The following is a 42,769-nucleotide window of genomic DNA, read 5'->3' on the forward strand; positions in this document are numbered from 1 at the left end:
GCTTTGCCCCCAGCCGCCGCCCCGATCCGTCGGCGGTGCCCAACAACCACCTCGCCTATGCCGTACAGTGGTTCCTGTTCGCAGCGATCGCCGGCGCCATCTACGTCCTGGCGCTGCGTCGGCGGGGACAGCGTTTTGATGACAAGCCGCGGGATGCCGGGGCACCCCCGGCCCCCTAACCAATCCGGGTTCCCGATGGAGACCCGTCATGCCGTTCCGGATTATCGCGCTCGATCCCGCGCCTTTCGCCGCGCTCCACCACTTGTCGGACACCGAGCTGACAAAGCGCAACGCGCGGCGCGTCGTTGCCACGTCAGACCCCGGCTTTCCCTGCCGCGTCAGCCTGGTCGATGCGGCGGTCGGACAAACGCTGATCCTGACCCACTTTACCCATCAGCCCGCCGCCACGCCCTTCCACGCCAGCCACGCTGTCTATGTCCGTGCCGGCGCGGTGCGCGCGACGCCCGCGGTGGACGAGGTCCCCGCCCTGTTCGCGCACCGGATGATGTCGCTGCGCGCCTTTGACTGCGAGGGCATGATGGTCGACGCGACGGTCGTGCCGGGTGCCGACATCGCCCCGGCGATCGACGCGATGCTGGCGACGGATGCGGTCGACGAGCTTCATCTCCATTATGCCGGACCTGGATGTTATGCGGCGCGGGCGGTGCGCGCGGCCTGACCCGATGCTTGCCGGGCCGCGCCCTGCCCGCTAAGCCGCGCGGCGATGAAGTATCGCAGCACGCGCGGGGCAGCCCCCATCCTGGATTTTCGAGGCGCGACGCTGGCCGGGCTGGCGACTGACGGCGGGCTCTATGTCCCGGAGGCCTGGCCCAGCCTGAGCCATGACGAGATCGCGGCGCTGCGCGGCCTGAGTTATGCGGAAACCGCATTCCGGGTGATGCGCCCGTTCGTGGCGGGATCGCTCGAAGATGCCGCGCTGCGCGGGCTGTGCGATCAGGCCTATGCGCGCTTCTCGCATGCCGCGGTCACCCCGCTGGTCCAGCTCGATGCGCGGCACTGGCTGCTCGAACTGTTCCACGGCCCGACACTCGCCTTCAAGGATGTGGCGCTCCAGTTTCTGGGCCTGTTGTTCGAGCATTTCCTGACCGGCAGCGACCAGCATCTGACGGTGATCGGCGCGACCAGCGGCGACACCGGGTCGGCGGCGATCGACGCACTGGCCGGGCGCGAGCATGTCGACATCTTCATGCTCCATCCCAAGGGCCGGGTATCCGATGTCCAGCGCCGCCAGATGACGACGGTCCGCGCGCCCAACGTCTACAATATCGCGATCGAGGGCAGTTTCGACGACGCGCAGGCACTGGTGAAGGCGATGTTCAACGCCCCCGGTTTCGCCGCGCGCTTCACGCTGTCGGCGGTCAATTCGATCAACTGGGCGCGGCTGATGGCGCAGGTGGTCTATTATTTCCATGCCGCCGTCCGGCTGGGCGCGCCCGAACGTGCCGTTGCCTTCGCCGTGCCGACCGGCAATTTCGGCGATGTGTTCGCGGGCTATGTCGCCGCGCAGATGGGGCTGCCCGTCGCGAAGCTGATCGTCGCGACCAACGTCAACGACATCCTGCACCGCGCGCTGACCAGCGGCGACTATTCGGCCGGCACGGTCACCCCCACCGTCGCGCCGTCGATGGACATCCAGGTGAGCTCGAACTTCGAACGCCTGCTGTTCGACCTGAATGGTGGCGACGGCGCGGCGATGGCGTCGCAGATGCGTGGATTCGAGACTTCACGCGCGATGCAACTGACCAACGCGCAGCGCGAGGCCGCGGCGGCGCTGTTCACCAGCGCGCGCATCGATGGCGCGGGGATCGCCGAGACGATCCGCCGCACCGCGTCGGAAAGCGGCGAAGTGCTTGATCCGCACACCGCGATCGGTCTGGCAGCGGCGCGCGCCGCCGACCTGCCCGCGGAGGTGCCCGTCGTCACGCTGGCGACCGCGCACCCGGCCAAGTTCCGCGACGCGGTCGAGCGCGCCTGTGGCGTTCGCCCCACCTTGCCGGCACGGGTCGGCGACCTGTTCGAGCGCGAGGAGCGGTACGACACGCTGCCCGCGACGTTCGACGCGGTGACCGCCTATATCGCGGAACGCGCGGTCGCGGCGCGGTGAGCGCGGCATGAGCGGCCTGCCCCCGCTGGTCACGATGATCGGCGAACCCTGGGCGGACTATGGCCTGGTCGACAGCGGGCATGGCCGCAAGCTGGAACGCTATGGCCCGCATCGCTTCATTCGCCCCGAACCGCAGGCGATGTGGGCGCCGGCATCGGCCGAATGGTCGGCGGACGCCGAGTTCCTGCCCGGCGCGGACGAGGATGGCGGCGGGCGCTGGCAATTCGACCGCCCGGTGCCGCGCGACGGGTGGACGCTGGGCTGGGAAGACGTGCGCTTCAACGCGCAGCCGACGCCGTTCCGACATCTCGGCTTCTTTCCCGACATGGCGCCGGTGTGGACGTGGATGCGGGGGCAGCTTTTGGCGAACGGCGCCGGCCCGCTCCCCCACCCGGCCACCCATCAGGATACTCAAGTGGGTGGCCGGGTGGGGGAGCGGGCCGGCACCGCGCTTGCGCAGCAACCAGAATGCCTGAACCTGTTCGGCTATACCGGCGTCGGCACGCTCGCCCTGTCCGCCGCAGGCGCGCGGATGGTGCATGTCGATGCGTCGAAGAAATCGGTCGATGCAGCCCGCGGCAATGCGGCGCTGTCGGGCCTGGCGGACAAGCCGATCCGCTGGCTGGTCGAGGATGCGGGCAAGTTCACCGCGCGCGAGGTGCGGCGCGGACGCCGTTATGACGGCATCATCCTCGACCCGCCCAAATGGGGCCGCGGGCCCAATGGCGAGGTGTGGAAGCTGGAGGAGCACCTGGCCGGCATGATCGGCGACGTCGCCAGGCTGGTCGATGCGGAGTCGCGCTTCATCTTCCTGACCGTCTATGCGGTGCGCATGTCGGCGCTGGCGATCGGCGAGCTGCTCGCGCAGGCGACCGCGCATCTGGGCGGTACGGTCGAAGCCGGCGAGCTGGGCGTGCGCGAGGAAGCACGCGGACTGGTGCTGCCGACTGCCATTTTCGCGCGTTGGTCGCGGGGGTGAGCGGGCGGCAGCAAGGACGTTCCCGCTCAATCCTGTCCGTTCGCTTCGAGCGAAGTCGAGAAGCGCAGCGCGACATTTGACGTTTCTCGACTACGCTCGAAACGAACGGATAGACGTGAATGGGTGGACCATGCAGACTTACCCTCGCCCCATCCGGATCGCCGCGCCCGCCAGGAACGGCGCGCCGCCCGTCAGCGCCAGGCTGACCGCGCCGAGCAGCTTGAGCGACGCCGCGCCGCCATCGACCGCCCCCGCGCCGAAGATCAGGAGCGGCACCGCCAGCGGCAGCATGACGAGGCCCGCTACGCCGCCGCCACCGCGCAACCCTGCCACCAGCGCCGCCGTCGCCACCCCCAGCGCCGCCAGCCCCGGCGTACCAATCAACAGCCCGAGCATGACCCTCGCCAGCACATCGGCGGGCATGTTGAGCAGCCCCGCGGCAATCAGCGTCGCCGCCAGCAAGGGCGGCGCAAAGCCCAGCCAGTGCCCGAGCGTCTTGGCCAGCGCGACCAGCGACGGCGACAACCCGCGCACCGTAAACTGATCGATCACCCCCGACTCCAGGTCGGGCGCGACCAGTCGCTCGACCGGCATCAACGCGGCAAGCAGCGCGGCTGCCCACACCACGCCGCCCGAAATCCGTGCCAGCAGCCGCGCGTCCGGCCCGATCGCGAAGGGGAACAGGATGGTCGCGAGCAGGAAGAAGGCGACCGGCAGCACCAGCCCGCCGCTGGTCCACGCCCGGCGCAACTCGCGCGCCGCGATGGCGACGAACGCGCTCATGCGTCGGGTGCCGCCAGCGTGACCGGGATCGTCCCGGTCAGGCCAAGGTCGAAATGGGTGGCGACCAGGGCGATGCCGCCCGCGGCGCGGTGCGCCTCGATCACTGCCGCCAGTCGCGCGACCGATGCGGTGTCGAGACCATTGGCGGGTTCGTCGAGCAGCCAGATCGCCGCGCCGCTCGCGATCACGCGTGCCATCGCGGCGCGGCGGCGCTGGCCGGTCGACAGGAAGCGCACTGGCACGTCAGCGAGCGGGGCGAGATCGACCGCCGCGAGCGCATCGGCCACCGCATCCCCTCGCCCGTCGATTGCCGCCCAGAAGCCGAGTGCGCGCGCGAGCGGCAGCTCCGGGTCGAGCGCTGCGGCTTCACTCAGCAGCGCCCGCACGCCGCCATGCGCGATCCGGCCGGCAAAGGGGGGCAGCAGCCCGGCGATCATCGCGATCAGGCTCGACTTGCCGATGCCGTTGGGGCCGGTGACGACGCCGGCATCGCCGGGGCCGAAGGCACAGCTGAGCCCGGCGAACAGTACCCGCCCGCCGCGCGCGCACGCCACGTCGTCCAGGGTGAGCGACGCGGCGTTCACGGACCGGCGGCGTCCTCCAGCGCATGCATGTCGTCGTCGGACAGCCCGAAATGATGCCCGACCTCGTGAATGACGACATGGCGAATCAGCGCGTCGAGCGCGACGCCGGTGTCGACCCATTCGTCGAGCAGCGGCCGACGATAAAGGTGGATGCGGTCGGGCAGCGTCACCCCATCGAAGGCAGATTTTTCGCCCACCGGCCGGCCATGATAGAGCCCGGTCAGTTCGAACGGATCCTCGATCCCCATCGCGTCGAGCGTCGCGTCGTCGGCAAACTCCTCGACCAGCAGCACGACGTCGCTGAGGTGGGCGGCGAACGGCTCGGGGATCGTCGCAAGCACGGCGCGCGCCATCGCCTCGATCCGCTCGGCATCGGGGGCCAGCATCAAAGGCGCTTGCTCGGTCATCGCGACGGTCATAGGCGTCGTCGGGTGGACGCCGCAAGCAGGGCAGAGGACGCGCCGATGATCGAGCAGCTAAGCGAAACCGAACGGGCCGAGGCGCTCGATGGCCTGCCCGACTGGGATTATGACGATGCCCGCGCCGCGATCGTCCGCCAGTTCACCTTCGACAATTTTTCCGAAGCCTTCGCGTTCATGACGCAGGTCGCGCTGCTCGCCGAAAAAGCCGATCATCATCCTGAATGGTCGAACGTCTGGAACCGGGTCGAGATTGCGCTGACCACGCACGACGCGGGCGGGCTGTCGCCGCGCGACATCGAGCTCGCCCAGGCGATCGACGCACTGGTCGACTGACACCGGCACCGACGCCGGAAAGATTGTTTCGCCGCCCGGAAATTCCGGCTAGCGTCATGGGCAATGACCACGCCCCCGCCCGCGATCCCGCGCTCGCTCTTCATCATTTCGATCCTTTACGGCGGCATGGTCTGCATCGCCGGCGTGCTCGGGGTGAAACAGGTGATGCTGGGGCCGCTGGTCGTGGAGGCCGGGATCTTCCCGTTCCTGCTGCTGGTGGTGATGTCGAGCGCGGTCGCCGAGCTGCACGGCCAGAAGACCGCAACGATGCTGGTCCGGTTGGGCTTCGTGCCGCTGCTCGTCTCCGCACTGCTGATCCAGGTCGTCATCCACCTGCCGAACGATCCGGCAATGTACGCCCCCGCGATCACCGCCTTTCCGATCGTGGTCGGACAGAGCGTGCGACTGATGCTGGCGGGCTTCATTTCCTATGGCACGTCACAGACGCTCAACGTCTATGTCTTCAACCGCCTGATCGGCGGCACCGGCAAGATGCTGTGGCTGCGCGGCATGATTGCCAGCATCGTGTCGCAGGTCGTCGACACGATCCTGTTCATCACCATTTCCTTCTACGGCGAACGACCGATCCTGGAACTGATGGCCGGCCAGATGCTGACCAAGGTGGTGCTGTCGATCGTGCTGGTGCCGTTCCTGATTACCGGCTTCGTCGCGGTTGCCCGCCGACTGGATCGGGCCGAGCCGGCGTAGATTACGCCAAAACCAGATTTCTTGCCGTCACCCCGGCCTCGTGCCGGGGTCCACCGAGCAATATTCACGGGGCCGGTCATTCAAAGTCGAGCCGGTGCGGTCGGCAAGGTATCGCGCGATGGGTCGAGCGGTTACGCGTGCTTGGCGTTGGACCCCGGCACGAGGCCGGGGTGACGACATGCCTTTGCTGCCGCGGCGTCGTCCGCGCCCGGGCTCAATCCTCCGCCGCGATCCGCACGCGCAGGCCGTCGAGCGCGCTGGTGAACTGGATTTGACACGACAGGCGCGAGGTTTCGTCGCGGTCCGACGAGCTGTCGAGCAAATCGTCTTCATCCGGGCTCATCTTCGGCAGTTTGGCCGCAAATTCCGGATCGACATGGACGTGGCAGGTGGCGCACGAACAGCTGCCGCCGCAAAGCGCCAGCAATTCGTCGAACCCGTTGTCGCGGATCACTTCCATGACGCTCAGGCCGGCCTCGCCGGCGACGACGCGCTCTGTTCCGTCACGGGTAACCACGATAAGGTTGGGCATGATCGATCCTCTTCCGTTTCGCGCTTGCCATGCCGCCGCCGCGCCGGCTTTTCAAGGATTGCCGACATGGGGCTGAGCGCCGAGCAGATTCGTCACGCGCTCGACACGATATCGGCGCTCGAACCGCGCATGGGCGAAGCGATCGGGCGGGTCGGCTATCCGCCGCCGCGCCTGCGCCCGCGCGGTTATGCGACGCTGTTGCGGACGATCATCGGCCAGCAGGTCAGCACCCGCGCGGCGGACGCAGTGTGGCTCAAGCTCGACGCGGCGCTGGGCGATGCCACCGATCCCGCGCGGCTGACCGCCGCGTCGGACGAGGCGCTGCGCGGCGCGGGCCTGTCGCGCCAGAAGATGGGCTATGCGCGCAGCCTGGCGGGCATGGTCACGTCGGGCACGCTCGACTTCAACCGCCTGCCTGCCGATGACGAGGACGCGATCGCCGCGCTGGTCGCGATCAAGGGCATCGGGCGCTGGTCGGCGGAAATCTATCTGCTGTTCGCCGAAGGGCGGCCGGACATCTGGCCCGCTGGCGACCTGGCGGTGCAGATCGAGATGGGGCACATATTGGGCCTGGACGAACGACCCACGGAAAGGCTCACGCGCGAACTCGCCGAAGCCTGGCGACCGCATCGGGGGGCCGCCGCCATCATGACCTGGCACCATTATGGCGAGCGGCTGAGCGCAGGGAAGACCGCGGCCGCGCCGGTGTGAGCGGGCGCGGGGCTGCATTGGATTTCCACGCGCGCGCTTCCATTCTCACATCCCGTCACCCCGGCCTCGCGCCGCGGTGACGACGAGATGATGGATGAATGGCCGACTGCGCGGTGGCGGATCGGCAGATTGCCGCCCGCGCGCCGCTCAGAAGCTGAACCGGGCCGCCACGCGGATGTCGCGGCCAGGCAGCGGCACGAAGTCCTTGGTGAACGACGCGTGGCGGCGCGCATCGACGTCGAAGATGTTGTTCGCGGACACGATGAGCGTGGTCTCGCTCGCATCGCCGAACGGGTGCCAGGACAGCGACGCGTTGACCAGGGTGAAGTCATCGGTCGGGTTTTCGAAGGTGGCGACGCGATCCTGCTCGAACACATGCTCGACCTCGATGCGGCCACCGAAGGAACCCGCCGCCCCCTCGAGCCCGCCACGCACGCGCAGCGGCGGGATGCGCGGCACCGGGCCGCCGCCATCGGTCAGGCGGGCATTGACATAATCGCCGATCAGGTCGCCCTTCAGGCTGAACCCGCCGCGATCGAGCAGGGTGGCATTCACCTCTGCTTCGAAACCGACGTAGCGCGCGTCCGACTGGGCATATTGGAACAGCGGTAGTTCGTCCTGCTCCAGGCCGGTGTCGAACTCGAAGATGAAATCGTCGAACCAGGTAGCATAGCCGTTCAGCTTGAAGTTCAACGGACCGAGCTGGCCACTGGCAAAGGCTTCGATCCCCCAACTCTTTTCGGTGTCAAAACCGGGATTGCCGACCTCGAATGCCTGGGTCGCGACGTGCGGACCGTTGGAGAAGAGTTCCTCCGCCGACGGCGCGCGCTCGGCGCGCGAGCCGGTCAAGCCAAATCGGATGGTGTCGCTTGCCTGATAGGTCAGACCGAGGGCGGCCGAAAAGGTATCGAAACCGCGATCGACGGAAACCAGCGGCGCGTCCTCTTCCAGACCGACCCGGACGCTGTTCGAGCGGACGTCGGTACGCTCGTATCGGCCGGCGATCTCCACGCCCACGTCACCGAAATCGAACTCCTGCACGGTGAAAAGACCGAACTGGTCAGTCTGGTTCGGCGGCACAAAGGCTTCGGCGCCAATCGCGACGAAATCGCGGGTGAACCCTTGGATCCCGGTCACGCCGCGCCAATCGCCACCGTCCGACTGGACCAGTTCAACCCGGCCCTCGAATGCGTCGGTGAAGAAGCGCGTCCCGACTTCGCGGCCCTCAAACTCGGTATGTTCGTAATCGGCATAGCCGACCCGGGCGCGGATGCGATCGATAAAGCCGTTCTCGACCAAGATTTCGCCACGCATGTCCGCGCGGAACTGCTTGAGGTCGATGGTGACGGGGCCCTCTTCCTCCCCGCCTTCGCCCTCGTCGCCCGCTTCACCTTCATGGGCGTGCTCCGCGCCCGGGCGTGCGGGAACGCCGTAGTTGGTGTCGTAATAGCCCGCGGAAAAGCCCAGGCTGCCACGGTCGTTGATCAGTGCGATGCCGCCGCCCAGCGTGTAGGTTTCGGTCGCGCTGTTCGGAATCGCGCCACGCAGGCCGGCAAGTTCGGTGGCCTCGTCGGCGGCATCGAGCTCGCCCTCCGCGCGCTCTTCGGCCGCCAGATCAAGCTGCTCGGCGCGCAGTTGCGGCGAGAGCACGAAGCCACCCACTTCCAGGTCATTCGAGCGGCGATAGCTGCCATCGGCATGAACGACGATATTAGGGGTCACGGCCACATCAAACGCACCGCCGATGCTGCGTTCTTCCGCCGCCGAGCCGTAGGTCCCGAGCGCATCGACGTGAAAGCCCTTAACTGGCACCGCGCGGGGGATGCGGCGGTCGATCACGTTGACCGCGCCGCCGATCGCCTGGCTGCCGAACAGCAGCACGGCGGGACCCCGCAGCACCTCGATCCGCTCGGCGGTCAGCGGATCGATGGTGACGCCATGATCGGTCGACGTGTTCGAAACGTCGAGCGAGCCGAGCCCGTCGGTCAGTACGCGCACGCGTTCCCCCTGGAAACCGCGCAATACGGGCCGCGATGCGCCAGGGGCGAATGACGTCGCCGACACCCCGGGCAAACGGGTCAACGTCTCGCCGATCGTCGGACGGATGTCCTGCACCAGACGGTCGCCGGTCAGCACCGACTTGTTGGCCAGCACATCGAGCTCGCGCACGAACGGCGCGGTGATGATGATGTCGGTGGCGCGTTCGCCATGCACCGAATCCGCGGGGGCGCTGGACGACTGCGACGCGCCGTCATCGGCGGTTGCCGCGACCGGTGTGGGCGGCACCGGATCAGCGCGCGTCTCCGCGAGCGCGGCGGGCGCGACGAACATGGTGGTAGCGAGCAAGGCAAGGGGACGGATCATGCACAACTCCTGAAGACTGGCGCGCCGTCTAATTGCAATGTTACATCATCACAAGAGGCAATGGGCACGATCCTGGCCAAGTTCGCCACACGTTGCATCTTTGCCGCAGGGGCGGCTGTCTCAGGGGCGATAGATGCGCACGATGTTGGGCTTGAGTTCAGCCGGATCGAACCAAACCGGCTTGGTCTTGCGGCTCACGAACAGCGGTGCCTGGTCGACATAATGTGGAGAAGCGGGCCGGGTGGTCGCGGCCCCGAAAGGCTGGATCGACTCCGACCTGACTTTGCCGTCTGGCGCCCATTCGGTGAACATCAGGAAGCTGTCGCCGTGGCGCACCGCCAGCCGGCCATCATCGGCGACGTCCCACAGCGCCATCGCGCGCAGCACGTCGGGCCCGCCGTCGAGCGGCAGGTCGACATTTCCCTGGCGTAGCCGGAGCACTTCGCCCAGCGGCGGATCGAGCCGGCCGAAATGCGTGTCGAGGTGCACCGCCGCGTCACGCAACACCTGGCGCGCATCGGCGGGCGGCTTGCGCGGATAGTGCCAGCGATTGCCCTCGCGCGCGATCAGCACCGCCAGCGCGTCCGCCGCGCCGACCCCGTCGAAATTCCAGTCCCATTGCCGCAGGATTGCGCGCGCGCGGGCGATCAGCGGGTCAGCGCCCGGATCGACCGCCATCACGCGTTCGAACCACGGCCCCAGCCAGCTCGCCCGGCTGACGCGCGTATCGTATTTGATCGCCTCCAGCTCGGCACGGGTGATCGACGCGTCGGCCGCCAGCAGTTCGATCGAGCGCGTGCCGCGGTTGGTCACGTCGGCCTCGATGCCCAACAGGTCGGGATAGGCGGCGCGATCGAGTTCCGATCCCGGGCCGGCGGCGATGAAGGGCGTGTGATTGGCATTGATGATGAAGCCCGACGCCGGGTTGACGTTGCGCGGTACCGCCGTCCACGCGACCGTCCCGCCCGCCAGCGCGCGCGACGTGTCGCCGGGCAGCACGCCGCGATAATCGAAACCGGGCTTTCGGTTGGGAAAGGCAGCGTTGTAGAACAGCGCGACATTGCCCGCACGGTCGGCATAGACGAAATTGGTCGCCGGCACCGCCTGCATCGCCATCACCCGCTGCCACTCGGCAAAGTCGCGCGCCTTGTTGAGGCGATAATATTGCTCGACCATCCGCAGCTGGTCGGCCCCGGCATAGCGGATCGCGAATGCGCCATCCTTGTTGCGCAACACCGGGCCATGGATCGAGCGCTCGACCAAACGCGGCACCGGCAGCACGAACGGCCCGATCTTGACGCGCAGCCACACCCGCTTGCGCTCCAGCGGTCGCCACTGCCCATCAAAGCGATAGCGATTGCCGCTGTCGTCCAGCACCAGCTTGTAGATATCGATCAGGTCGGGGCGGTTGACCGTGTTGGTCCAGCCCAGCGTCCGGTTGTGGCCCAGCAGCGGATAGGGCGCACCGGGAAAGGTCGCGCCGGCAAAGTGCCAGCCCTGGCGCGAATGGACGCGCAGCTCATACCAGGCGACCGCGCCGCGCCACGGCTGGTGCGAGTTCGAGATCAACCGGGTGAACCCGTCCGCCGACCGCCTGGGGGCGACGGCAAAGGCGTTGGAGCCTTTCTCGATCTCGGCAGGCCCCGCAGGCGTGACTTCAGGGGCCTCCGGCAGCGCATGTTCGCGCGGCAGCGGCTCGCCCCCCACCAGCGCGCCCAGCACCGAATCGAGCCCGAAGAAAAAAGGCGATCGCAGCACGAAGCCCGTCGCGACGTCCGCGCCGTCGACAGGGAAGAGCCCGCGCAGCCTCACTTCGCCCGGATGACGCGCGGCATAGAGGTTCAAACCCGCCGCATAGCCGTCGAGCAGCGCGCGGACGTCGGCGGGCTGCGCGTCATAGTCACGCGCGACGGTGCTGCGCGCGCCCAGCAGGTGGAGGACATAATCGGTCTTCGCCCCGTCCTGCCCGGTGATCGCACCCAGACGCCCGCGCGTCATCGCCAGCACCTGCTGCAACGTATCGAAATCATCCTCGGCATGGGCATAGCCGATACCGTGCGCGACATCGGCGTCGGTCGCGCCGAAGATGTGCGGCACGCCATAGCGATCGCGCGCGATCTTCACGTCGTAGCGGCGCGAGACCGGTGCGACGCGCTGACTTGCCGTCAGCGGCTCCCATACCGCGAGGCCAATCGCCGCCACGACGGCGAGCACCACGAATGCCAGTACGGCCCGCCTGATCCACCGCATTTGCGCCTCCCCAGTGACCGCAATCTGTTGGTCACACCCTTTGCGCGCCTATACAAAGCCGGACAACGGGGTCACGTCCAGCCACGCGCCCCTTGTGTGGTAAAATTACAACATTACCTGTGGTGTCTCAGGAACGGAAACCAGGGCCATGAACCTCGAAAAATTCACCGACCGCGCCAAAGGTTTTTTGCAATCGGCGCAGACCGTCGCGATCCGAATGAGCCATCAGCGGATTTCGCCCGAACATCTGCTGAAGGCGCTGCTCGAGGATACGGAAGGCATGGCGTCCGGCCTGATCCGCGCAGCCGGCGGCGATCCGGCGCGCGCGTTGACCGAAACCGATGCGGCGCTGGCCAAGATTCCCGCCGTGTCCGGCTCCGGCGCACAGACGACGCCGGGCGTCGATAACGACCTGGTCCGCGTGCTCGACCAAGCCGAGCAGGTCGCGGCCAAGGCGGGCGACAGCTTCGTCACCGTCGAACGGATGCTGCTCGCGCTGGTGCTCTCGCCAGCCACCGCTGCCGGCAAGGCGCTGGCGACCGCAGGCGTGAAGGCCGACGCGCTCAATACGGCGATCAACAGCCTGCGTGGGGGCCGCACCGCCGACACCGCATCGGCCGAGGACCGCTATGACGCGCTCAAGAAATTCGCGCGCGACCTCACGCAAGCCGCACGCGACGGCAAGCTCGATCCCGTCATCGGCCGTGACGAGGAAATCCGCCGCACCATCCAGATCCTGGCGCGCCGGACCAAGAACAATCCCGTCCTGATCGGCGAGCCCGGCGTCGGCAAGACCGCGATCGCCGAGGGGCTGGCGCTGCGCATCGTCAATGGCGACGTGCCCGATGGCCTGAAGGACCGCTCGCTGATGGCGCTCGACATGGGCTCGCTGATCGCCGGGGCCAAATATCGCGGCGAGTTCGAGGAGCGGCTGAAGGGCGTGCTCGACGAAGTCAAGGCCGGCGAAGGCGACATCATCCTATTCATCGACGAGATGCACACGCTGATCGGCGCGGGCAAATCCGAAGGTGCGATGGATGCGGGCAATCTGCTCAAGCCCGCATTGGCGCGCGGCGAGCTGCACTGCATCGGCGCGACCACGCTAGATGAATATCGCAAATATGTCGAGAAGGACGCCGCCCTCCAGCGCCGCTTCCAGCCGGTATTCGTCGGCGAGCCGACCGTCGAGGACACGGTGTCGATCCTGCGCGGCCTGAAGGAAAAATACGAGCTGCACCACGGGGTGCGGATCACCGATGCGGCGTTGGTCGCGGCGGCGACGCTGTCCAACCGCTACATCACCGACCGCTTCCTGCCCGACAAGGCGATCGACCTGATGGACGAAGCCGCGAGCCGCATCCGCATGGAGGTGGAATCGAAGCCCGAGGAGATCGAGGCGCTCGACCGGCGCATCATCCAGCTCAAGATCGAGCGCGAGGCGCTGAAGCGCGAAACCGACGCGGCGTCGCGCGACCGGCTGGCGACGCTGGAGGGCGAGCTTGCCAACCTGGAAGAGCAGTCCGCCGGGCTGACCCAGCGGTGGCACGCCGAAAAGGACAAGATCCAGTCCGAAGCCCGGCTCAAGGAACAGCTCGACGCCGCGCGCGTCGAACTCGATCAGGCGCAGCGCCAGGGCGACCTCGCGCGCGCGGGCGAGCTGAGCTACGGCGTCATCCCCCAGCTGACCCGCCAGCTGGAGGAGGCGCAGGGCGCGACCGCCGGCGCGATGCTGCGCGAGGAAGTGACCGCCGACGACATCGCCGCGATCGTCAGCCGCTGGACCGGCATTCCGATGGACAAGATGCTGGAGGGCGAGCGCGAGAAGCTGATCCACATGGAGGCGCAACTGGCCAAGCGCGTGATCGGTCAGGCCGATGCCGTGCGCGCGGTCGCCACTGCCGTGCGCCGCAGTCGCGCCGGGCTACAGGATCCCAATCGCCCGCTCGGCTCGTTCCTGTTCCTGGGCCCCACCGGCGTCGGGAAGACCGAGCTGACCAAGGCGCTCGCCGAATTCCTGTTCGACGATGCCAATGCGATGGTCCGCATCGACATGAGCGAGTTCATGGAAAAGCACTCGGTCGCCCGCCTGATCGGCGCGCCGCCGGGCTATGTCGGCTATGAGGAAGGCGGCGTGCTGACCGAAGCGGTCCGCCGCCGGCCCTATCAGGTCATCCTGTTCGACGAGGTCGAGAAGGCGCATGGCGACGTGTTCAACGTGCTGCTGCAGCTGCTCGACGACGGGCGGCTGACCGATGGCCAGGGGCGCACGGTCGATTTCAGCAACACCATCGTCATCCTGACCTCGAACCTGGGCAGCCAGCTCCTGACCAACCTGGCCGACGGCCAGTCGGTCAGCGATGTCGAGCCGCAGGTGATGGAAATCGTTCGCGGGCATTTCCGCCCCGAATTCCTCAACCGGCTGGACGAGATCATCCTGTTCCACCGGTTGGGTGAGGAGCATATGGCGCCGATCGTCGACATTCAGGTCGGGCGGGTCCAGCGGCTGCTCGCCGACCGCAAGGTGACGCTCGACCTGACCGATGGCGCGCGCGCGTGGCTTGGGCGGGTCGGCTATGACCCGGTCTATGGCGCGCGGCCGTTGAAGCGGGCGGTGCAGCGTTACCTGCAGGACCCGCTCGCCGACCTGATCCTGCGTGGGCAGGTCAGGGACGGGTCAACGGTGACGATCGAAGATGGCGACGGCGCGCTGACGCTTCGGGTGGCTTAGAGAGGTTTTCGATCGGCCTGGTTCACCCGTCCCCTGAAGGGGAGGGGCTGGGGCGGGGCAAGTTGATCGCAGCCCTTGCTAGCCCCGGGCGTCGGAGATCGCATAGAAGCGCTGGAGGAGCGCTTGCTCCTGCGGCGTCAGGTGCGGGTTCCAGACGTCGAAGATCAGGACGATCCGGCGTTCGGCGCTGTCATTCCAGGCTTCATGCTCGATCGTGTCGTCGAATGCGAACGCCTCGCCCTCACGCCATTCGCGCGTTTCGCCGCCGACCCGGAAACGGCATCCGGCGGGCACGACGAGCGGCAGATGGATGATCGCACGCGTGTTGGTCACGCCGGTGTGTGCGGGGATATGCGCGCCGGGCGCGAGGATCGAGAAGAATGCCGATGGCGCCTTGCCCGGGATGTGGTTGCGCGGCAGCGCGTCGAGCGCGGCTGCGGTTTCAGGACAGCGCGCGCAGACCGCCTCGTTGCGGACGCCATATTCCCAAAGGAAGCACGCGCTCCAGTCGAGCGAATGGTCGAGCGCCGACCATTTGTTCTCCGGCGTCCCGGCATCCTGCCGGACATAGGGCCGGATATCCGCGCCGCCCTCGCTCAGCAGCGCCAGCGCCTCGGCCCGGATCGCATCGGTGCGCGCCTCGATTTGGTCCAGCCACGGAAACATGGCGCGATCGAAAAACTCATCGGCAGGCAGGAAGGGATAATGGATGCCGTGGCACTGGTTGGTATAGATCGCGCGGCGGCCAAGCACATGGTCGATACACGCATTGAATCGGCGGGCCGCTTGCCCCATTGCTGCCAGCTCGGCGCTTAGCTCCGCGTCCAGGCGATCGGCGAGCTGGGCATTGTGCGCCGCCAGGAAGGCCTGGCCGCGGGCGAGCGCATCCGCAACCCGCGGCGGGCGTTCGGGGAGCGCGAGCGCCATCTGGACCACGCCGCTCCAGCCCTGCGCCGCATCGGCCAGCCGCCCGCGCCGCTCGTTCAATTCGGCCATGCGCAACGTCGCCATGAAATGAAGCCGGTCGATCGACAGCGCGCGGTCCAGCGCCGCAGCCTCACCGTCGTCATCGCCGATCTGGCGATTGGCCGTGGCCAGGTTCATCCACAGCGCGGGTTCGCCCGGATCGGCGGCGGTGGCGGTGGCAAAGCACCGGCGCGCCAGTTCGGCGTCGCCATCGGCAAGCGCCCGCATCCCGCGCGCATTCGCTGCTCTCGGGTCATCGGGGGCAATGGCGAGCGCGGCATCGAGCTGGCGCAGTTCCTCGGCCGCGTTCCCGGCCTGGCGAGCATTCGCGGCGGCGTTCAGGGCAGCCGTCAAACGGGGATCAAGGGTGGTCATTGCGTGTCTAGATCACAGGCTTTGCGGTGCGGCAACCGTTGCGGCGGCCATGCCGGGTAAGGTCTCGCCCGCCAACAAAAAGGGGAGCGGCCATTGGCCGCTCCCCCATTTTGGTCGAAGTCACCTGTAATTAGAAGGTCAGGCGACCCGTGATGCTGAAGCGGCGACCGATGACGTCATACGTCGCCGGGAAGGTGTTGCCGCTATTTGCGCCGGTGGAGCCGACATTGCTGCCGGTCAGCGGCGGATCACGATCGAACAGGTTGGTTACCGTACCGATCAACTCGAAATTCTCGTTCATACGGAAGCGGGTCGACAGATCGAAATAGTGATACGCTCCGATCGTGTTGAAGTTCTCCGTGGTGCCGACGAGCGGCGTGGTACCCGTGATCGTGCCGCTGAACAGCGGCGTCAGACCCGGCTCGTACTCGACCGGGTGAATATAACGCCACAGCAGCGACACATCAGCCGGTCCGAACGACACCGTGGTGCGCTGCTGGAACGAGAACTCCGGTGCGATCTGACCGTTGTCCGGGCTGCAGTTCACGCTGAAAAAGCCAACGCACTGGCGGTTCACCGACGTCGGCAAGCTGCGGAAGCGCAGATTATTGGTCCAGTTGCCGATGAAGGTGAGGTTGAGGCCGATATCGCCAAAGGTCCGAGTGTAGTTGGCCGTCAGGTCGATGCCGTCGGTGGCCAAGCGTCCCGTGTTCGACAGCAGCAGCGGCAGACCGAACGTGTTGGTCGGCGAGCCCGAAAGGCTCCCGTCCGCCGGGCTGCGGCGGATGTTGGTGCACGCCGCCGTCTGAGCGGCAGCCGCCGACACGGTTGCGGGCGTGGCCCCGAAACATGCGTTGATGGCATCGGCGGGCGTGGGGGCCGTGATCGCATCGTTCACGATGATATTGTAGTAATCGATCGACAGCGTGAACCCTTCGAACAGAGCGCCGGGGCTGATGACCGCGCCGATGGTAAACGTGTCGGCGGTTTCCGGCTGGATGTTGACATCGCCACCCTGCTGCGACTGGGCTTGCCCGGCGGGCGGCGCAGGAATTCGGCCGATCGTAGCAGCCGGGGCGCCCTGTGCGAGACAGACCGCCGTGAGGCCGGCGTTGCCGACCGGTCGCGTGCCCTGACACGGATCAATCGCCAGGTTGGTCAGCAGGATGTTTCGCGGCGAGAACAGCTCATTGATGTTCGGCGCGCGAACCGCCCGCTGATAATTGCCGCGCAGCTTAATGTCCTGAACGGGCTCCCAGCTCAGGCCTGCCTTCCAGGTGACGGAATCGAAGCTGGGGCTGCTCGCCGCTTCCACATTGTAGGACGAATAGCGGATGCCAGCCTCAAGCGTCAGCGAGTGGAAGAATGGCGTATCAGCGATGATCGGCGCAATAACTTCGCCGAACACTTCCTTGACGTCATAGCTGCCAGCGAAGCGCGGCACCGCGCCGCCCGCGCCACCGAGCTCGCCCGGGATTGCCGCCAGGACGTCGGGAAGGCGTTCATAGCCGTAATCGCGATACTCTGCGCCAATTGCGTAGGAAACGGGTTCCGCTCCCGACGAGAAAATGCTGCCGACATCGCCGGTCAGGATCGCGCGGACCTGCGACAGCTGGTTCTTGATCGTGATCGTGCTCTCACCCGCGATGAACGCAGCCTGCTCGGGCAGAATGCTGCCCTGCGCACCAAACAGGTTCAGCGGCACACAGCCATTGGCAGTGTTGGTGCAGGTCGTGGTGTTGTTCGCGTTCAGCGCCTGCTGCACACGCGAGCGCAGCACATAGCCCGACTGAATCTGAACAAGATCACTCTCGCCGTACGATGCCGAGACATCCAAGCGCGTGGTGTCGGAGATGTTGATTCGAGCACCGGCGCGATAGTCAAAGAAGGTCGTGGTATAGTCCGAAATGCGCGGCCCGAGCTCGACCGTGCGACGGAACACCGCAGACAGCGGGATCGCCGCGTTGGTGTTACAAGCAGTGCCAAGGGCAATACCCGCGGAGGTGCAGAGCTGATCGCGCACGCCAGCCGGCAGGTAGGGATTGTTGCCCGGGATCGTTAGCGCCTCGCCGAAGATACCCGACGGCGCGATGATCGTCGCGACCTCGTTCTTCGAGAACGCGGCGCGCGTGTAGAGCTCGATCGTGTCGGAAACTTCATAATTGGCGGCCGCATAGATATTGAACCGCTTGAAAGGCGTCTGGAAAATGTTGAACGGGTTGAAATTGAACCCGGCATATTCCGGTACCAGCAGCGTGCCGGCGGGGTTGAGCTGGCTGCGGACACCGCCAATCGTCACCGTCGTCGGAACCGACGTCGCCGATGAACCGGCACCGCGCCCGCTCAAGCCGTTGATCTCAAAGATCGAGATGTCGCGCGCGCCCTGATAGATCGGGTCTGCTTCCTGATAGCCCAGGCTCAGCACCGCATTGCCGCGGCCATCGTCGAAATTCGCGCCGATCGTCAGGTCGGCAGTGAAGATATTGCCGTCACCCTGTTCGGTGATCTGGTTCGTGGCCTGCGCGAGCACGCCGGCGAAATCCTTGCGCGTGATGAAGTTCACGACGCCCGAAACCGCGTCTGCGCCGTAGGTGGTCGACGCGCCGCCCGTCAGCACTTCGGCGCGCTGCACCAGCGCGACCGGAATGTTGTTCGGGTCGACGGTGCCGAGTTGGTTCGCGGTGACGAGGCGGTCGCCGTCGAGCAGCACCAGGTTGCGCTGTGCGCCCAAACCGCGAAGGTTGACGGTTGCGAAGCCACCATTGCCGTTGTTCGTTTGCGAACCAACTCCAGGAACGACGCCCGGAAGCTCCCGAAGCACTTGTTCGGAGCTGGTGATCGAGCGCAGCTGAAGCTCGGTCTCGCTCACGACGTTGATCGGGCTCGATGCCTCGAGATTGGGATTGCGGATCAGCGACCCGGTGACGATGATGTCGCCCGACTCGGGCGATTCTTCTTCCGTCGCGGGCGTCGCATCCTGCGCATGGGCGACCGGCGCCAGCGCAGTCAGGCCGATAAGCACGGTCGAAGCAAGCAGATGCTTACGAATATTGAGAGACATTTTTGTTCCCCTTGACCGCGCCGGGGCTGCCGGCGCGCACCAGCGGCTCCGTAATGAAGCCGCAATGGTGTCGCCAATACGCGAAGCATGATTGCGCAGACAACGGCCATCCCGCACGAACCCAAAATCTCCGCTAATCTGTCGCAAATTTGACACAGCCGCCGCGTGCAGTTGCCACACCCGCGCGACCCGTTTTACAGTGATAAAACACAGGAGAGGCCGAGCCCATGACGTTCGAATTGCTGGTTCCGTTGATATTGATGCAGGCAGCGGCAGACGAGCCGAGCGCGTCGGGCGCGGTGGCGTCCTTGCGACGATGCCAGGCGATTGCGGTCGATGCGGAACGGCTGCGCTGCTTCGACGCTGCGGCGGCGGCGCTCGTCACATCGGTCGAGCGCAAGGACGTGATCGTGACGGATCGGCAGGAAATTCGTCGCACCAAGCGGTCGCTGTTCGGCTTTTCGCTGCCGCGGATCGGCCTGTTCAGCCAGCAACCCGACGAGCGCGATGCCGAGGGTGTCGCCAAGCTGACCGGTCCGCTCAAGTCCGTAGGCGTGCTGCGCGGCGGCTTGCTGCGCTTCGTGGTGGAGGAAGGCGCAGTGTGGGAAACCACCGAAATGGTGCCATTTCCGCCCAAGGTCGGGTCGGAGGCAACGATCCGCCGCGCCGCGCTGGGCAGCTATCTGGTGCGCTTCTCAAGCGGACGGACGTTTCGCGCGCGACGTGTCGAATAGGCGGCGGGGACGAATAGTCTCGGTCAAGGCCGGCGAGCTACACCAGCCCCAGCGCAGCGCGTTCGCGCGCATAGGCGGCCGCGAACGCATCAGCGAATTGGGGATAGCGTGCCGATGCGCCAATTGCGTCACGGTTCAGGGGCCGGCGGACCTGCATCACGCTCGAGGTCGTGACCGCGCGCTTGGACTCGTGAAACGTACGAACCCCCGGCTCGGGCGCCAGACCGCAATGATCAATGATCGCGGGAATGGCGGCATCACCATCGGCGACCAGCGTTTCATAGTCGGCCGCCATCATCCGGTCGCCGTAAAGCGCGCGGATGTGCGCGAACAGCATGTCCTCAATCGCATAATGCGCCGCCATGTCCTCAATGTCGAAACTCCAGCCGACACCCTGGGCGAAGTGGGTGCGGAAGCTTGACCATGCGGTATCCAGCCGGTCGCGCTGCATCCAGATCAGCGGCGCATCGGGAAACGCGACACGGATCAGCATGGCGGTGCGGCTGACGTTCAGGCTCTTGTCCACGATGCGCCCGGCCGCGCCGAACCGCTCGGCGATCAGGTGATGATAACGCTCGACAAAACCCGACCAGGCGTCGCGACCATGTGAGCGGAGCCGCGCCGACAGGCGTTCGGGGGCTACGCCGCCGAACGGAAGCATCGCGGTCGTGACCAGGTTCACTTCGTCGCCGCCGACGACCTGGCTGTGGCTGTTCAGGATCTGCTCGACGAGCGTGGTGCCCGATCGCGGCAGGCCCGTGACGAAGATCGCGCGTGAGGCGGGCGCACCGTGACGCACCGCATCCCTGATCCACCGCTGATCGAAATTGGCGATGATGGCCCGCGCGGCTGCAAGGTCGGCGGCGCGGTCATAGCGACGTTCCGCGCGTGCGAGCGCAGCCCCTTCGCGATAGGCACCGAAGGCACGATCGTGATCGCCAAGATCGTCAAGCGTCTTGCCGCGCGCATAAAGATAGGCGGTGCGTTCGCCTGGCGGTGCCCCGGCCAAGTGGCGTTCGGCCGCCAGAAGTGCATCGGCATAGGGATCGTCCGCACGCATCCGCCCGACATTGGCGAGCGTGAGCCAGGTCGTTCCCGACCCCGGAAAGCGATCCGCCGCCGCGCGTAGCAGTTCGGTCGCGCGCGCCGCCTCTCCCATCTGCATCGCCAATGTGCCGAGGAAGTGCAGCAAGGCAGGTTCGGGCGAATGCGCGAGCAGGGGCGCGAGGGACTCGGCGGCGGCTTCGATCCGGCCGGCGCGGGCGAGAAGTTCGGCGCGATAGAGCCGCCGCGCGGCTTCCGACGGGCGAAGCGAGACCCATTGGTCAACGGCCGCAAGCGCCAGTTGCCATTCCCCCGCATCGGCGCAGAATTTCGCGATCGGCCGCCACTGTTCGCCAAGCGGAGTCCGGTTGGCGAGAAAGGATCTTACGATCGACAGTGCGCGGATCGGATCGCCCTCGCGCAGTGCGGCGACGAATTCGGCTGGCGTCGGCATGGTCGGTCCGGCCTATCAAGATGGTAACAAAAAAGGGAGGCTGGTTTCCCAGCCTCCCCATCTTGTCGCCTGCCCGACCTTAGAAGTCGAACGACAGCTGCATCCGCACGAAGCGGGGCTGCTGATACGTCAGCGGACGGCCATAGTCGTTGCGCGGGCGGCCGTTGTTCAGCGTGCCCACTTCACGAAGGTCGGTCGCTGCGTTTTCGTTGAACAGGTTGAACACGTCAAACCGCAGCGCGGCGCTGAACGCGTCGGTCGGCAGCTTGAAGATCGCCGACACGTTGGTGAAGGTCAGCCAGTCGGACTTGAGCTGGCTGCCGCGCGGCGTCAGCGACAACGACGTGCTTGTCGCCCCGTCCGAAAAGCCGGGGAACAGCGGGTTCGTGATCACATTCCCCTGCGCGTCGACATTGCAGTAGAAGCCGGCCGCGCCATAGGCGCCGGCAAAGGCGTCGATCGACCGCGGCACGCGCCCGATACACCCGAAACGACGGGGCGATTCGGCCTGGACCTGAAGGCCCAGCGTCAGCCATTCGAACGGGGCGTAAGAGCCGAACACCTTGATGCGATGGCGCCGGTCGGTCGGCAGATAGCCGAACGCACCGTTGACGAGGCCGGGCTGGTCGAACGCGGTGGTCAGACCGGAGTCGGTCTGGCCATTATCCGACCGGACGCCGCCTTCGATGTTACCTTCCGATTTCGACCACGTGTACGAGCCGCTGAAGCTCCATTTGCCGTCGAACTCGCGATCGACCGTGAGGATGACCGCCTTGTACGTGCGCTCGGCCCGCGGATAGCCGAGGTCGGCGGCACTGAAGTCGACCGTACGCAGCGTGCTTTCGCCACCGATCGGGTCGGACAGCGTGATCCGCGCCGGCGCGCCGGGATTGACGAGCACATACTGGTGGAAGCCAGTGAAGATGTCGTCGCAACCCGAAATGCCTTCGCGGTCGCAATATGCGAGCACCGCTGCGTCGATTGCCACGTCTTCGAGCGATTCGTTGAGGCTGCGGTACTGACCGATCAGGCCAACCGTCCAGCGTTCGCCGATCTTCTGCTCGACGCTCAGGATGTATTCGTCGACCGACTGGGGCTTCAGGTTCTTCGCCACGGTCGCCTCGGTCGGCGTCGCGACACCGTCCGACACGATGTCGCAGTTCGCCACGCCGGTGTCGGGGCAGTTCGTCGCATCGGCAAAGCCGAGCAGCGGCGCACCAAGGATCGGCGTGTTGTCCGGGTTCACGCCCGCAACCCGGAAGTAGCGGGTATAATCGAGCTCGGCGCCGGCGAGACGGATGTTCGTGTTGGCGACGATCGGCAGATAGTAGCGACCGAACGAGCCGACGACCTTCGTGCGCCCGTCACCGAACGCGTCGAACGCGGCACTCAGGCGCGGCGCCCAGGCGTTACCCGATTCGTAATAGGTTTCGCCGTTCACGTTGTCGTTCGAGAACCGGTCGTTGCGGACGCCCAGGTTGAGCGTCAGGCGGTTGTTGAACAGCGACCACGAATCCTGGATGTAAAACGCTTCGTTGTTCGACGTGAACGTCCCGCCGTTCACGAAGGTACGGCCGGCGACGTACAGCGTGTTCGGCGGCGCATAGACGTCGCCGTTCACGCCCGAGAAGTTGTACGTCCACGCGACGCCGCCGGTGTAGCGGCTGACCGCATTGGTCGTCAGCTTTTCCTTGTCGTACCCGCCCTTGATGTGATGCTGGCCGAACAGCGTGAAGAACAGGTCGATGTCACCGCGATAGAATTCGCGCTCATCCGAATTGTCATTGATCACGTTCAACGGGTTGCCGGCGAGCACGGGGTTGAAGGCGCCCGAAGTATCGATGATCGTCGGATAGTCGTCGTCGGCCGAACCGGCGATTTCCGCATTCTTGTTCTTGCCGTACGCGCCAGAGATCGTCAGCCAGTCGGTGAACTGGCCGGTATAGCGGCCAACATAGTTCTCACCGCCGAGCACGTTACGCGTGGTATTCTGATACCGACCGAGCACGGGCTCGCCGCCGTTACGGCTGTCATAGGACAGGGCGTAGCTGTCGACCGTCTGGACCTGCGTCGAATCGAAATAGGTGAATTCCAGGCGGTGGCCGTCGGTGATGATCGCGTCGAGCTTGCCGCCCCAGAAGGGCGAGCGCGTCTTGAAAATCTCGCGACGGATGCCGGTCGAGAACGGATCCGGGCCCGCCGTGTTCACGCCCAGGACATCGTCCGACTGCTGCCGGTCGTTGGTCTGGTACAATGCGTAGAAGAACAGGCGGTCCTTGATGATCGGGCCCGAAAGCTGGAACGTCGCGGTCCTGAGCTCGCGCTTGTCGGTCGAGTTCAGCGCGATGACGGTATCGGGCGATTCCGAATACAGGCCCTCAGGCTGCCAGTTGAACAGGACGCCGCCATGAAACTCGTTGCCGCCCGACTTGGTGACCGCGTTGATGAAGCCACCGGTGAAACGACCGAATTCAGCGGGAATGCCGCCGTTCTTGACTTCGACGGTGTTGTAGAAATCGAACGGAACGCCGACCGAACCCAGGCCCTCGCGGAATTCGGTGATGTTCAGGCCATTGACGAAGAACGCATTTTCCGAAACCGACGAGCCCGAAACCGACGCCAGGTTGCCGAACGCGCTGTCGCCCTGGCTGGTGCCCGGCGCGAGCAGGATGATCGAAGTGAGGTCACGCGCGACGGGAACGCGCGTCGCCAGCTCGCCGACCTGGATCACGGCGCCGGTCGTGGTGCGGTCGAAATCGGACACCTGGACGCGGCGGCCGGTGACGATGATCTCGCCGCTCGACGGGCTCGCCGTCTCGGTGCCCGCTGCCGCCAGCTGGAATGCGTTACCTGCGGTCGACTGGGTCAGGCCGATGCCCTCTTCACGATAGGGCGAATATCCATCGGCGCTGATTTCGAACGTATAGTCGCCCTGCGGAATCTGGGGCACGCGGTAGGTGCCGCCCGAATCCGTGGTCACCGTACGCGAAAAGCCCTGAGCGTCCGAGGTGACCGTCACGGTCGCGCCCGGGATCGGCTTGCCCGACTGGTCGGTCACGCGGCCGGTCGCCGTGACGTTGGTGAAATCCTGCGCCGCGGCAGGAATTGCGCTGGCCGCCAGGCCACCCACCGAAACACCCAGCAGCGCCAGCGCCCTCAGCGCCGTACCACCGCGAAGCCTGACACTCGCAGCTCGATTGACGTTACGCATTCACTTGTCCCCATGGTTTCGGCACCGGCTCCCATCGTCCGATGCCCTTATTTATTGGGGGGCAACCTCACTTTGTGACAGTTTTCTGTAAAGCGCTTCCATCACCCTGGATCCCGCTTTTTTAATACTGTTGTAAAATTGGCACGAAAATCGTCACGCCGTTTCAACAAATACTCTTAATCCGCAACTTTCTATTGCGCCATAGTGTACTATAACAGCAATTCAGCTAGGTTTTTCGCGAGATTCCGCGTTTCAGGCAAAGTCAACCTACACGAAGCTCTCACGCACCCCGTCGATCACGAACTGGATCGCGAGCGCGGCGAGCAGGACGCCGAGGAGGCGGGTGATGACCGCTTCGATCTTCGCGCCAAGCACCCGCATGATCGGCGCCGCGGCAATCAGCGCGAGCAGGGTGAGCAGCAGGTTGAGCGCCAGCGCGGCAAGGACGACCAACGATTCCGCGGTGCCGTTGGAGCGGCTCATCAGCAGCATGATCGATGCGATCGACCCCGGACCCGCGATCATCGGCATCGCCATGGGAAAGACCGAAACATCCTCGATCTCGGGGGTGTCCATGATCTTCTGCGCACGATCCTCGCGCCGCTGGGTGCGCTTTTCGAACACCATTTCGAGCGCGATCAGGAACAGCATGATGCCGCCCGCGATGCGGAAGCTGTCGAGGCTGATGCCCAGCACGCGCAGCAGATCCTCGCCGAACAGGGCAAAGACGACCAGGATGAGCGCGGCGATGCCGACCGCACGCACCGCCATCGACCGGCGCTGCGCCGCGCCCGCCCCCGTGGTCAGCCCGGCATAGATCGGCGCGCATCCCGGGGGATCGATGATCACGAACAGCGTGATGAACGCCGATACGAACAATTCGGTCATCGCCCGATGCCCCCGCCCGCGCTCAGGCCGCGCCGACGTCGACGGCGGCCAGGTCGAGCGCGACTCCCGCCAGCCGGTGCGCCGCGATCAACGTGTTGCGCAGCAGGCACGCGATCGTCATCGGGCCGACGCCGCCCGGCACCGGCGTGATCGCGGCTGCGACCGATGCCGCCCCGTCGAAATCGACATCGCCCGTCAGCCGCCCGTCGACGCGATTGATGCCGACGTCGATCACCGTCGCGCCGGGCTTGATCCACTCGCCACGCACGAAATGCGCGCGGCCGACCGCCGCAACCACGATGTCGGCCTGGGCGACGTGATGGGCAAGGTTGCGGGTGCGCGAATGCGCGAGCGTGACCGTCGCATCGGCCGCGGTCAGCAACGCGGCCATCGGACGGCCGACGATCGTCGATCGGCCGATCACGATCGCATCCAGCCCCGCCAGGCTGCCAAGCCGGTCCTGCAGCAGCATCAGGCAGCCCTGTGGCGTGCACGGCACGAAGCCGGGCATGCCCGTTGCCAGCCGCCCGGCATTGACCGGGTGAAAGCCGTCGACATCCTTGGCCGGGTCGATCGCGAGCAGCACCGCCTGCGCATCGATATGCGCCGGCAGGGGCAGCTGGACGAGGATGCCGTCGACTGCTGGGTCGGCGTTGAGCCGGGTGATCAACGCGACCAGATCGGCCTCGGCGATGTCCGCGGTCAGCCGGTGCTCAAAGCTCGCCATGCCTGCGGCGAGCGTCGCCTTGCCCTTGGCACGGACATAAACGCCGGACGCGGGATCCTCGCCGACCAGCACCACCGCCAGCCCCGGCACGCGCCCGCCCGACGCCGCCGAAAAGGCGGGGACATGCGCAGCAATCCGGTCGCGCAGGCCCTGCGCAAACGCCTTGCCATCAATGAGAGCGGCGGTCATGGCGACGCCCCTTAGCCGCTGGTGCGGCCGCACGCCACCCGCGTTCAGGCGACGCCGGTCATCAGCGCCGCCGCGATGCGCGGGATGATGATGTCGCCGATGATCGAGATCGCGATCAGCACGACGAAAGGCGACAGGTCGAGCGGGCCCAGATCGGGCAGGATCCGGCGGATCGGGCGATAGACGGGCTCGGTCAGCGTGTTGAGCCCGCGCCACAGCCCCGCGACGAAATCATTATAGGTGTTGATGACGTTGAACGCGATCAGGATCGACAGGATCGCCTGGATGATGATGATCCACCACACGACGTTGAGCAGCACCTGAATGATGTCGAACAGGATCAGTAGGAAGGTGGTCAAGCCCGGTCTCCAGCGACTGTGTTAGGACCGCGATACAGGAAAGGCTCGACCCGAAACAAGCCCGGCCGGACCGCGCCGCGCGCTGCCGCCGTCGCGCGTGGATTTACCTATCGCCGCACCAGCGTGCCCGCCCCGCGCCGGGTGAAGACCTCCAGCAGCATGATGTGCGGGACCCGCCCGTCCAGGATGACTGCGGCGTCCACCCCGCCCGCGACAGCGGTGACACAGGTTTCGAGCTTGGGGATCATGCCCCCGGTGATCGTCCCGTCGGCGCGCAGCGCGGCGACGCCGTCCGGATCGAGGTCGGTCAGCAGCTCGCCCGATTTGTCGAGCACGCCGGCGACATCGGTCAGCAGGAACAGCCGCTCGGCCCCCAGCGCGGCGGCGATCGCGCCCGCCATCGTGTCGGCGTTGATGTTATAGGTCTGCCCATCGGCGCCGATGCCGATCGGCGCGATCACCGGAATCATGCCCGCCGCGGTCAGCGTGTCGATCACCGTACGGTCGATCGATTCGGGTTCGCCGACAAAGCCCAGATCGACGACGCTTTCGATATTGCTGTCCGGGTCCCGCGTCGTGCGCGTCACCTTCGCCGCCCGCACGAAACCGCCGTCCTTGCCGGAAATGCCGACCGCCTTGCCGCCCGCCGCGCCGATCCAGGCGACGATTTCCTTGTTGATCGCACCCGACAGCACCATTTCCGCGACACGCGCGGTCTCGGAATCGGTGACCCGCAAGCCGTCGACGAAGCGCGATTCGACGCCCAGTTGCTTCAGCATCGCACCGATCTGCGGGCCGCCGCCATGGACGACGACCGGGTTGATGCCCACCGCCTTCATCAGCACGACGTCCTCGGCGAAATCGCGTGCCAGCTCGGCATCGCCCATCGCGTGGCCGCCATATTTCACGACAAAGGTCGCGCCGGCATAACGCTGCATATAGGGCAGCGCCTCGGTCAGCGTTTCGGCCTTGGCGAGCATCGCCGGATCGGGGCTGTGATTGGTCATGCGCGCGCCCTTAGCGTGGAATGCGGCGGGCGGGAACCGTCGCGCGCACCGGGCTCAGCTGCGCGCCGCCACCGCATAGAGCGCGATCGCGGCGGCATTCGACACGTTGAGGCTCTCGACCTTCGGCCCGATCGGCAGCCGGGCGAGCGTATCGCAATGCGCCTGGGTGTTGTGGCGCATCCCTTCGCCCTCCGCGCCCAGCACCAGGCAGACCTTGCCCGGCCCCAGCGCCTGGGCGAGCGTCGTGTCGACCGCGCCCGTCAGCCCGATCCGCCAATAGCCGGCCTCCGCAATCTCGTCGAGCGCGCGGGCGAGGTTGACGACGCGCACCCACGGCACGACCTCCAGTGCGCCCGATGCCGACCGCGCGACCGTGCCCGATTCGGGTGGCGAGTGCCGGTCCTGGGTGACGATGCCCAGTGCGTCGAACGCGGCCGCCGAACGCAGGATCGCGCCGACATTGTGCGGATCGGTCACCTGGTCGAGCATCAGGATCGGCCGCGTGTCGTTCACCCCCTGCTCCAGCAGGTCGCCGAGCCACATGTCCTCCAGCGGCTCGACCTCCGCCACCAGGCCCTGGTGGGGGGCGTCGCCCGGCACCAGCCGGGCGAGGTCGGCCACGTCGGCATAGGTGATCTGCAGCACCGGCGGCAGATCGAGCGCCGCCAAGGCTTCGCGCGTGCCCCACAATTTGCGCACCGTCCGCTCCGGATTGGCCAGCGCCGCCAGTACGGCGTGGCGGCCCCAGAAGCGGGGGCGGCCCGAATGAGGTTGCGAGGGGCGATGGCCGCGCCTTGCCATGGAAACAGGGTCCTTTCGTGCCGAGGATGATCGCGCGCGACGCTAGGGTCGGTGCCGGCGGCGTGCAAGGCGTTGACAGGGGGTGCCCGCTTCGGCATTGGCACCCGCTCGCTTGACAAGGCGGCCCAATGGACAGGTGGCCGAGTGGTTAAAGGCAGCAGACTGTAAATCTGCCCGCGTGAGCGTACGCTGGTTCGAATCCAGCCCTGTCCACCACCGGCGGCAACGCCCTTTCGGATCGCTGCCGGTCCCGACCGTCGGACGGCCTGTCTCCACCTGCCGACATGAACCGGATGGAGCGACCGGCACCCGCGTGCTATCTTCCATATGCGCGCGGCCGATTTTGCGCGCCGGTATCTTGGCTCGACCCGAAGCTCCGTGCGCCGGCATCGTCAATCCGCCTGCGCGACAGGATATGAGCCGCATCGCCTTCCCTGCCCCCGCATGAAAAGGAACCGAGCGCATGACTTTCGTGACGACCAGCGATGGCACCCGGCTATTCTACAAGGACTGGGGCGCGAAGGACGCGACCCCCATCGTCTTTCATCACGGCTGGCCGCTCAGCGCGGACGACTGGGACAATCAGATGATGTTCTTCCTGCTCAAGGGCTTCCGGGTCATTGCGCACGATCGCCGCGGCCATGGCCGCTCGACCCAGACCGACAGCGGTAACGAAATGGATAGCTACGCCGCCGACGTCGCGGCGCTGACCGATGCACTGGACCTTCGCGGCGCTATCCATATCGGCCATTCGACCGGCGGCGGCGAGGTCGCGCGTTACGTCGCGCGCGCAAAGCCTGGACGCGTCGCAAAGGCGGTGCTGATCGGCGCGGTGCCACCGATCATGGTCAAGTCGGACCGGAATCCGGGCGGTCTCCCGATCGAGATATTCGACGGCTTCCGACAGGCGCTCGTCGCCAATCGCGCGCAGTTCTTCCTCGATATTCCCTCAGGGCCGTTTTACGGCTTCAACCGGCCGGGCGCCAAGGTGGACCCGGGCGTCATCCAGAATTGGTGGCGGCAGGGCATGATGGGCGGTGCCAAGGCACATTACGACTGCATCAAGGCGTTCAGCGAGACCGACTTCACCGAAGACCTGAAGCAGATCGACGTGCCGACGCTCGTGATGCACGGCGACGACGACCAGATCGTCCCCTACGCGGACTCAGCACCGCTTGCCGTCGCGCTGCTGCGCCATGGGACGCTCAAGACCTATGCGGGCCTGCCGCACGGCATGTGCACCACGCACCCGGACATCGTGAACGCGGACCTGCTGGCCTTTATCTCGGGATAGGCGGCCGAGTTTGCCGCCGGCGGCGCAGCGTTTTCGTCGCCTCCCGCCCCTCACGCTTGCCGCGAACATCGCCTATTCTGCGCGCGTTTGATGCTTGGCGTGGAGCATGGATGATGCGAGCGGGATTCGTGATGTTGGGCGGCTTGGCACTGATTGCGGCCACGCCGGAACCGCGGGCCGCAGCGGCCGAGGGAGCTGGTGGTTCTCGGTCGGTATTCGGCCCGCCCGTTCCCTATGGCATCGCCACCCACGATGATCGGCGTGGCGGCCTGCCCGTCAACACGGAAGTGTCGCTGCGACTGAACGTAACTTTGTCGAGCAAGGATGCCGAGGAAGGCGATATTTTTGGGCTGACCGTTACCGACGATGTGCAGCTGAACGGCCAAGTGGTGATCCCCGCCGGCACACAGGCGACCGGCCGCGTAATGGGCGTGACCCGTCGAAGCATTCCCGGCCAGCCCGGCCGGCTGCTCATCGAACTGCGCAGCATCGACCTCCCCGGGGGCACCCTCCCGGTGTCCGGCACCTATTATGAGCGAGGGACCGTCGACAATGGTGGCCGGTTCGGCAATCCGGTCGGCGCGGCGATCGTCAGTCTGTTCGTCACGGGCCGATCGGCTGTGTTTTACCAGGGCCAGGTGCTGAAGGCTTATACCCGCCAGTCGATACGACCGGCTACCGCCGCCCGCTAAAGTCGGCTTGCCCGCCGCGCGCGATTTCGGCTAAGGCGCTCGCCTGCCGCGTGCGCGGGTATAGCACAATGGTAGTGCAGCAGCCTTCCAAGCTGAATATACGGGTTCGATTCCCGTTACCCGCTCCACCGCCCCCTTCCCGAAACGTCCGAGCTCCTAGTATCCGCTGTCATATGAGAGCTTTACCGGCACGTTGTCACCCGAGTCTCTGGTAGAGCGCATCGGGGACTGACTGGTAGCAGACGGGGCGGAGGAAGCGGTCGATGGCGAGGGTGCCGACGGAGGTGGAGCGGCCGTCGGAGGTGGCGGGGAACGGTCCGCCATGGACCATGGCGGGCGAGACCTCGACCCCGGTCGGCCAGCCGTTGACGAGGATGCGGCCGACCCGGTGCTCGAGCCGGGCGATGAGGGGGATCGCGTCGGCGTGATCGGCGTCGTCGGCGTGGAGCGTGGCGGTGAGCTGGCCTTCGAGGTTGGCGATCACGTGCCCGAGTTCGGCGAGGTCGCGGCAGCGGATTACCAGCGCGGTCGCGCCGAACACCTCGTGCGCCAGTCGGGGGTCGGCGATGAAGGCGCCGGCAGCGAGCTCGAACAGCGCCGCGCGGCCCTGGGTCGGGCCGGTCTCGGCCAGGCCTTCGCCGGCGAGCCGCACATCGGGATGCGCGGCCAGTCGGGAGCGCCCCGCCTGATAGGCCTGGTGGATGCCGGCGGTCAGCATCGTCTGCGCCGGGGCATTGGCGAGCGTTGCGGCCGCGCGCGCCAGGAACCGGTCGAGCGCCGGACCCTCGATCGCCAGCACCAGGCCGGGGTTGGTACAGAACTGCCCCGCCCCCATCGTCAGCGACGCGACGAACCCGTCGGCAATGGCGTCGCCGCGCGCGGCGAGTGCTGCGGGCATCAGCACCACCGGGTTGATGCTCGACATCTCGGCATAGACCGGGATCGGCACCGGGCGCGCGGCGGCGACCTTCATCAGCGCGATGCCGCCGCTGCGCGAGCCGGTAAAGCCGACCGCGCGGATGCGCGGATCGGCCACCAGCGCGGTGCCGATATCGTGCGACGGCCCGCCCAGCAACGAGAACACGCCGTCGGGCATCCCGAGCATCGCGGCGGCGCGCAGCACGGCGGTGGCCACCAGCTCCGACGTGCCGGGATGGGCCGGATGCGCCTTGACCACCACCGGGCATCCGGCGGCGAGCGCGGCGGCGGTATCGCCACCTGCGACCGAGAAGGCGAGCGGGAAGTTGGAAGCGCCGAACACCGCGACCGGGCCGACCGCAATCTTGCGCAGCCGAAGTTCGGGCTTCGGCGGCACGCGCGCCGGATCGGCGGGGTCATGGCGGCGCGCCTGCCAGACGCCGTCGCGCACGGTCGCGGCGAACAGGCGCAGCTGCGCGGTGGTGCGGGCGCGTTCACCGACCAATCGCGCGGTCGGCAGCCCGGTCTCGCGCATGGCGCGCTCGATCAGCCCGTCGCCGAGCGCGTCGATCGCGTCTGCAATCGCCTCCAGGAACCGCGCGCGGTCTTCGAGTGATCGCGCGAGATAGGGCAGAAACGCCGCGTCGGCGCCGGCGCACGCATCGGCGACGTCGGCCAAAGACGCCACGCTGAACGACACATCCTCAATCGCCACGCCCGACGCGGGATCCCACGCCGCGAAGCGCGTCTCGCTCCACCGCGAAACCCCGCCGATGAACATCGCACCGGTGAGCTGGACAGCCTCCGTCAAGATCGATCCTCCCGAAACAGTTGAGCACACTTCCAGGCTTGTGAATCTTCAGCCGGAGGCGAAGCTTTCCGCGACCTTCATATGCTGAAGAATGTCGTTCAGCGTGGCCAGGACGTGATCGCGCGCCACCTTGGCGGCACGCTCGCGGTCGCGGTCGGCGATGGCATCGGCAAGGGCGACATGTTCGCGGTGCGCAGCGTCGAGCCGGTCGGCGCCTAGCGGCCATTCGCGTCGCACCGCCGCTGTGATCGCATCGATCCGCGTCAACATTTCCTGCGCGACCACGCTGCCGTCGATCCCGTTGATGAGCTTGTGGATGGTTGCGTTCGCCTTCAGCCGCGCGTCGCGATCGCCGATGTCGATCGCTTGCCCGAACCGCTCGACCTGCGTGCGTAAGCGGCTGATGAATGCCGCGGAAGCTCGATCCGCGCACAGGCTGGCCTGCATACCCTCAATCGCGGCGCGCAGCCTGAGCAATTGCGCGAATTCCTCCGCGTCGATCCCGCGCACAACCGCGCCATGGTTCGGCTTGAGGGTGACGAGTCCCTCCGACTGGAGCTTCTGAAGCGCCTCGCGGATCGGTGACGGTGAAACGCCAAGGGCAACGGCAAGCTCAGGCACTTTCAGGCGATCGTTCGGCTTCAGCCGGCCCGCCACGATGTCACCACGCAGTGCCTCGGTCACGCGCAGATACATCGTCGCCGTCGTCGGATCGATCTTGCCCGCCCTAATACCCGTCATCGTTCTCTTTCCGTGTTTGCTCTGGACCGACATCCCGCTAGCAAGAGCATATAATTATATAGAATAGAATATCAAAGAGGGTTGGTCATGGTCGGCAAGCATGTTCTGGTCACGGGTGCCTCCGGGCGGATTGGCCGTAATCTGGTGCCTGCATTGGTCAGCCGGGGTCATGTCGTTGTCGCTGCCGATATCGAGCCGAATGCGGAACTGGCGGCCCGCTCCGTCGCGCAAATTCAGTTGGACATTACCGACGCGGCGGCAATGGAGCGAGCATGCGCGGACGTCGACACCATCGTCCAGTTGGCCGGTCACGCCGATGATGCCGAGTGGAACCTGCTTCACGATCGTAATGTCGCGGCGACCTTGACGCTATGCCGCGCGGTGCGGCCTGGCCAACGGATCATCTTCGCCAGCTCGTTGCATGCCGCCGGTTATGCACCCTTCGACATGCGGTTCGATCATCGGACCCCATCACCGGCGGATAGCCTGTACGGCGTTTCGAAGCTGGCGGCCGAGGCGTTGCTGACCCTGCATCATGCGCGCGGGGGCGGAGACGTCTACATTCTGCGCATCGGAACCTGTCGGCCCATCCCGATGACGGCGCGCGAGCGTGTGACGTGGCTCAGCCCCGCCGACTGCGTCCGGCTCGTCGACGCCTGTATTCGCGATCCGGCGGGTGGGCATCACCTCTTGTGGGGATTTTCGGCCAATGCCGCCGCAAACGTTGATCGTGATGCATGGTGCCGTGTCGGCTATAACCCGCAGGACGATGCGGCGCGGTTCGAGCTGGCCGACGATGCCACCGATCAGGCGGGGACAGGGCGAGTCGGCGGCCGCTTTATTGCGGCGACCCCGGGAATCTAGATCGGTCCTGGCGGATGAATCGGGCGCTTTCAGGCCATTGTCGCTGCTGAACCGCTTGAAAACGACCCGTCAGGATCGGCGATTGACAGCCCTTGAACGACTCTACATTATATATTCCATATAATGGTGGGAGCGGGTAGGATGATCTTTAGGGCACGGTTGCTGGCATCGACGGGAACGGCTTTACTCATGTTGCTGATGCTGACCGGTCAGGCGGCAGCGCAGGTTACGCCGGCCGATGAAACCAGTCCGGCCGACGTTCCCCAGGCGGAGGCCCAAACTGTCGACGACGATATCGTGGTCACCGGCATTCGCAGGTCGATTCAGGCGGCAATCGATACAAAGCGCGATGCGGTGGGCATCGTTGATTCCATTTCGGCACAGGACATCGGCAAGCTGCCCGACCAGAATGTCGTTGACAGCCTCAGCCGGATTCCGGGTCTGCAGATCACGCGCTTTCGGGGTGAAGGCGCGGATTTCACGATCCGGGGCATTTCGCTCAACAATACGCTGATCAACGGCCGAACCTTCATCGGCGCCAATGCGGGCAGCTCGGCTCGGCTCGACGTGATCGCATCCGACATCATCGCCGGCGTGGACGTGTACAAGTCGCCGACCGCCGACCAGATCGAGGGAGCACTCGGCGGCACCGTCGACTTGCGTACCAAGCGGCCGCTGGACCTGCCCGACGGTACCGTGGCGCTGCGTGCACAGGGTCAATACGGCGACCTGAACCGCAATCTCGGGTTCCGGGGCTCGGCACTCTACTCAACCCGCTTCGGCGGCGACAAGCTCGGGCTGCTCGTCAATGTTGCCTATCAAGCTCTCGAGACCGAGCAGCAGCGGTTCGAGGTGGCGAACTATACCCGCGTCAGCGACATTGACGGCACGGGGGACGGGGTCAACGACGCCAATTTGTTCCGCCCGGCCCGCCTGCAGTTGATCCGCGTTCCCCGCCGCGTCGAGCGGCTGACCTTCAACGGCTCGTTCCAGGCGAAGCCCACCGACGAGCTCGAGTTGCTCCTCGAGGGAACATACAACAAGTTCGAGGCGAAGGGGCGGCCGGTCCACCAGCAAATCCTGTTGAACAGCAACGATGTCGGCGCGCGGATCGACGATGCCCGCACCGTCGTTTCGGGTACCTTCAACGGCGTCACGCTGCGGCCGTTGGTGTTTGAGGAAGAAGATGAATCGGATGTCTTCCAGATCGGTTCGCGCGCGATCTGGGAAAAGGACCGGTTGAAGATCGTGGCCGACGGCTCCTATGGCCGCGGCGAATCTCCGATCGACGCAGGCACGTTCACCTTCGTGATCGCCCCGCGTCCCGGCCGGACGGCAAATGTCACCTATGACTTCGCAGCGGGCACCGACTTGCCCAATTATGCGCTCACGTCGAACTTCGACATCAACGATCCCGAACAGTACCGCGTCGCATCGATCTCGGAAAACTCCAATATCATCAATAACGAAGGCTATGCGGGCCGCCTCGACCTCACCTACGACGCGGCGTGGGGTCCCCTCGCCAGCTTCGATTTCGGCTATCGGCACGAAGACCGCAGCTTCGACACGGCACGGCGGGTTCAGGCGATCACGCTTCCCGAGATCGCGGCGGTCGCTGATGCGAACCGCGATGGATCGGTCACGCCGGGTGAAATCCCCGCGCTCAGCTATACCGGCTTGCTCGACCGAGGCGTTTTTCCCGGGTCCAGCGGCGATTTTCCCAGCCGCTACCTGACCGGTCGTGTCGACGCCTCCGCGGCGCGGTCGTCCCTTGGCTATGAAGCCTCCCCGATCTCGCCGACCAGCGTCAGCCAGGTCACGCTGACCACCAATGCCATCTATGCCAAGGCCAATCTGAAGTTCGACCTGCTGGGCGTGCCGATGCGCGGCAATGTCGGCGCGCGCTACATCTGGACCAGCCGATCGTCATCCGGCAACGTCGTCTCCGGCGCTCAGGTCCTGCCGGTTACCTTTTCGACTGACTATACCGACTTCCTGCCGAGCGCGACGCTGGTCGCCGACCTGACCGACACGCTTGTGCTTCGCCTGTCGGCGGCACGCGTGGTGGCGTCGCCGCCGCTCAGCGACTTGTCCGCCGGATCGGCGGTCTCGATCGTCAGCAATACCGGGACCGGGGGCAATCCGCTGCTCGATCCGTATCGGGCAGAGCAAGCGGATCTGTCGGTCGAATGGTACTTCGCCAATGCGAGCCTGTTGGCGGTATCGCTGTTCCACAAGACCGTCGGCTCGTTCACCCGGTCGGTGGTGACATCGGAGACGATTCCGGGCTTCATCAACCCCAACGGCACCGGCAATGTCTTTCAGATCACACGGCCTGAAAATGGCGAGGACGGCAGTGTCAGCGGCTTTGAGGTGAATTACCAGCACGCCTTGTCTTTCCTGCCCGCGCCGTTCGACGGACTGGGGGTCCAGGCCAACTACACCTATGCGGACAGCTCGACTCCGACACCGGACGAGCTGACAGGCAACACCTTGCCGCTGCCCAGCCTGTCCACCCACAGCTATAGCCTGATCGGCTATTACGAGAAGGGCGCGGTCCAGGGGCGCGTCGCCTACACTTTCCGAAGCGACTATCTGCTTGCGATCCAGTCCGCGTCGCTCGGCGGCAGCCGCTATGTCGACAACCAGACTCAGCTCGATGCGACGCTCTCCTATAATCTGACCGACACGATCAAGCTGACCGTCGACGGCCAGAACCTGTTGCGGCGCCCCGAACGCCGCTTCGACGGCGTGTCCTCGCGGCTGAACTCGTTGCTGATCGATGACCGACGCTTCTTCTTTGGCTTTTCGGCGACGTTCTGACCGGGCGTGTCTCCCCAGCGGTAGCCGCACACGGCGATATCCGGGCCATGCTGGGCGAAAGCGCGGTGTGGCTGCCGGGCCGCAACGCGGTGGCGTGGGTCGACATTCCCGGGGGGCTGGTCCACGTCACGGAGGCAGCGAGCGGTCGAACCCAGAGCGTGGATCTGGGCGAACCGGTCGGCGCGGTCGTCGCCGGACCCGGTGATACCCTGGTCGCGGGCGGCACGCGCGGCCTGTGGCAGATCGGAGGGGGCGAAGCGCCGCGCTTCCTGGGCGCGCCGCCGGGCCATTCGGCGGCGACGCACCGCTTCAACGATGCGACGACGGATCCGATCGGACGCCTGATCATCGGGACGCTGGCACTTGCACCGAACCAGGGCCAGCCGAGCGGCCGGCTTTATGCCTTTTGCAGCAGCGACGGCTGGCGGTGCCTGCTCGACGGGTTCCGGACGATCAATGGTCTCGCCTTCTCGCCGGATGGGCGTACGCTTTACGTGGCTGACAGCCATCCCGACGTGCAAAGGATCTGGACCACCGACTATAATGTCGTGACCGGTGCGATCGGCAGTCGTCATATGTTCGCTGACTTCAACTGTCTGGCGGGGCGGCCCGACGGTGCGGCGATGGACTCGCAGGGCGGATACTGGGTCGCCGCGACCGATGCCGGCCGCATTTATCGCTTCGCGGCGAACGGCATCCTAACCGACACGGTGCATTTGCCCGTCACCTGGCCGACGCGCCCATGTTTCGGCGGCGGAGTGCTACGCGACCTGTACGTAACAACCCGGCGCGGGCCCGGCGGATTGACGTCAGGTCCTCTCGATGGTGCGCTACTGCGTGTCGGTGCGGCCTGGACGGGCGCGGTGATCCCTCCCTGGCGGGGATAACCCGACTGGCAGCGACGTCGCGCCTGCTCACTCGATGCGAATGACCTGCGCGGTAGCCCCCGCGACGCTCAGCGATAGCGAATTTCCTGACAGTGAAAGCGGGAGCCACTTCATGCCGTTCAGCTGGCCCTTCGCATCGACCTCGCCGCCGCCCAGCCGGACTTGGCTGGTGGCACGCAACCCATCTTTCCCCGCAACCTGAAGCGTCACGGACGATGCCGCCATATAGGTCGATCCGAGATCGATGACGATATCCTCGGCAGACTGGGGTGCCGGATCGGCCACATTGATGACCACGATCGACAGCCTGGCCCCGGCGTCCTGCCCTTCACGAACCGCGAAGATTCGCAGGGTTTCCGGACCAGAATGGGTGACCGCCAAGTAGCGACCATCCGGCACCAGTCGCGCCGCGAGCATGCCGTAGAAGATCGGCTGCGCGATCAGCTTGCCCGCGACGGCGTCGGCGTCAGTCGCGGCACAAAACGGGGTGTACCAGCCATATCGCGGCTTCTCATCGCCGCACCGGCCGAGCATCGCGTGAAAATTCTGCCCGACAATGCCTTCCTGAACATTGAGCAGGATCGCGTCGAGCGCCCAAAGCGCAGAGGCCATCGTGTCGCTGACCCCGGCTTTGCCAGCACAGGACGCCGAATTGCGCTCATCGAATGCCGCCGGCACGCCCAGCCTCGCCGCATCGGTGTGCAGCCTGCGCGCCACGCGTCGGGTGCGCTCGCGCTGAACGGAAGAAAGGAGGAGCGGGATCGTCGCCTGTTCCGCGTTCTCGCAGGCAGTGGCGGTGTAGTGATGGTAGGTGAGTGTATCGACTGAAGCGACGCCCGTTGCATCGCGCAGCGCTGCCTGCCGCTCGACAAAGCCTTCGTAGATCGTGGGTTTTATATTGTTGTGGTCGTCGATGGCGAAATCGGACGGGCCATAAAAGCGCATTCCGGGCACCCGCTCCAGGATCGCCGAGCGAAACAGGTTCCAGTCCTGCCAGTACAGGTCAATCTCGTCTGGCTGGTAGGAGCGGTCATGATTGCGGTCGTAGGTGAAGGGCTCGAGCGACGGCTCATTGCCAATTGCGACCGCGGCCAGGCTTTCGCCGAGTGCCAGCTTGGCATGGTGGACCATGTCTGCGGCGCGCTCGGGACTTTGGTTGCCACGGCGGTACTGGCCCAGATTGACGGTCAGGATGACCCGGTAACCGGTGCGCCTGACGAGCGTCGCAAGAGCCGCCATGCTACGCGGGGTCAGCCGCCCCTGCGACCAATCGGGATTGGGTTCGCCCGTGCTGGTCCAGAAGGTCAGTTCGCTGCCGATCCCGCCGATCCGGATCGTCGGGCTGTGCCCTGAAGACCGCATGGCCGCTGGCGCGAGCGTCGCAATGATCCGGGCAACGCCATCCTGTTCGAGGATATGTGGAACGCCGTCGCGGTCGATCAACCAGTAGGGGTTAAGCGACAGGTCGCCCTTGAATCCGGCGCGGAGACCTGTCGCCATTTGCTGGTCGACGCGGACGTGCACGGGCGGCCGTTCGCGCGCCGATATTGTGCGGCTCGCCGGTGTCTGAGCTTCGGCTGCCGGGAGAATCAGCGGCAGCGCGAGAAGCGTGAGTGGATAAAGTCGCATCCGAACTTCCTGAGAAATTGGTTTCTTGAACACCATGCGTCGGCTGTCGCGTTGGCTTGCTTCAGGTTGCCGAGGCGCGAGTGGGCGCTGGAGAGGCTCCGCTCGCGCCGCGTCGCCGATAGGCAAGGAACAATATCGTCGCTGCCAGCGGGTGCAGCAGCGCTCCGACGACGAACACCGGCGTGTAGCCGTAGGTCTCCACCGCCGGGCCGACTGCGAAATTGAACAGTGCAGCGCCGACCGTCCCGACCGCGTTCAGGACGCCGACCGCCGTCCCGACCGCGCGACGCGGAAACAGCGCCGCAGCAAGGATGTTGGAGAGCGTGAGCCAGACCAGAGCCGCCGCCTGCACCACGGCAAACAGGGCCATCGCCGCCCAGATATTGGTGGTCAGCGGAATGATTGCGAACAGTGGCCCGACCAGAGCGACCAGTTGCATCGCCCGGACCCGCGCACGTGCCGGCTCCATGCCCGACTTGACCCACCGATCGGAAGCCTGGCCGACCGGAAACGCGAGCAGCGCCGCCGCAAGCGGTGGGATCCAGAGGAGCCAGCCCACCTCGCCCAGGGTCAATCCCAGCACTTCCTGGAAATAGCCGGCCTGCCAATATTGGATGAAAAACCACAGCGGATCGCTGATCAGTCGCGCCGCGATCAGTCCCCACAGCATCTTGTTGCCCAGCACTTCGCGCATCGGGCTCAGGTCACTCGCCTGCTTCGCCGGTTCGCTCTCCCCATAATCGGGCGGGTTACGATTGGCGGCGTACCAGGCGAGCGCAAAGAGAATGCCGACCGAACCCGGCACGATGAAGCCGTATCGCCACCCATAGGTCAGCGCGAGCCACGCGATGACGGGCGGTGCCATGATCGGCCCCAGCGCCACCAGCACCGCGCGCAGCGAGTATGCGGTGGCGACCCGGGCGCGGGGAAACCACACCACCAGTGCCGCGATGGTCGCGGGCACGAGACCCGCCTCGGCCGCGCCGAGTACGGCCCGAAAGACCAGCAGTTCATGGTAGGAATTGGCGAGCCCGCTCATCACCGTCGCCGCCGACCAGATCAGGATGAATGCGGTCAGGCTGGCCCGGCTGCCGAAGCGATCGACCAGCCGCCCGCAGATCGGATAGAAGATGGCATAAGTGGTCAGGAAAATGCCGACCAGCACCGCGAACCGCGCGTCGCCGATCCCCAACTCGAGCCGCAGCGTTGCCTTCAGGACAGAGATCGCCTGACGGTCGATCATGCCCAGGATCGAATCGAGCGATGTCAGCGCCAGGATGACCCAGGCCATGGTGGGCACGATCGGCAGCGTGGATGTGTCGGGATTTGGGTTGTCGCGCATGGCCCTGCTGCGTTCATCGGCGGAATGAATCGGTGCGGCCAGCTTGCCGTCGCACAGCCGGCGCGTCAACGATTATAGATTATATATTTCTGATTGACGAGCTGTCCGCCGCCTGACTATCAGTTGCCCAGTCACTTTGCTGAACAAAGGTCCAGACTTTCATGCCCGAGCGATCACAGGCGCTTGAAGCCGACATCGCGCAGCAACTTCGCCTGGCGTCCACCGCGACCTTGACGACGATCCTGTTCAACAAGGGCCTGCGCAACGTGTTCATGCAGGGGGTTCGGCCGGTTCAGCCCGGAAAGGTGCGCATGGTCGGACCCGCCTACACGTTGCGCATGATTCCGTGCCGTGAAGACATCGACAGCCTGTTCGAACGCGATAGCCGCACGGATCTTCAACGCGTCACGACCGAAACCGTCCCCGCGGGGGCGGTGCTGGTGATCGACTCGCGCGGTGACGCAGCGGGTGCCTCGGGCGGCGCATTGCTTGCGCTGCGCATGCAGGTACGCGGCGTCGCCGGCATCGTCACGGACGGGGGCTTTCGGGACTCGCCCGAAATCGGAATGCTCGACATGCCGGCGTTCCACTCGGCCCCAGCCGCGCCGCCCGTGGTCGTCCGCCATCATCCGGAGGATGTCCAGCTCGCCATCGCCTGCGGCGGGGTGTCGGTGCGCCCCGGCGACATCATCGTCGGCGATGATGAGGGGATTGTCGTCATCCCGCGCGCGATGGCGGCGGAGGTCGCGCGATTGGCCGTTCGCAAGGAGGATGTGGAGGATTTCATCGCCGTCGAACTTCGCGCGGGGCGGCCGGTCACCGGCCTTTATCCGCCGGATGACGCCGCGATGCGGCAATATGAGGCCTGGGTCGAACGCGGCAGACCCGGCTCGCAACATTTTCAGGATGAGTCTGTCGTATGAAAATTACCGGAACACGGGCACGTTGTGTCGCTATTCCGCTCAGCGCCACGTTGCGGTCGAACACCGGCGTCCATCCCGGCTATTTCGTCCGCACGATCATCGAGATCATGACCGACGAAGGGATCACCGGGCTTGGCGAGGTCGGCGGCGGCGACCAGCGTGCCGCGTTCGAGCGGCTGGCGTCGCGGATCATCGGCCATGATCCCTACCATATCGGCGTGATCAAGCAGCGGACGCTGCGCAACACCTATTTCATGCCCAACGCGCGCATCTATGCGGCGATCGAGATGGCGCTGCTCGACATCCAGGGCAAGGCGACCGGGCGATCCGTGTCCGACCTGCTCGGCGGCAGTCTGCGCCAGCGATTGCCGTTCATCGGCTATCTGTTCTGGCGTTATGACCGCCCCGGCGGCGGCGACGACGCCGATCCCCAGGACATCGCCGATCATTGCGAGGAACTGGCGGAGACGCTCGGCATCCGTTCCGCCAAGCTCAAGGCAGGGGTAATGGCGCCGGAGGAGGAAGCCGCCGCGATGGAGGCGTGCCGCGCGCGCATGGGCGACGCCTTCAACCTGCGCATCGATCCGAACGGCACCTGGTCGGTACCGACCGCAATCGCCATCGGGCGGCGGCTGGAGCGGATCAATCTCGAATGGTATGAGGATCCGGCGTGGGGGATCGAGGGCCTGAACGCGGTTCGCCGCCGCGTGAACATTCCGATTGCGACCAACATGTACCCCGCGCGCTTCGATGATCTCGGCCCGGCGATCCGCCGCGATACGGCCGACCTGATCCTGACCGACATCCATTATTGGGAAGGGCCGCTGGGCGTGCGCGACCTGTGCAATACCTGCCGGACCTTCGGCGTCGGCGTGGCGATGCATTCCGGCACCGAGTTCGGCATCGAGCTGGCGGCGATGCTGCACACCGCCAGCACCATCCCCGAAATGGTCGTCGCGGGCGACGCGCATTATCATTATCTGGAGGACGACATCATCGCCGGCGGCAAGTTCGCATATCGCGACGGCATGATCGACGTCCCGGCCGGACCGGGCCTCGGCGTCGCACTCGACGAGGAAAAGATGGCGAAGTACGCGCGTCTGTTCGAGGAGAAGGGCGACTATTATGCGCGCTTTCGCGTCGATCCGCGCCGCCCGGACTGGTTCCCGATCGTCGGCGGGCGTTAGGCGCTCATAGCCGACGACACGGCCCGACGGGCAACCCTCAGACCAGAATCGATCGATTGATTGCGGCAATCCGATTGACGCCGGTCAACGTCATCGCGACCCGCATCTCGCTGGCGATCAGGCCGAGCAGCTTGGTGACGCCGGCCTCGCCGCTTGCGGCCAAGGCATAGAGCCAGGCCCGGCCGAGCAGGACGCCGCGTGCGCCGAGCGCCAGCATGCGCACGACGTCAAGGCCCGACCGCACCCCGCCGTCGACCAGCACGGTCAGCCGGTCGCCGACCGCATCCGCGATCGTCGGCAGCGCGCGTGCCGACGACATCACC

At 66.0% G+C, this 42,769-nt stretch carries 36 protein-coding genes and 2 tRNA genes; 18 read left to right on the forward strand and 20 right to left on the reverse strand.

What is annotated here, in order from left to right; translation table 11 throughout:
• The 4 genes from AX676_RS18505 to AX676_RS09905 all read left to right on the forward strand — a co-directional run.
• Positions 1–179, forward strand: a 179-nt coding sequence (locus AX676_RS18505) for an SURF1 family cytochrome oxidase biogenesis protein (protein ID WP_331710227.1), incomplete at its 5' end; no start/stop codon positions are given.
• 29 nt (positions 180–208) lie between these two features.
• The gene (locus AX676_RS09895) at positions 209–679 is read left to right on the forward strand and encodes a DUF1203 domain-containing protein (protein WP_066480247.1); all 471 of its coding nucleotides are present in this window, start codon (positions 209–211) and stop codon (positions 677–679) included.
• A gap of 45 nt (positions 680–724) precedes the next feature.
• Positions 725–2,125, forward strand: coding sequence for a threonine synthase (thrC, locus tag AX676_RS09900; RefSeq protein WP_066480248.1), 1,401 nt, complete (start codon positions 725–727; stop codon positions 2,123–2,125).
• Between the two features lie 7 nt (positions 2,126–2,132).
• The gene (locus tag AX676_RS09905; RefSeq protein ID WP_066480249.1) at positions 2,133–3,104 is read left to right on the forward strand and encodes a class I SAM-dependent methyltransferase; all 972 of its coding nucleotides are present in this window, start codon (positions 2,133–2,135) and stop codon (positions 3,102–3,104) included.
• A gap of 138 nt (positions 3,105–3,242) precedes the next feature.
• On the opposite strand, the gene AX676_RS09910 is transcribed toward AX676_RS09905, so the two are convergent.
• Genes AX676_RS09910 through AX676_RS09920 form a run of 3 tightly spaced genes read right to left on the reverse strand, consistent with a single transcriptional unit; the run spans position 3,243 to position 4,878 of the window.
• Positions 3,243–3,887 (reverse strand): heme exporter protein CcmB, encoded by a 645-nt coding sequence (locus AX676_RS09910; RefSeq protein ID WP_066480251.1) that lies wholly within the window; start codon positions 3,885–3,887, stop codon positions 3,243–3,245.
• On the reverse strand, positions 3,884–4,471 hold the full coding sequence (ccmA, locus tag AX676_RS09915) for a heme ABC exporter ATP-binding protein CcmA (RefSeq protein ID WP_066480252.1): 588 nt from the start codon (positions 4,469–4,471) through the stop codon (positions 3,884–3,886). Before ccmA ends, AX676_RS09910 begins: the two co-directional genes overlap by 4 nt.
• A complete protein-coding gene (locus AX676_RS09920; RefSeq protein WP_066480281.1) occupies positions 4,468–4,878 on the reverse strand; it encodes a metallopeptidase family protein in 411 nt (136 codons plus the stop codon). Before AX676_RS09920 ends, ccmA begins: the two co-directional genes overlap by 4 nt.
• 57 nt (positions 4,879–4,935) lie before the next feature.
• On the opposite strand from AX676_RS09920, the gene AX676_RS09925 reads away from it, so the two are divergent.
• Together AX676_RS09925 and AX676_RS09930 are read left to right on the forward strand one after the other, a co-directional pair.
• On the forward strand, positions 4,936–5,226 hold the full coding sequence (locus tag AX676_RS09925; protein ID WP_066480282.1) for a 4a-hydroxytetrahydrobiopterin dehydratase: 291 nt from the start codon (positions 4,936–4,938) through the stop codon (positions 5,224–5,226).
• Positions 5,227–5,289: 63 nt separating this feature from the next.
• Entirely contained in the window at positions 5,290–5,934 is a 645-nt protein-coding gene (locus AX676_RS09930; RefSeq protein ID WP_066480254.1) for a queuosine precursor transporter, read from the forward strand.
• Positions 5,935–6,148: 214 nt separating this feature from the next.
• Here the strand turns inward: AX676_RS09930 and AX676_RS09935 are convergent, their stop codons facing one another.
• Positions 6,149–6,466: a 2Fe-2S iron-sulfur cluster-binding protein gene (locus AX676_RS09935; RefSeq protein WP_066480256.1), complete on the reverse strand. Its 318-nt coding sequence runs from the start codon at positions 6,464–6,466 to the stop codon at positions 6,149–6,151.
• Between the two features lie 66 nt (positions 6,467–6,532).
• Here AX676_RS09935 and AX676_RS09940 point away from each other — a divergent pair, with 66 nt between their 5' ends.
• Positions 6,533–7,177 carry a DNA-3-methyladenine glycosylase family protein gene (locus tag AX676_RS09940; RefSeq protein WP_066480257.1) on the forward strand — a complete coding sequence of 215 codons (645 nt, stop codon included), beginning with the start codon at positions 6,533–6,535 and terminating at the stop codon, positions 7,175–7,177.
• A 147-nt stretch (positions 7,178–7,324) separates the two neighbouring features.
• On the opposite strand, the gene AX676_RS09945 is transcribed toward AX676_RS09940, so the two are convergent.
• Both AX676_RS09945 and AX676_RS09950 read right to left on the reverse strand, forming a co-directional pair.
• Entirely contained in the window at positions 7,325–9,541 is a 2,217-nt protein-coding gene (locus AX676_RS09945; RefSeq protein WP_066480258.1) for a TonB-dependent receptor, read from the reverse strand.
• A 120-nt stretch (positions 9,542–9,661) separates the two neighbouring features.
• Complete coding sequence (locus AX676_RS09950) at positions 9,662–11,791, reverse strand: acylase (RefSeq protein ID WP_066480260.1); 2,130 nt, start codon at positions 11,789–11,791, stop codon at positions 9,662–9,664.
• A 148-nt stretch (positions 11,792–11,939) separates the two neighbouring features.
• Here AX676_RS09950 and clpB point away from each other — a divergent pair, with 148 nt between their 5' ends.
• Positions 11,940–14,519, forward strand: a complete 2,580-nt coding sequence (gene clpB / locus AX676_RS09955; protein WP_066480262.1) for an ATP-dependent chaperone ClpB — start codon at positions 11,940–11,942, stop codon at positions 14,517–14,519.
• A gap of 78 nt (positions 14,520–14,597) precedes the next feature.
• On the opposite strand, the gene AX676_RS09960 is transcribed toward clpB, so the two are convergent.
• Together AX676_RS09960 and AX676_RS09965 are read right to left on the reverse strand one after the other, a co-directional pair.
• The gene (locus AX676_RS09960) at positions 14,598–15,860 is read right to left on the reverse strand and encodes an aspartyl/asparaginyl beta-hydroxylase domain-containing protein (RefSeq protein WP_066480265.1); all 1,263 of its coding nucleotides are present in this window, start codon (positions 15,858–15,860) and stop codon (positions 14,598–14,600) included.
• Between the two features lie 130 nt (positions 15,861–15,990).
• Positions 15,991–19,101: a TonB-dependent receptor domain-containing protein gene (locus AX676_RS09965; protein WP_331709953.1), complete on the reverse strand. Its 3,111-nt coding sequence runs from the start codon at positions 19,099–19,101 to the stop codon at positions 15,991–15,993.
• Positions 19,102–19,148: 47 nt separating this feature from the next.
• On the opposite strand from AX676_RS09965, the gene AX676_RS09970 reads away from it, so the two are divergent.
• Positions 19,149–19,655, forward strand: a complete 507-nt coding sequence (locus AX676_RS09970; RefSeq protein WP_066480267.1) for a hypothetical protein — start codon at positions 19,149–19,151, stop codon at positions 19,653–19,655.
• A gap of 37 nt (positions 19,656–19,692) precedes the next feature.
• Here AX676_RS09970 and AX676_RS09975 read toward each other — a convergent pair whose 3' ends face one another.
• From AX676_RS09975 to rlmB, 7 genes are all read right to left on the reverse strand, one after another.
• On the reverse strand, positions 19,693–21,153 hold the full coding sequence (locus AX676_RS09975) for a tetratricopeptide repeat-containing sulfotransferase family protein (RefSeq protein WP_066480268.1): 1,461 nt from the start codon (positions 21,151–21,153) through the stop codon (positions 19,693–19,695).
• A 79-nt stretch (positions 21,154–21,232) separates the two neighbouring features.
• Positions 21,233–24,364, reverse strand: a complete 3,132-nt coding sequence (locus tag AX676_RS09980) for a TonB-dependent receptor (RefSeq protein ID WP_082730973.1) — start codon at positions 24,362–24,364, stop codon at positions 21,233–21,235.
• A 267-nt stretch (positions 24,365–24,631) separates the two neighbouring features.
• Complete coding sequence (locus AX676_RS09985) at positions 24,632–25,252, reverse strand: MarC family protein (RefSeq protein WP_066480270.1); 621 nt, start codon at positions 25,250–25,252, stop codon at positions 24,632–24,634.
• Positions 25,253–25,274: 22 nt separating this feature from the next.
• A complete protein-coding gene (gene folD / locus AX676_RS09990; protein WP_066480274.1) occupies positions 25,275–26,168 on the reverse strand; it encodes a bifunctional methylenetetrahydrofolate dehydrogenase/methenyltetrahydrofolate cyclohydrolase FolD in 894 nt (297 codons plus the stop codon).
• Between the two features lie 44 nt (positions 26,169–26,212).
• On the reverse strand, positions 26,213–26,527 hold the full coding sequence (locus AX676_RS09995) for a YggT family protein (RefSeq protein WP_066480275.1): 315 nt from the start codon (positions 26,525–26,527) through the stop codon (positions 26,213–26,215).
• Between the two features lie 107 nt (positions 26,528–26,634).
• Positions 26,635–27,534: an acetylglutamate kinase gene (argB, locus tag AX676_RS10000; RefSeq protein WP_066480276.1), complete on the reverse strand. Its 900-nt coding sequence runs from the start codon at positions 27,532–27,534 to the stop codon at positions 26,635–26,637.
• A 54-nt stretch (positions 27,535–27,588) separates the two neighbouring features.
• A complete protein-coding gene (gene rlmB / locus AX676_RS10005) occupies positions 27,589–28,335 on the reverse strand; it encodes a 23S rRNA (guanosine(2251)-2'-O)-methyltransferase RlmB (RefSeq protein ID WP_066480277.1) in 747 nt (248 codons plus the stop codon).
• A gap of 130 nt (positions 28,336–28,465) precedes the next feature.
• Here rlmB and AX676_RS10010 point away from each other — a divergent pair.
• The 4 genes from AX676_RS10010 (at position 28,466) to AX676_RS10025 (ending at position 30,449) form a co-directional block, all read left to right on the forward strand.
• A tRNA-Tyr gene (locus AX676_RS10010) sits at positions 28,466–28,551 on the forward strand.
• A gap of 247 nt (positions 28,552–28,798) precedes the next feature.
• Positions 28,799–29,629: an alpha/beta fold hydrolase gene (locus tag AX676_RS10015; RefSeq protein ID WP_066480278.1), complete on the forward strand. Its 831-nt coding sequence runs from the start codon at positions 28,799–28,801 to the stop codon at positions 29,627–29,629.
• 110 nt (positions 29,630–29,739) lie between these two features.
• A complete protein-coding gene (locus AX676_RS10020; RefSeq protein WP_066480279.1) occupies positions 29,740–30,321 on the forward strand; it encodes a hypothetical protein in 582 nt (193 codons plus the stop codon).
• Positions 30,322–30,375: 54 nt separating this feature from the next.
• Positions 30,376–30,449, forward strand: a tRNA-Gly gene (locus tag AX676_RS10025).
• Positions 30,450–30,517: 68 nt separating this feature from the next.
• On the opposite strand, the gene AX676_RS10030 is transcribed toward AX676_RS10025, so the two are convergent.
• Both AX676_RS10030 and AX676_RS10035 read right to left on the reverse strand, forming a co-directional pair.
• Positions 30,518–32,020 (reverse strand): aldehyde dehydrogenase (NADP(+)), encoded by a 1,503-nt coding sequence (locus AX676_RS10030; RefSeq protein ID WP_066544241.1) that lies wholly within the window; start codon positions 32,018–32,020, stop codon positions 30,518–30,520.
• 78 nt (positions 32,021–32,098) lie between these two features.
• Positions 32,099–32,791 carry a GntR family transcriptional regulator gene (locus AX676_RS10035; protein ID WP_066644608.1) on the reverse strand — a complete coding sequence of 231 codons (693 nt, stop codon included), beginning with the start codon at positions 32,789–32,791 and terminating at the stop codon, positions 32,099–32,101.
• 87 nt (positions 32,792–32,878) lie between these two features.
• Here AX676_RS10035 and AX676_RS10040 point away from each other — a divergent pair, with 87 nt between their 5' ends.
• The 3 genes from AX676_RS10040 to AX676_RS10050 all read left to right on the forward strand — a co-directional run bounded on the left by AX676_RS10040 (position 32,879) and on the right by AX676_RS10050 (position 37,365).
• Positions 32,879–33,655: an NAD-dependent epimerase/dehydratase family protein gene (locus tag AX676_RS10040; RefSeq protein ID WP_066544246.1), complete on the forward strand. Its 777-nt coding sequence runs from the start codon at positions 32,879–32,881 to the stop codon at positions 33,653–33,655.
• 189 nt (positions 33,656–33,844) lie between these two features.
• The gene (locus AX676_RS10045; protein ID WP_066478048.1) at positions 33,845–36,478 is read left to right on the forward strand and encodes a TonB-dependent receptor; all 2,634 of its coding nucleotides are present in this window, start codon (positions 33,845–33,847) and stop codon (positions 36,476–36,478) included.
• Between the two features lie 47 nt (positions 36,479–36,525).
• Positions 36,526–37,365: an SMP-30/gluconolactonase/LRE family protein gene (locus tag AX676_RS10050; RefSeq protein ID WP_066478043.1), complete on the forward strand. Its 840-nt coding sequence runs from the start codon at positions 36,526–36,528 to the stop codon at positions 37,363–37,365.
• A gap of 27 nt (positions 37,366–37,392) precedes the next feature.
• On the opposite strand, the gene AX676_RS10055 is transcribed toward AX676_RS10050, so the two are convergent.
• Together AX676_RS10055 and AX676_RS10060 are read right to left on the reverse strand one after the other, a co-directional pair.
• Complete coding sequence (locus AX676_RS10055; RefSeq protein WP_156437678.1) at positions 37,393–39,030, reverse strand: hypothetical protein; 1,638 nt, start codon at positions 39,028–39,030, stop codon at positions 37,393–37,395.
• A 25-nt stretch (positions 39,031–39,055) separates the two neighbouring features.
• Positions 39,056–40,336 (reverse strand): MFS transporter, encoded by a 1,281-nt coding sequence (locus AX676_RS10060; RefSeq protein ID WP_156437677.1) that lies wholly within the window; start codon positions 40,334–40,336, stop codon positions 39,056–39,058.
• 161 nt (positions 40,337–40,497) lie between these two features.
• Here AX676_RS10060 and AX676_RS10065 point away from each other — a divergent pair, with 161 nt between their 5' ends.
• Both AX676_RS10065 and AX676_RS10070 read left to right on the forward strand, forming a co-directional pair.
• Positions 40,498–41,259 carry a ribonuclease activity regulator RraA gene (locus AX676_RS10065; RefSeq protein ID WP_066478039.1) on the forward strand — a complete coding sequence of 254 codons (762 nt, stop codon included), beginning with the start codon at positions 40,498–40,500 and terminating at the stop codon, positions 41,257–41,259.
• Positions 41,256–42,446, forward strand: coding sequence for an enolase C-terminal domain-like protein (locus AX676_RS10070; RefSeq protein WP_066478036.1), 1,191 nt, complete (start codon positions 41,256–41,258; stop codon positions 42,444–42,446). Before AX676_RS10065 ends, AX676_RS10070 begins: the two co-directional genes overlap by 4 nt.
• Before the next feature lie 37 nt (positions 42,447–42,483).
• Here AX676_RS10070 and AX676_RS10075 read toward each other — a convergent pair.
• The coding region (locus AX676_RS10075) for an alpha-hydroxy-acid oxidizing protein (protein ID WP_197417168.1) at positions 42,484–42,769 on the reverse strand (286 nt) is incomplete at its 5' end.

The organism is Sphingomonas sp. CCH21-G11, assembly GCF_001555965.1.
Classification (GTDB): domain Bacteria; phylum Pseudomonadota; class Alphaproteobacteria; order Sphingomonadales; family Sphingomonadaceae; genus Sphingomonas.

Bases quoted from the DNA above. Each gene is read 5' to 3' on its own strand.
- AX676_RS09895 (WP_066480247.1), top strand. From the start codon at position 209: ATGCCGTTCCGGATTATCGCGCTCGATCCCGCGCCTTTCGCCGCGCTC.
- thrC (WP_066480248.1), top strand. From the start codon at position 725: ATGAAGTATCGCAGCACGCGCGGGGCAGCCCCCATCCTGGATTTTCGA.
- AX676_RS09905 (WP_066480249.1), top strand. From the start codon at position 2,133: ATGAGCGGCCTGCCCCCGCTGGTCACGATGATCGGCGAACCCTGGGCG.
- AX676_RS09910 (WP_066480251.1), bottom strand. From the start codon at position 3,887: ATGAGCGCGTTCGTCGCCATCGCGGCGCGCGAGTTGCGCCGGGCGTGG.
- AX676_RS09920 (WP_066480281.1), bottom strand. From the start codon at position 4,878: ATGACCGAGCAAGCGCCTTTGATGCTGGCCCCCGATGCCGAGCGGATC.
- AX676_RS09925 (WP_066480282.1), top strand. From the start codon at position 4,936: ATGATCGAGCAGCTAAGCGAAACCGAACGGGCCGAGGCGCTCGATGGC.
- AX676_RS09930 (WP_066480254.1), top strand. From the start codon at position 5,290: ATGACCACGCCCCCGCCCGCGATCCCGCGCTCGCTCTTCATCATTTCG.
- AX676_RS09935 (WP_066480256.1), bottom strand. From the start codon at position 6,466: ATGCCCAACCTTATCGTGGTTACCCGTGACGGAACAGAGCGCGTCGTC.
- AX676_RS09940 (WP_066480257.1), top strand. From the start codon at position 6,533: ATGGGGCTGAGCGCCGAGCAGATTCGTCACGCGCTCGACACGATATCG.
- AX676_RS09945 (WP_066480258.1), bottom strand. From the start codon at position 9,541: ATGATCCGTCCCCTTGCCTTGCTCGCTACCACCATGTTCGTCGCGCCC.
- AX676_RS09950 (WP_066480260.1), bottom strand. From the start codon at position 11,791: ATGCGGTGGATCAGGCGGGCCGTACTGGCATTCGTGGTGCTCGCCGTC.
- clpB (WP_066480262.1), top strand. From the start codon at position 11,940: ATGAACCTCGAAAAATTCACCGACCGCGCCAAAGGTTTTTTGCAATCG.
- AX676_RS09960 (WP_066480265.1), bottom strand. From the start codon at position 15,860: ATGACCACCCTTGATCCCCGTTTGACGGCTGCCCTGAACGCCGCCGCG.
- AX676_RS09970 (WP_066480267.1), top strand. From the start codon at position 19,149: ATGACGTTCGAATTGCTGGTTCCGTTGATATTGATGCAGGCAGCGGCA.
- AX676_RS09975 (WP_066480268.1), bottom strand. From the start codon at position 21,153: ATGCCGACGCCAGCCGAATTCGTCGCCGCACTGCGCGAGGGCGATCCG.
- AX676_RS09980 (WP_082730973.1), bottom strand. From the start codon at position 24,364: ATGCGTAACGTCAATCGAGCTGCGAGTGTCAGGCTTCGCGGTGGTACG.
- AX676_RS09985 (WP_066480270.1), bottom strand. From the start codon at position 25,252: ATGACCGAATTGTTCGTATCGGCGTTCATCACGCTGTTCGTGATCATC.
- folD (WP_066480274.1), bottom strand. From the start codon at position 26,168: ATGACCGCCGCTCTCATTGATGGCAAGGCGTTTGCGCAGGGCCTGCGC.
- argB (WP_066480276.1), bottom strand. From the start codon at position 27,534: ATGACCAATCACAGCCCCGATCCGGCGATGCTCGCCAAGGCCGAAACG.
- rlmB (WP_066480277.1), bottom strand. From the start codon at position 28,335: ATGGCAAGGCGCGGCCATCGCCCCTCGCAACCTCATTCGGGCCGCCCC.
- AX676_RS10015 (WP_066480278.1), top strand. From the start codon at position 28,799: ATGACTTTCGTGACGACCAGCGATGGCACCCGGCTATTCTACAAGGAC.
- AX676_RS10020 (WP_066480279.1), top strand. From the start codon at position 29,740: ATGATGCGAGCGGGATTCGTGATGTTGGGCGGCTTGGCACTGATTGCG.
- AX676_RS10030 (WP_066544241.1), bottom strand. From the start codon at position 32,020: ATGTTCATCGGCGGGGTTTCGCGGTGGAGCGAGACGCGCTTCGCGGCG.
- AX676_RS10035 (WP_066644608.1), bottom strand. From the start codon at position 32,791: ATGACGGGTATTAGGGCGGGCAAGATCGATCCGACGACGGCGACGATG.
- AX676_RS10040 (WP_066544246.1), top strand. From the start codon at position 32,879: ATGGTCGGCAAGCATGTTCTGGTCACGGGTGCCTCCGGGCGGATTGGC.
- AX676_RS10045 (WP_066478048.1), top strand. From the start codon at position 33,845: ATGTTGCTGATGCTGACCGGTCAGGCGGCAGCGCAGGTTACGCCGGCC.
- AX676_RS10050 (WP_066478043.1), top strand. From the start codon at position 36,526: ATGCTGGGCGAAAGCGCGGTGTGGCTGCCGGGCCGCAACGCGGTGGCG.
- AX676_RS10055 (WP_156437678.1), bottom strand. From the start codon at position 39,030: ATGGTGTTCAAGAAACCAATTTCTCAGGAAGTTCGGATGCGACTTTAT.
- AX676_RS10060 (WP_156437677.1), bottom strand. From the start codon at position 40,336: ATGCGCGACAACCCAAATCCCGACACATCCACGCTGCCGATCGTGCCC.
- AX676_RS10065 (WP_066478039.1), top strand. From the start codon at position 40,498: ATGCCCGAGCGATCACAGGCGCTTGAAGCCGACATCGCGCAGCAACTT.
- AX676_RS10070 (WP_066478036.1), top strand. From the start codon at position 41,256: ATGAAAATTACCGGAACACGGGCACGTTGTGTCGCTATTCCGCTCAGC.